The organism is Streptacidiphilus sp. BW17 (genome assembly GCF_041262485.1).
Lineage (GTDB): Bacteria > Actinomycetota > Actinomycetes > Streptomycetales > Streptomycetaceae > Streptacidiphilus.
On record NZ_JBGCCR010000017.1, the window covers coordinates 57,672 to 112,232 of the forward strand.

Below are 54,561 nucleotides of genomic sequence, written 5' to 3' on the forward strand. Positions count from 1 at the left end.
GGTCGCCCGGCCGTACCTGTCGGCGAACCTCGGCACGTTCGTGTCGTCGCTGGCCAGCCCGGACGGCAACGTGGCCTCCGGCTTCCGCAGCCTCGGCTCGGCCGCGCCCGAGCAGGTGCTGGTCGGCTTTGTGGACCGGGGACTGTCGGGCACCGTGCTGCTGCTCGCTGTCGCCTGCCTGGTGCTGCGGCCCTGGACCCGGCATACCCCCTTCTTCTGGCTGTTCTTCTCGCCGCTGCCGCTGCTGGCGGCCAACGCCTACGGCGGCGAGATGCTCTTCCGGGCGTACATGTTCTCGCTCCCTGCTGCGGGCTTCCTGATCGGCGCACTGGTCCATCCGAACCGACGCGGTCGGGAGGCGGCCCCGACGCGCTGGTCGGGACCGCGTAAGGCCCTGCTCCCTGTGCTGATGCTGGCCCTGCTGGCCGGGCTGTTCTTCAGCTACGACAGCAAGGAGGCGATGAACTACTACACCAGCGACGAGGTGGCCGCCGCGAGCTGGATGATCAGGAACGCGCCGCCCGGGGCGGCGATCGTGGCCGTGACCGGGGCCGTGCCCGGCCTCGACGAGCGCTACTACGAGCACTACGAGGTGGTCCTGGTCTCCACCCCGCCCGCGATCCAGCAACTGCTGGTCGCCGACCCGCGGAGCGCGCTGTTCTACAGCGTCGGTTTCGTGAAACCGGGCACGCCCGCGTACCTGATCCTCAGCCGCGCGCAGACGTGGGAACTGCGGCTGACCGGCGAGCTACCCGCCGACACCGTCGCCCGACTGGGGGATGCCGTGTCGGTCACCCCCGGATTCACACTGGTGTACCGCAATGCCGACGCGTCGGTCTACCGGTTCGTCGTCAGCTGAGGAGGTGGCCCGGATGCGAACGTCGAGGTGGCTGCGGGTCGCGGCGGGGATGCTGGTCCTGGGCCTCACGGCGGCCTGTGGCGGTGGGGGCACACCGCACGCCGGACCGGCCGGCACCTCGCGGTCCGCGCCCGGGGGCTCCGCGAGCAGTTCCGCGTCCGCACCGGCGACGGCGAGCCCGACCGCCCCCGGGCCCTGGAACCTCGTCCTCTCCGACGACTTCACGGGCGGCTCCCTCGACACCGCGCGCTGGGCGACCTGCTACGACTGGAACCTCGACGGCTGCACCAACGCCGGGAACCACGAGCTGGAGTGGTACCTGCCGGGTCAGGTCTCCGTCGGGGCCGGTTCACTGCAGCTGAACGCCCAGCGGCAGCCGACCGCGGGCAGCGACGGGCACACCTACCCGTGGACCTCCGGCATGGTCACCACCGGCCGGGACAGCTGGAACGGGCAGCCCCGGCAGACCTTCCAGTACGGCTACTTCGCCGCTGCGCTGCGCATACCCGCGCAGGCCGGGATGTTCCCGGCTTTCTGGCTGCTCCCCGCCGCGCACGACGTCCCTCAGGAGATCGACATCGCCGAGTTCGCGGGCACCACCCAGGCCGTGCAGAACACGCTCCACTGGCAACGCGCCGACGGCACTCCCGACCAGCAGCAGCACTGGTACGGTCCGGTGAACTTCCCCGCCGGGTTCCACGTCTTCGCGGTCGACTGGGAGCCCACCTCGGTCACCTGGTACGTCGACGGCCACGCCGTCTGGAAGATCACCGACCGCGCGGACATCCCCTCGCTGCCCATGGAGCTGATCCTCAACCTGGCGGTCGGCTACCCGTACGCGCCGCCGGCGAGCGTGGACAAGGCCCAGCTGCAGGTGGAGTGGGTGCGCGTATGGCAGCACTGAGGGGCCGACGTGGTCGATCCCGGCGGCATCAGCTCGTCGGAATCGTCACCGCCGGACTACTGGTCGCCCTCGCCGCCTGCGGCGGAGCCGGTGCCGGTCCGGCGGAATCCCTGCCGAGCCTGCCGTCCGGCGTTCCCGGGCCGTGGCACCTGGTCTTCGGCGACGGCTTCACCGGCTCCTCGCTCGACACCGGCAAGTGGGCCACCTGCTACGACTGGAACGTCAACGGCTGTACCAACGCGAGCAACAACGAGCAGGAGTGGTACCTGCCGGGCCAGGTCACCGTCGGGGGCGGCGCCTTGCAGCTGACCGCGCGGCGGCAGGCGACCACCGGCGGTGACGGGCACACCTATCCGTGGACCTCCGGCATGGTCACCACCGGCCGGGACTCCTGGAACGCCACCCCACGCCACACCTTCACGTACGGCTATGTCGCCGCCGCGATCCGGATTCCCGCCGAAGCGGGAATGTTCCCGGCTTTCTGGCTGCTCCCGGCCGCGCACGACGTCCCCCAGGAGATCGACATCGCCGAGTTCATCGGCAGCACGCAGAACGTCCAGATGACCCTGCACTGGCAGCCGCCGAACGGCTCGCGCGAGTTCCAGCGGCAGGGCTGGGGGCCGGTTGACTTCCCTTCGGCGGTGCACGTCTTTGCGGTGGACTGGGAGCCGAACTCGGTCACCTGGTACGTCGACGGCGTCGAGCGCTTCCGCATCTCCGACCCGTCGAAGGTGCCGCAGCTGCCGATGGAGGTGATCCTCAACCTGGCCGTCGGCTACCCCTCCGCACCGCCCAGCGGCGTCAACCACGCGGTGATGACGGTCGACTGGGTGGGCGTCTGGCAGCACTGAGCGGACCGAGTCAGGGACAGGGGGAAGCTCAGTCGTCCGGACGGTCCGGGGGCTGGTCGGTGAAACGTGCGCGGGCGCGGCGGTAGAGCCTCCAGCCGCGGGTGGACCAGGCATCGCGGGCGGGCGCGTTGGGCGCGCCCTCACCGCGCAGCCAGGCGCGGAAGACGGAACGCGGGGTGTCCGAGCGGACGGTGAGCCGGGCCAGCCGCAGCGTGTCGTCGGTGGTGGAGCTGAACGCGTTGACGACCGCGCACGCGGAGTCCCACCCGGCCCGCTGCACCTTGCGGCGTACCGCCGCGCTGTTGTAGCCGTGCGGGTAGGCGTAGCTGGCGACGGAGTGCCCGAGCGCGTCCTCGAGTTCGTGCTTGCAGAGCACCACCTCGTCGGAGAGGTCCTGGTTGGTGAGTGTGTCCAGGTGCGGATGGGTGCGCGAGTGGCCGCCGATCTCGACGCCGTAGGCGTCCAGCCCCGCGACCTGACGCCAGTTCAGCATGTCGGCCGGGGGCAGCACGCTGCCGTTGGGACGGCCGCCGGGCGGGTGGATCGCGCCGGTGGTGACGAAGAGGGTGGCGGGGAGTTCGCGCTCGCCCAGCAGCGGGGCGACGGTCCAGTAGAAGTCGGCGAAGCCGTCGTCGAAGGTCAGCACCGCCGCGCGCGGCGGCAGCGGGGGTCCACCGCGGATCGCCGCCACCAGGCGGCGCAGCGGGACGACGGTCATCTCCGCGCGGACCAGGTCGTCGAGCTGCTCGGCGAAGACGCGCGGCCGGACGGTGAAGGGGGCGATCCAGTCGGGCGGGTCCTCCGAGACGGAGTGGTAGAGCAGGACCGGGACTGCGCTCATCGCTCCACCCCCGCACCCCGCGTCGACTCCGCTTCGCTGCCCTGTTCCCCGGCGCGGTCGGTCAGGTGCGGCCGACCGCCGGTACATCCCCATGCGTAGCCGCAGACCGTCGCGGTGACGCCGAGGCAGAGGGCTGCCGCGCGCTGCGCCCGGCCGCCGGTCAGGGCGGTCAGCAGGGCGTGCGGGACGGTTCGACGCAGGTAGGCGCGTTCGCTGGCGAGCGCGGGGCCGTGTCCCGCATGGCGGGCGACGGTGGCCTTGGACAGGCCCTCCGCGTAGCAACGCGAGCGGAAGTAGCGCCAGGTGGCACGCTGCGGCGGGACGTGGTGCCGCACCGCCGCCGCGGGTTCGGCCCACAGGACCGAGCCCGGCAGGGCGGCGGCGAGCCGCAGGCACAGTTCGGTCTCCTCGCACCCCAGTGGACGGGACCCGACCCGGCCCAGATCCGTGCGGAAGCCGCCTGCGGCCAGCAGCGCGGAGCGGCGGAACGACATGTTGGCCCCGATGAAGTTCCGTACCCGGGCCGGGTGTTCGGGCAGTCCCCGGTAGGAGCAGCCGACCACCCAGTCGAACTCCTTCGGGAACCAGCCGGGGCGTCCGGCCTCCCAGCGGGCGTGGACCGCGCCGCCGACGCCCATGACCGAGGGCGGCGCGTATCCGGCCAACAGCGCCTGCGCCCAGCCGGGTTCGGCTGCGGCGTCGTCGTCGAGGAAGGCGACGACGTCCCCGTGCACGTGGTCCACCCCGGTGTTGCGCCCGCCGGACAGTCCGCGCGGCCCGGCGTTGGCGACCACCTGCACGTGGTCCGGAGGGCCGGGACCGGTGAACTCGGCGCGGGCGCGCTGCTCCAGCGCCGGATTGTGGTCCACCACCAGCACCGTCTCCCGCACGCCGGGCTGGCGGGCCGCGGAGACGGAGGCGACGGCTTCGCGCACGTCGTCCCAACGGTCCATGGTCCAGCAGCAGATGACGACGGAGAGAGTCGTCTCGCTCCCCGCCTTCGGGTCGGGGACGCGCAGCGGCATCGGGACGGGCGGCGGCTGGGGCATCGGCACCGGCTCCGGGACCGGGATCGGGTCGGGCACCGGGATCGGCGGCGGCATGGGCGGCGGCTGTGGGATCGGCTCGGGGACCGGCGCCGGGACAGGCTCGGTCAGGCGCGGCCGGGGGGCCCGGGTGGCGGTCATGGTGGGCACCTGCCGTAAGGCAGCCCGGACGGCGTCCGTGACGCGATGTGCGGGATACCGTCGCGCCGGGCGCGCAGCGAGCTGCGCAGGTAACCGAACGGGCCGTAGGCGAGGCCGCGCAGCTCGAGCCGGGCCAGGTGACTGCGGGTCTGGCGTCCCGCGCCCGGAACCGTGGGCGCGGGACGGCTGCGGGCCCGGCGCACGGCCTGGCCGAGACCGAGCGGGACGCGGCGCAGCAGGGCGGGCAGCATGGCGGGCTCGTGGGCGACCGCCGCCGTCAGGTACGCGCCGAAGCCGACGCCGTAGCCGTAGGCCTGCGCGGGCAGGGCGTCCATGGTGCGGTGGTGGTGGTGCCAGACGATCGCGTCGGGCTGGTAGACCAGCGTCGCTCCGGCGGTCAGGGTGCGGAAGAAGGCCAGCAGGTCGTCCCCGCCACGGGCGGGCGTGCCGGTGCCGGTCGCCGGGTCGAAGCCGCCGAGGCGGTGCAGCAGGTCGGCGCGGAAGGCCATGTTCGCGCCGGAGCCGAACCGCCCGCTCGCGAACGGGAAGAGCGGCTCGTCCGGCGTCGCGGCGACCGACCAGCGCTGCTCGGTGAAGCCCTTGGTGTAGCCGCCGTGCTTCTCCAGCGCCAGTTGCGCCGGCGTCTCCAGCTCGGCGGCGAGGATCAGGCCGGTGACGCAGCCGACGGCCGGGTCCGCGGCGAAGGTCGCCACGAGGGTGCGCGGCCAGCCGAGGTCGACGACGGTGTCGTCGTCGGTGAAGGCGACCAGCGTGCCGCGCGCGGCGGCCAGGCCACGGTTGTGGGCCCGCGCCAGGCCGGGGATCGGCTCGCGCAGGTAGCGGACGGACGGCGGATACTCCGTCAGCACCAGCGTGCGGGCGGCGTCGTCGGCGGGCGCGTTGTCGACCACGACCACGTCCAGCTGCGGATGGCCGGTCCGCAGCAGTGAGTCGAGGCAGCGGCGCAGCGACTCGGGCCTGTTGTGGGTGGCCACGACGACGCTCAGCACCGGCGCGGGGGTCGGCTCGGTGCGGGCGGCGGGCAGGCCCGGCGTGGGCAGCTCCGACGTGGGCGGAAGAGCTCCTAGTTCCTTGTGGGCGGCGGCGACCAGCGCACGGCGCAGTCCGGCGGAGTCGCCGGGTCGGCCGGTGGCGTGGACCAGTCCGAGCGGGTGTCCGTGCAGCCGCACCAACGCCAACACGCGGCCGTTCGGGACGACCGGGCTTGCACCGCCGGGCGAGCGAAGCTCGTTCGGACGGTCCAGGTCCAGCTCCACGACGTGCACGGGGGTGTAGAGCGATTCGCGGGCGGCGGAGCAGGGACAGGCCGCGGCGGAGCGCCGGTCGCGCCCGCTCATCGAGAACCGCCCACCAAGGTCGTGGCCGTACCCGTGGCGGGAGCGTCGGTCGGTGTCTCCCGGCGTCCGGTCCTCGGCCGTTCGGCGACCAGGGTGCGCAGCACCCGACGTCCGTCGGCGATCGCGTGCAGGTGCGAGCGGCCGTGGCGGCGCGGGAGTTCGAGGCTGGGGACCTCGGCCACGCGCAGGCCGGAGCGGAGTGCGTGGGCGATCATCTCGGTCTCGATCTCGAAGCCCGGCGCATGCAGGTCGAGCGAGTCCAGGAAGCTGCGTCGGAAGGCGCAGAAGCCGTAGCACAGGTCCGTCAACGAGGCGTGGTAGAGCGCCTTGACGGCAACCAGCAGCGCCCGGTTGCCGAGCGCACGGACGGGCGTGAGGTCCTGTGAGCCGCCGCCCGCGACGAACCGGGAGCCCTTGACGAAGTCGTAGCCGTGGTCCAGGAAGTGCAGGTAGTGCGGGATCTCACCGGGCCACATGCTGCCGTCGGCGTCCATCATCACGACGTAGTCGCAGCGGGCGGCGGCGAAGCCGGTACGCAGCGCGTCGCCCTTGCCGTGGCCGGGCTGCGCCAGCAGCCGGACCGACGGGCGGCACAGCTCGGCCATCCGCGCCGTGGCGTCGCTGGACCAGCCGTCGACGACCAGTACCTCGTCGACGCAGCTCGGCACCTGCTCCAGCACCCAGGCGATGTTGCGGGCCTCGTTCTGCGCGGGGATCACCAGACTGACGGTGTGTCGGACCCTGGCGGCGTCGGAGGCGCGCCGGAGCCGGGGCTCGGCCGCGGCCTGCGGCTGATGCCGCGTCGGAGATGGTGGCGCGGGCCCACCGGAGGGAAGCGGTGCGTACGGCGACGGACCGGGTGCCGACGGAGGGGAGAAGGCGGTGAGAGGGAGGGAGGAGAGCGCGGGTGGAGGGAAGGGGGAATTCATTTGGAGAGACCTCTCTGGAGAACACGCGGGAACGCCGCAGCAAGTCGTGAACGACAGCGGGCCGTCAACGACCGATGCGCGAGCAGGCGCACGAATCAAACAAGGATCGTCCGGGCGGTGTGCCCAGCCCTGACTCCGAAGCCCGCCCCGAGCCTCGCCCCCGGACCGCCGGTCGATCACGGACGCCCCGGGCGGTTGCTGAACGCCCCATGGCGTCGACCACCACAGTGGCAGTTTCCCCTGCGGGTCTGCCAGTGCCTCATCCTCTGTGCGGGCGGACGCTGGAGTCAAGGGATTTGGGCGGGAGTAGTACGTTTCTCGCTCATTTGCGGGACTTGCCGGATTCATCCGCCCGGATTCGTCTGCGTCGGCCTGCGGCTACGTCGGGTCCGCGAGCGGGCTCGGCGCGCCACTCTTCTCGTCGGTGGCGCCAGCCAGGATCAGCGCCTCCAGCCGTTCCGGCGCGGTGGGTCGGCCGAAGTGCCAGCCCTGGCCCCAGTCGCAGCCCAGTACGCGCAGGCGTTCGGCGGTCTCCGGTGTCTCGACGCCCTCCGCGGTCAGCGTCAGACCGAGGCTGCTCGAGAGCGAGACCAGCCCGCTGATGATCCGCCAGCTCACGTCCTCGTCTCCCGCCGTGGCGGGGTCGGGCACGAAGGAGCTGGAGAGTTTGAGCCCGGAGATCGGCAGGTCGCGCAGGTAGGCCAGGTTGGACCAGCCGGTGCCGAAGTCGTCCACGGCCAGGGTGACGCCCCGGTCCACCAGGCCGTGCAGCACCCGCTGCGACTCGTCCAGCGGGCCCAGGGCCGTGCCCTCGGTGATCTCCAGTTGCAGCAGGCACGGGTCGAGTCCGGTGTCGGCCAGGATCCGGCCGACATCGGCGACCAGGCGTTTGTTGCGTGCCTGACGGGCCGTGATGTTGACGTTGAGCTGCGGTGCGAGCGGACCGAACCGGCGCTGCCAGTCGGCCGCCTGCGCGCACGACTGCTCCAGCACCCAGCGGCCCAGCGACAGGATCAGCCCGGTCTCCTCGGCGGCGGCCACGAACTCGTCCGGGCCGAGCACCCCGAGTCGCGGATGCCGCCAGCGCACCAGCGCCTCGACCGCCGCGAGCGAGCCGTCGGCGAGCGCGCAGAGGGGTTGGTACTCGACGAAGAACTCGCCCCGGTCCAGGGCGACCGGCATCCGTACCGAGACCGAGTAGCGGCTGACGGCCGCCGCGTTGGTCCGGGCGTCGTAGAGCGTCCACCGGCCGCCACCCGCCTCCTTGGCGCGGTAGAGGGTCAGGTCGGCGGCGCGGACCGCCGCGCCGGGCGTGATGGTGCCGACCGGCCGCTCCAGCACGCCGATGCTCGCGCCGACGGCCAGCCGGTGGTCCTCGATGTCGATCGGCTCGGACAACGCCGCCAGCACCGCACGCGCCGCCGCGACGGCCTCGTGCTCGCCCTGGCACCGCTCCAGCAGCACCACGAACTCGTCGCCGCCCAGCCGGGCGACCATGTGCCCGAGCGGCGTCAGCGCGGCCGCCAGTCGGCTCGCGACGGCGACCAGCAGCTGGTCGCCGGTGTCGTGGCCGAGGCTGTCGTTGACGATCTTGAACCGGTCCAGGTCGATGTAGCAGAGCCCGAACCGGGCGTCCGCGCCCGCCTCGGCGAAGAGCGCCTCCAGGCGTTCGAAGAACGCGGCCCGGTTGGGCAGGCCGGTCAGCGGGTCGTGGGTGGCCTGGTGGCGCAGCCGCTCCTGGAGGCGGTAGCGGTCGGTGATGTCCTCCAGCATCGCCACCTGGTACTTCGGGTCGCCGTCCTCGTCGCGGATCAGCGAGACGGTCAGGTGGGTCCAGACCACCTCGCCGTCCTGTCTGTAGTAGGGCTTGTCGCACTGGAAGCTCTCCCGCCGGCCCGCGATCAGGTCCTCGTAGGCGGTCCAGACCTCGGGGCTGTCCTCCGGGTGCACCAGGTCGGTGACCTGACGGCCCTGGAGGGTGTCCAGCCCGGCGCCGAACATCTCCAGGAGCGCGCGGTTGGCGGCCAGGATCTCCCCGTGCACGCTGCCGACGCCGATACCGACTGCGGCGTTCTCGAACAGCGCCCGGAACCGCGCCTCGGACGCGTGCAGCGCCTGCTCCGCCTCGCGCCGCGCCGAGTCGGCGGCGGTGTGGATCGACTCCTGCTGGCGCAGGGTCTTCTCGCGCAGCGCGGCGGCCCAGGCGGCGGCGAACATCCCGGCGCTGCCGGGCACCCGGGAGGGCGCGGTGCGCAACAGCTCCACCGCGCCGACCAGCAGCTCCGGGTCGGTGAAGTGCGCGTTGAGCAGCGCGGACGCGGCCTGGTCCGCATGGCCGTCGCGGATGAGGGCGGTGGTGCGCGCGGCGAGCGCGTCGATCTTCAGCGGGTGCAGCGGGCTGCCGTGCGCGCGCAGCAGCCGTGCCCAGCGCGCCGTGAACTCCGTCTCGGACGACGCGGCCGTCACGGAGCGGCTCCCGGTCCGGCCTGCGGCGGACCTGCCGGTGGCACCCTCATGGCAGACGCCCCACCCCGACCAGGCCCGCCATCCGCTCCGGGTGCGGGCCGACCGTGCCGGGGCTGTCCGGGCGCCACTCGGGCAGGTAGACGATCCCCGGATCGACCAGCTCGAAGCCGTCGAAGAAGGCCGTGATCTCCTCGTGGCTGCGCATCGTGATCGGGGTGCTGGTGCGCTGGTAGATGTCCTGGTGCGAGCCGACCTGGTCGGGACGGCCCTCGCGGCAGGCATGGCAGATCACGATGGCGCTGCCGGGCGGCAACGCGTCCCGCAGCCGGGCGACCAGCTTGTGCGGTCCGGCCTCGTCCCGCACGAAGTGCAGCACGGCGACCAGCAGCAGCGCGACGGGTGCCGAGTCGTCGAGCAGGTCGGCGACCTCCGGGGTGGCCAGCAGCTCGTCCGGACGGGTCAGGTCCGCCTGCACCACGTGGCTGAGCGGGTCGTCGACGAGCAGCGGCAGGCTGTGCGCGACCGCCACCGGGTCGCGGTCCACATAGACGACCCGGGCCTCGGGCTGCACCTCGCGGGCCACCTCGTGGACCGGGCCGACGGTCGGGATGCCCGAGCCGATGTCGAGGAAACGGGTGAAGCCCTCACCGGCCAGGTACTGCACCGAGCGGCGGAGGAAGGCGCGGTTGGCGCGCATGATCTGCGGCAGCTCGGGCCACAGTTCCACGGCCTTGCGCGCCATCTCGCGGTCCGCGGCGAAGTTGTGGCTGCCTCCGAGGTAGTAGTCGTAGACCCGGGCCGCGTTGGGTTTATCCAGGTCGATCCAACTCGGTGACCAACTCTCACGTCGCACGGGAAGCTCCCTCCGCCCGGGAAGGACAGGCATCGGCGGGGTCCCATACTATGACAAAAGCCACATAGTCACCGGGGATTGCAGAGCGGCATGGCTGGATGATGGCGGGACGCATCGAGGAGTACGCGCTGATCGGCGACCTGGGAACGGCCGCGCTGGTCGGCGCGGACGGTTCGGTCGACTGGCTGTGCCTGCCCCGGTTCGACTCGCCCTCCTGCTTCGCCGCGCTGCTCGGCGAGGAGCGGCACGGTCACTGGCGACTCGCCCCCGCGGCGCCCGACGCCGCCCTGGTCGACCGCCGCTACCTTGACGACACCCTCGTCCTGGCCACCCACTGGCGGACCTCGCGCGGGGAGGCGCGGGTGCTGGACTTCATGCCGCGCCGTACCCGCGAGCCACGCCTGGTCCGGATCGTCGAAGGGCTCTCCGGCAGCGTCGAGATGCGCGGCGAGCTGCGGGCCCGGTTCCACTACGGCCGGGTCATGCCGTGGGTGCGGCGCACCGGTCACCACCGGGTCGCCGTGGCCGGACCCGACTCGCTCTGGCTCAGCGTCCCGACCGGCGTGCACACCTACGGCGCGGGCGCGGGGGCCGACGGCTGCACCCGCTCCGAGTTCGTGGTCGCGGCCGGGCAGCGGACCGTCTTCGTGCTGACCTGGCAGCCCTCGCACGTCGCCACCCCCACCCGCTTCGACGCGGGCAAGAGCCTGCGGCAGACCGTCGCGGGCTGGGAGCGCTGGTCGGCCGCCTGCCGCTACCAGGGCCCCTGGCGGGCGGAGGTGATGCGCTCGCTGCTGACGCTCAAGGCGCTGAGCTACGAGCCCACCGGAGGCATCGTCGCCGCGCCCACCACCTCGCTGCCCGAGTGGATCGGCGGCGAGCGCAACTGGGACTACCGGTTCTGCTGGCTGCGCGACTCCAGCCTGACCCTGGCCGCGCTGCTGCGCGGCGGCTACCGCGAGGAGGCCGCGTCCTGGCGACGCTGGCTGCTGCGCGCCATCGCGGGCGACCCGGCCAGGCTCCAGGCGCTCTACGGCGTCGCGGGCGAACGGGCGTTGCCGGAGTCGGTCGCCGACTGGCTGCCCGGCTACCGGGGGTCGCGGCCAGTCCGGGTCGGCAATGCCGCCGTCGGGCAGATGCAACTGGACGTCTACGGCGAGGTCGCCGACACGCTGCACCGCGCGCTGGCCGCCGGGATCCCGATGGAGCGCCAGGTCTGGAGCCTGTTCCGGTCGTTGATGACCGCGGTCGCCGAACGCTGGCGGGAACCGGACGAGGGCCTGTGGGAGGTCCGGTCCGAGCGACGGCAGTTCACCCACTCCAAGGTGATGTGCTGGGTCGCCGCCGACCGTGCCGTCCGGATGGCCGAGCAGACCGGCCTGCCCGCCCCCGTCGACCAGTGGCGCGAACTGCGCGACACGATCCACGCCGACGTCTGCGCCCACGGCTACGACGCCAGGCGCGGGGTCTTCACACAGTGCTACGGCAGTCGCCAACTGGACGCTTCTGCACTGTTGTTGGCGCAGACCGGGTTCCTGCCGCCGACCGACCCCCGGGTGGTGCGCACCGTCGACGCGATCCGGCAGGACCTGGCCGTCGACGGCTTCGTCCGCCGCTACGACGTCCGGGAGCCGGACGTCCCCGGCTCCTCCCCGGATCTGACGGGGGGTGAGGCCGGTGACGGGCTGCACGGCACCGAGGGCGCCTTCCTGGCCTGCAACTTCTGGCTCGCCGAGGCGCTGGCGCTGGGCGGGCGGCCGGAGGAGGGCGCCGAGGTCTTCGCCCGCACCGCCGCCGTGGGCGGCGAACTCGGCCTGCTCAGCGAGCAGTGGGACCCGGCGACCGGCTCCCAGCTCGGCAACGCGCCGCAGGCGTTCACCCATGTCGCCCTGGTCAACGCGGCGTTCGCGCTGGCGGACGTCGCCGCTGCCGGGCGAGCTCCGGGGTGAGCTCCAGGATGAGCTCCGGTCCGTCGCAGACGGCCTTTCGGCGCATTTCCTTGGCCACGCGCCCTCGGTTCATGGTGCGCGCCCTACTCTGTGTCACTCTGCTTGCGCACTCTGTGATGGGAGTGCTAGCAATTGTCACTGAACGCACCTGCCTAGGGATCCCCCTGACCATGCGGCTCACCTTCCTCGGGACCACCTCGAACAACGGCAACTGCCCCACCCTGTACGCGACCGACCGGGGCACCCTGGTGGTCCAGGGCTACGTCGTGACCGACCCGAACGCACGCGACCAGCTGCGGGACCTGCTGCCGGGTGAGGACGCCGTCGAGATCCCGACGGAACTGCTGAGGTTCCTCGGCTGATCTTCCGCACGCGGCCCCAGGGGGTGGCCAGGGCGACGCGGTCCGGGGCAGTGTGGTCCGGTGCGCCGACGGCGGGGGAGGGGCCTGGCCATGACGGACTTTCAGCGCGAGCGCGAGGCGCTCGGCGCCTGGCTGCACCGGCTCCGCCGGGACGCCGGGCTCAACGGCAAGGAGCTGGCCACCCGGCTGGGCTGGGCCGCGTCCAAGGTGTCCCGGATCGAGCACGGTCGGCAGACCCCGACCACCCCGGACGTCGAGGCCTGGTCACGGGCCTGCGGTCGCCCTGACGAGGCGGCCGGGCTCGCCGCCCGGCTGCTCGCGCTGGACAGCCACTACGTCTCCTGGCGCCGCTCGCTGCGCGCGGGCCACGCGCCCCGGCAGCGGGTCGCCGTCGAGCTGGACCGGGAGACGCAACTGCTGCGCGTCTTCGAGTCCGCCATGGTCCCCGGTCTGCTGCAGACCGCCGAGTACGCGCGGTCCGTCTTCTCCAGCCTGATCGCGCTCCAGGGCACCCCGAACGACGTGCCGCAGGCGGTCGAGGCCCGGATGGAGCGTCAACGCGCCCTCTACCAGCCCGATCACGAGTTCCACTTCGTGCTGACCACCGCCGCGCTGCGGGCCCGGCTCTGCCCGCCCGAGGCGCACCGGGGGCAGCTCGACCGGCTGCTCGCCGTCTCCTCACTGCCCGGCGTCCGGCTCGGCGTGATCCCTGACGGGATCGCGCTTCCGCTGGCGCCGCTGCACTCGTTCTGGGCCTTCGACGAGCGGCTGGTCCAGGTCGAGACCTGGACCGCCGAGATCAACGTCACCGACGCCGCCGAGATCGAGCTCTACCTGCGCGTCTTCGAGCACTACGCGGACGCGGCCCGGTATGGCGCGGGCGCCCGGCAGGTCCTCGGCACGGTCCTGGCGGAACTCGGCGGCGGCCCGGCGGACGGGGACCCTGCGGACGGGGACGCGGACGGTCTGGACGGCGAGGGTCTGGACGGCGAGCCCGATCTGATCGACGGGCGAGCGATCCCGCGCACGCCGTGGCTCGACTGAGGCGTTGCGAACGTTGCAGACGTTGCGGACGGGCATCTGACGCATGTTCGCGCAGATGTCCCATAACCCTGCCCTCGAACCGGTGACCGTTACCGGTGAGTTTGCAGCACACGCGGCACTTGATTCGCAATAACGCGCAATCGGGCTCCCCGGGCAGCCTGCGTTTCCCTACCCTTCCCCCTATGGCGGACAGCTCCCCGGCACTCGGCTGGTTGCTCCGTGCCGCGCCCGTCCCCGGCTTCACCCTGGCCGAGTGGAACGGCCGTCCGGACGGCAGCGCCGAACTCGCCGTAGGCGTCGTCTGGGACGCGGTCCGCGCCCAGACAGAACTCGGTATCGAAGCCCTCGACCGGCTCCGCCTCGCCGGATACGCGGGGCCGGCGCTCTGCGCGGTCCCCGAGGGCCTGGTCTCCGTGCTCGTCCCCGTCGGCACGGCGAGCTCCTGGGCGGAGCCGATCGCGGGCGTCTGCGTGGTCGGGCGGGGCGAGTCGCTGCGGGTACCGGTGCCGCGCTGCTCGCACGGCCCGTACCACTGGCTGATCCCGCCCGACGGGAGCGGTGCCCTCACCGACCCCTGCCGACTGCACCGGGCGCTGCTCCACGCGTCCGACGTCTACGCGGCGGTGCGCGGATGAGCCCCGCGGGTGCTCGGGTTCAAGAGCCCAACGGCCCAAGGGCCCAGCAGCTCAATACCGCACCGTGATCCGCCGGGCCGGGCCGTCCACACGGATCTCGCCGCCGTAGGGGAGCAGCACCTGCGGATCGGTGTGGCCGAAGTCGACGTCGAAGACGGCCGTCGTCTGCGGCGCGTACGTCTCCAACGCCCGTAGCACCGCCGCCCGTTGGTCCGCCCGGTAGCGGGCACGCCGCTCGGCGGGGACGGGCGCGAAGAAGTTCTGCGCCTTGGCCCGCGCCATCAGCAGCGCCGGGAACTGACGCAGCAGGCCGCGCTCGCCCATGTTGCGCAGGATGCGGAAAACGGTCGTGGCATCCGGTTGCTCCTCCGAGGTCTCCAGGAGCAGCACGCCGCCCGCGTATCGCTCGGGGGGAAGGATCTCGCGGTCGGCCATCAGCAGCCAGGAGAGGATCTCCAGATTCCCGCCCCAACTCCGGCCGGTGACGACCCGGTCCGCGTTGTGCCAGTGCCACGGCGAGGCCGGCTCCGACTGCGGCTCGGCCGCGAAGGTGGACTCCTCCGCCCAGCTGCCGGTGATGTCGCCGAAGCGGCCCGGCTCGGGGAGCGCGTACTCGCCCGGCTGGCCCGACTCGCCCGGCTTGCCCGAACCGAACAGCGCGGCGCGCCACGACTCCGCCGTCAGCGGGTGCATGGCCCCCGGGCGGCCCAGCTCGCACATCACCGAGCCGCCGTGGTAGCTGACGATGCCGAGGTTGTGGAGCAGCACGAGCAGGTTGGTGTTGTCGCTGTACCCGAGGAACGGCTTCGGGTTGGCCCGCAGCAACTCGCGGTCGAGCAGCGGAAGCACCGTCAACTGGTCGTCGCCACCGATGCTGGAGATCACCGCCTTGACGGTGGGGTCCCCGAAGGCCGCATGGAGGTCGTCGGCGCGCTGCTGCGGCGTCGAGCCCATCCGCCGGGTGCTCGGGTACTCCACCGGCTCGAGCTTGAACTCGTCCCGGAGCCGCTGCAGCCCGAGCTCGTACGGGCGCGGGAAGAGCCCCGGCAGCCCGGAGGAGGCGGAGACCACCGCGACGCGGTCGCCGGGCACAGGCTTCGGCGGATAACGAAGATCGTCCATGCCCGCGGAGCGTAGCCCGGCGAGGCCGGGCCACGCTCCCGGTTTTCCTACGGCAGGAAGAAGGTCAGTTCCCGCCCGCGCGGCGGGCGGCCTGCTCGCGCTCGGCCTGCTGCTTCTCCTTGATCCGCACGGCCTCCTTGCGGACCTCCAGCTGGTTGGCGCGCTCGTGCTGGAGCCAGAGCGGGTTCTCGGCCTTGAGGGCGTCGATCTCCTCGGTGGTCAGCGCCTCGGTCACCCCGCCGCGGGCCAGGCCGGAGATGGAGATGCCGAGCTTGGTCGCGATCACCGGACGCGGGTGCGGCCCGTTGCGGCGCAGGTCGGCCAGCCACTGCGGCGGGTTGGCCTGGAGCGCGTTCAGCTCGTCCCGGGAGACGACCCCCTCCTGGAACTCGGCGGGCGTGGCGGGCAGGTACACGCCGAGCTTCTTCGCCGCCGTGGCGGGCTTCATCGTCTGGGTCGTCGTGGGCTTGCTGTCAGTCATGGCACAAGGGTAGCGAGCGGAAAGCCTGCCTGATCACAGCCGGTGATCACAGCCGGTAACCTGGGCCCGTGACAGACTCGCCCGCAACCGCTCCCTTCCGGCTCGCCTACGTCCCGGGGGTGACGCCCGCCAAGTGGGTGCGCGTCTGGAACGAACGGGTTCCCGAGACCCCGATCGCCCTCCAGCTGGTCCCGGCGGGTGAGGGTGAGGCGACTCTCCACGGCGGCGGCGCGGACGCCGGGCTGGTTCGGCTGCCGGTGGACAAGACGCACCTCAGCGCGATCCCGCTCTACACGGAGACCACCGTCGTGGTCGTCCCCAAGGAGCACGAGCTGGCCGACGCGGAGGAGGTCTCCGTCGCGGAACTGGCCGAGGTGGTCGTGCTCCATCCGCTCGACGACGTCCTCGGCTGGGATGAGGGCACGCCCGGCGAGCCCGCGTTCGAGCGTCCGGCGACGACTGCGGACGCGGTGGACCTGGTCTCGGCGGGCATCGGCGTGCTGATCGTCCCTCAGTCCCTGGCCCGGCTGCACCACCGGCGCGACCTCACCTACCGGCCGCTGACGGACGCGCCGCAGTCGCAGATCGCGCTCTCCTGGCTGCAGGACCGGACGACCGACCTGGTCGAGGAGTTCATCGGCATCGTGCGCGGTCGCACGGTGAACAGCTCGCGCGGCCGCAGCCAGGCCGAGACGCCCGCCACAAAGGAGTCCAAGGCGACGGCGGCCAAGAAGAAGCAGCCGAAGTCCCAGCCGCAGAAGCAGTCCGGCCGTCCCCGTTCGGGCGGGGGCGGCGCTGCGGCCGGCGGCGCGCGGAAGCAGACGCCACGGCGCGGCAAGCCGCGCCGCTGAGGCCGCTGCTCACACCGCGACCGGCTCCGCCACGTACGGCGCGAGTACCAGCCGGATGACCTCCTCCAGCCGCGCGAACGCGTCGCCCAGCGTGGAGCGGCCGGTCACCCAGTCGACCAGTTCGCTGTGCCACGCCGCGTCGATGATGTGCGGAACGACGTTCCTCGCGGTCGGCGGCACCTCCGGCATCAGCGCGAGCAGCTTGGCCCGGCCGGAGTTGCCCATGGCCTCGACCACCTCGCTGGCGAAGGGGTCCGTGGACACGGCGACCGAGACCAGCAGCCGGGCCAGGTTGGGCTGTCGCTGCAGTGCCCGCATCCCGCGGTGCACGAAGCGCACCACCCGGTCCGACCCGCTGCCCCGCTCGGCCAGGGCCGCGGGCGAGCCCCGCACCTCGGTCGCCAGGTCGTCCATCAGCATCGCCCGCCAGTCCGACGCGGCGGCGGCCAGCAGGTGGTCCTTGGACGAGAAGTAGCGGTAGGTCGTCCCGAGCGCCACCCCGGAGCGTTCGCTTACCTGCTTCATCTGCAGCCGTTCGACCCCGCCTTCCGCGACCAGCGCGAGGGCGGCGTCGATCAGGTGTTTCCGGCGTTCCAGTTGGCGGGGAGACATGGTCTCGACCGGCCTGGGGGACAGGTCTACCTTGGACACCCGGCCATCCTACCGGGAACCGCGTTGCACGTGTATGACGCCTCATCAGCTGATCCGACCACCACCGACCTGCACAGACGGCAGTATCGGTGGAACAGCGTTCTCGCCCTGAGGACATCGGGCGCCGGGCCCTACGGCTTCTCCTTCTGCTACTCGAACTCGAAGCCCACGCGGCGCTGGACCGCTGCGCGCTAGAGGCCGCCGCCCTCGTGCTCCTCGCCGTCCGCCGCGCAGCGTTGGAGGCTCTCGCCGCGGGCGACCCGGGCTCCGACGTCGGAGGCCTCGCGCTCCCAGCGGTTGCCGGGATCGCTGAGGCCGGCGGGCGCGTCGTGCTGGGTGGTGTGGTGGATCTCGTGGGCCATCGTCTCGACGTCGCGCAGAACGCTCGCGTTCTGGACGACGATGTTGTTGCCGACGGTGTACGCCCTGGCGTTGATGCTCGCGGCGGCCTGCTCGTCGACCGAGACCCTGACGTGGTCGAGACTGGTGCCGAAGGCCTGCTCCATGGTCGTGCGCACGCCGTTCGGCAGCCGGCTGCCGCCACGCCCGGCCGTCCTCGCGGCCTCCTGCACGGCGTTGTCGTCCTGCACGGCGTTGTCGCCGTGGCCGGCGCCCTCCTGGTTCCGCTCGCGCCCGATCATCCGGGCGACGGCGGCGTTCCCGACCGCGCGTTGCAGGGCGCCCAGCGAGCCCGCCTGAAGCGGTCCGCCGCGCCCGGCGGCGGCCATGGCGGCACCGAAGGCCGGAAGCGTGCCGGGACTCCGAACGGGGCCGCGTGGCGTGGCCGAGTCGCGGTCGCTGCCGGCGTTCTGGTGGGGCTCCGTGGTGTGCCGCATGGAGGTATCCGTTCTGACGAGATCTCTGACATCGCCTCGGAATTCGACTCTGTCGCAGTAACTGCGGGGAAGCAAGGGCACGTTGGGCTGTAGTGCGCCAATTCGGGCGGCCCGAGGGTTCATCCGACCGCAGCTTGGGCCGTGTCCGCGGGCAGCGGCAGGCGGGCGGTGACCTGGAAGCCGCCGTCGGAGTGGGGGCCCGCGGTGAGGGTGCCGCCGAGGAGGGCGGTGCGTTCGCGCATGCCGGTGATGCCGAAGCCCGCGCCGACGCCGTTGGGGCTGTTGGGACTGTTCGGGGTGTTCAAGCCGGAGGTGCCGCGACCGGAGTCGAGGATCGTCAGCGTCAGGTCCTGTGCCCCGTAGGCGATGTCGACCGTGCAGCTCGGCGTGTCCGCGTGGCGGACGACGTTGGTCACCGCCTCCTGGACGATGCGATAGGCGGAGAGCTCGATGTCCGGCGGCAGCGGGCGTGCCTCGCCGACGCGGCGGAGCGTGACCCGGACGCCTGCCGCCGCCGTCGCCTCGGCGAGCCGGTCGAGGTCGGTGAGGGAGGGGGCGGGTGCGCTGAGGTCGGGGGATGACGCGGCCGTCGGGTCGGCGTCGGAGCGGCGCAGGGCGACGAGGGTGCGACGGAGTCCGGCCAGGGTCTCGCGGCTGGTGGTCTCGATGATGCTGAGCGCGGCCTGCGCCTCGGCGGGCTGGGTGTGGACCACCCGGCTCCCCATGCCTGCCTGGATGGCGATGATGCCGATGCTGTGCGCGACCATGTCGTGCAACTCGCGGGCGATCCGGAGCCGCTCGGCGGTGACCGCCTCGGCGACCGCCTGCGCGCGCGTCGCCTCCGCGTGCTCGCGGCGCTCCCGGGCCAGCAGGCCCATGGTGTAGGCGGTGGCGATTCCGAGGGCGACCAACACCTCGGTGCTGATGAAGGCGTCGGGCCCCCGCGAGAACGCGGCCACCATCAGCACCTGGACCACCAGACTCACGACCGCCGCCCAGACGCCCGTACTCCGGCGGCAGCGGCCCACGATGACGCCGAGCAGGATGTCCGGGACCACGAACAGCAGGAACACCAGCGGCGTCCGGTCCCGTCCGGGGATGGCCGCGATCATCAGGCAGACCAGGGGCAGCGTGACGCCGAGTGTCAGCACCGGACGCCGACGGGCCGCAGGGACCAGCAGGAACATGGTCAGCAGCGCGCCCAGGAACAGGGCGCCCCATTCCGCGCGGGCGGCGATGCCGTAGAGCAGTACCAGCATGGCAATCGGGTAGGCCACCAGGCCCAGCCATGTCGAGACGTGATCTCGCCGACGACTGTGGGCGGTGCTCTCGGCACGGGGCGGCGGGGCTGCGGTGTCCATGCGGCCGAGCGTAGGGGGAGGACCTCAACACCGCATCGACCTGCGGGATTACGCCCACGGGCGGATCGGACGCACGGCGAGGGGGCTGCTCACGGAGCGGGGTGCGGGCGCTCCCGGATCAGTGCCTCCTGGACGACGGACGCGACCAACTGTCCCTCGCGGGTGTAGAACTCGCCCTGGGCCAGCCCGCGACCGTCCGACGAGCTCGGGCTGCGTTGGGCGAAGAGCAGCCACTCGTCGGCGCGGAACGGGCGGTGGAACCACATCGCGTGGTCCAGCGAGGCCAGGCTGATGTGGGACGGCTCGGTGCGCTCGGCGCGCGGGAGTTGGAGGTGGAGCGCCGCCGTCGAGGCCAGCGTCAGATCGGAGAGGTAGGCCAGCGCGCAGACGTGCATCAGCGGCTCGTCGGCGGGCAGCTTCTGCGCCGACTTCAGCCAGACGAACTGCTGCGCGACGCCCGGCAGCTCCTGCGGCTGTCCGGGCAGGTCGCGCGGGACGATGCGCATGTCCAGGGTGAGCCGGCCGGTGGACCCCCAGTAGTTCTCCGGGCCGCCCGCCGCCCAGGCGGCGTACGGGTCCGGCAGGTTCTCCGGGCCGGGGAGGTTCGGCATGACCGCCTGCCGGTCGGGGCTCTCCTCGGGGCGCTTGAAGGACGCGGACAGGGTGAAGACCGCCTCGCCGCGCTGGATCGCGGTGACCCGGCGGGTGGAGTAGGAGCCGCCGTCGCGCAGCGCGTCGACCTCGTAGACCAGCGGGCGGCGCGGATCGCCGGGTCTCATGAAGTAGCCGTGCAGCGAGTGCACCTGGCGTCCCTCGGCCACCGTCCGCCCGGCGGCGACCAGCGCCTGGGCGGCCACCTGCCCGCCGAAGGCGCGCAACGGCGCGCCCGCATGACACCAGCCCCGGAACAGGCCCTTGTCGATCTCGTCGAGGCTGAGCAGGTCGACGAAGCTGGTGATGGCGGTGGGCTGGGGCGTTGCGGCGGTCACCGGTACATCGTTTCAGACGCCAACCACCGTGTGCCTGTGACATGTGCGACATTGCCTGCGGCCAGGAGCTGGAGCCTGGTTCAAGGGAGCTTTGCCGTGCTGGGGACTCGGATCGAGTGCCCGCCTGCGGTCCCGTGGGGATCGTTGCGGAACGTGTGATGACGCGGCCCGGGGCAGACGGCGTGGTCAATAGGGCGTCAAGGCAAGCCACCCGGACATCAGGGAAGCGTCAAGGGATTTCGCAGGCAATCTCCCATGGTGTCCAATGAATCCAAGAGAGATCACTCCGATAGCCAGGAACGTCGATAGCTTTTGGGGATTCTCGCCAACGAATGCCAATCCGACCCGTACCGGTCGGCAGTGTCAGCGAAAGAAGCGAAGCATCATGGCCCAGAACCGCGTCGTCGTGGGCGTCAACGGATCCGAGAGCAGCCTGGCCGCGCTGCACCGCGCCGCCGATGAGGCGCGCCGCCGGGGCGCCGTCCTGGTGCCGGTGCTGGTCTGGCACCCGGTCGGCGGCGAGATGGCCTACCGCAGCCACCCGTGTCCGCCGCTGCTGAAGCAGTGGGAGCAGGCCGCCTGCGACCGCCTCGACGCCGCCTTCGACCAGGCCTTCGGCGGTTGCCCGGCCGACCTGAAGGTCGAACCCCTGGTCGTCCGAGCCGAGCGGCCCGGTCCAGCCCTGGTGGAGATCGCCGACCGGCCCAGCGACCTGCTCGTGGTCAGCACGGGCAAGCAGGGCCGACTGGCCCGCCTGTTCCACGGCTCCGTCAGCCGCTACTGCCTGGCCCACGCGCGAGGTTCCGTCCTCGGCGTGTCCCCGACCGCCACGACGGAACCGACGCGCCCGGCCCAGGGCAGTGAGCCGTCGCGCCGCGCCACCTTGTCGACGGCTGCCTGACCCGGCCCCGAGCATGTGCTCGCCGTGGACCAGGCGGGGCTCCCGTCGCCTGGGGCGCAGGGAGCTGTACCACCGAGCGCAGGCTGAACCTCGTCAGGTTTCGAAGCAGTGGGCGTCCAGCGCCGGAGACCTGTGTCCGGGTGAGCTGAGCACTCCGCCGGAGGAATGCGGGAGCGGGCGACGGATTTTCGGGTTGCGGCTGGTCTGGATATCAATCGATCCGACCAGTCCAGTCGCCAGGAGAATCCGATGTCCGCTCCCCTTCAGACCGCACTCGTCACCGGCGCGAGCCGCGGCTTCGGCCGCGCCATCGCCGCCGCACTCGTCGCGGGCGGAGCCCGCGTCCTCGGGGTCGCCCGGAACGAGACCGAGCTCGCCACCGTGCGCGACGAGCTCGGCGCCAACTTCGTACCTGTCGTCGGCGACGCCACCGACGACGCGCTCGCCCACCGGATCCTGGGCGAGTACCGCCCCGACCTGCTCGTGCTCAACGCCGGCGCGGCGCCGCATCTCGGGGCCCTGCACGAGCAGACCTGGGAGACCTTCAACACCAACTGGAACGTCGACACCCGGCAGGCCTTCGCCTGGACCCGCGCCGCGCTGCGGGCGCCGCTGGCGCCCGGCAGCGTCGTGGTGGAGATGTCCAGTGGCGCCGCGCTCAAGGGCTCCCCGCTGAGCGGCGGTTACGCGGCCGCCAAGGCGGCGATCCGGTACATCAGCGGCTACGCCGCGGACGAGTCGGCGCGGGCCGGGCTCGGGATCCGGTTCGTCGCACTCCTGCCGCAGCTGACGCCGACGGGGATCGGGTCGGACGGGGTCGACGGGTACGCCGCGCGGGCGGGCGTCGACCGGGAGACGTTCGTGAAGGGCCTGGAGCCGATCCTGACGCCGGAGCTGGTCGCGAAGGCGGTCCTCCAGGTCGCGACGGATCCGGACAGCTCGGCCGAGTACGCGGTCAGCGGAGCGGGGCTGCGCCCGCTCGACCGATAGCGCCCCGCCGGACCGGCCCTAGAGTGGACGTCATGGTCTCGGACCTCCAGTTCGCCGCGCTGACCGAGCCGTTCCGGCCGGAGCTGCTCGCGCACTGCTACCGGATGCTCGGCTCGATCCACGACGCCGAGGACCTGGTGCAGGAGACGTATCTGCGGGCGTGGCGCGGCTTCGACCGGTTCGAGGGCCGCTCCTCCGTCCGGCGCTGGCTGTACAAGATCGCCACGATGGCCTGCCTGACCGCGCTGGAGACGCGCACCCGACGCCCGCTCCCGTCCGGGCTCGGCGCGCCGGAGGACGACCACCGGGTCGCGGTCGCGGACCGGGAGCCGAGCGTGCCGTGGCTGGAGCCGGCGCCGGACAGCCTGCTGGGCGGAGGCGGTGACGACCCGGCGGCGGTCGTCGCCGCACGCAGCGGCGTGCGCCTGGCGTTCATCGCCGCGCTCCAGTTCCTCTCGGCGCGCCAGCGGGCGGTGCTGACGCTGCGTGACGTGCTGGCGTTCCGGACCGCCGAGGTCGCCGAGATGCTCGACACGAGCGTCGCGGCCGTCGACAGCGCGCTGCGACGCGCCCGCGCGACGCTCGCCGACGCCGGGCCTGTCGCCGACGACCTCGCCGAACCGGACGAGCCGGCGAGGCGCTCCCTGCTCGACGACTACGTGGACGCCTTCACCCGGGCCGACGCCGACGCGCTGGTGCGGTTGCTTCGCGCCGACGTCGAGTTGGAGATGCCGCCGATCCCGACCTGGTTCACCGGCCGCGTGGCCGTCACCGGCTTCCTGTCCGCGCGCGTCCTGCGGCCGGGCCTGTGGCGGATGTACCCGACCCGCGCCAACGGCCAGCCGGCCGTCGTCATCCGCAAACGCGACGAGGACGGGGCCTACCAGCCCTACGGGGTCCAGGTCCTGACCCTGATCGGCGCCCGGGTCGCACGCATCACATCCTTCAACGACCCGAGCCTGGTCCCACTCTTCAGCGCGGCCCGTGCTGTCTAGGGGCGCGGGGCGCGGGGCGCGAGGCTCTGCTTGAGGCTCGCACCGGCTTTTCTGGTCTTCACCCGGGCCGCGGGACGAGTGCCGCTCACGGCTCGACACAGCGACAGCAGGGCTGCGAGGAGGGATGGTCGGGCGGCTTCAGCGCGCGAAGTTGCCGCCGAGTTTGCGGAAGTCCCAGGAGGTGAGTGTCTCGGGCGTGAGCCGGAGCCAGGCGTGGCGGCCGTCGTGGAACATGGTCGCACCGAAGCCGTACTTGACCGCGAAGACCTTCTCCACCGCTTCCAATTCCGGCACCGGCGCGCCCGTGCCGGTGCGCGGTGCCTCGCCGACGCGTTCCACCCGGCCGGTGAGCTCGACGCCGCGCAGGTCGCCGTACTCCTCGCCGGTGTCGACGACGACGGCGATGCGTGGGTCACCCGCAAGTTCGGCCCAGCGGCGGCTGCGGGTGATCGAGTAGAGCCAGAGGCAGCCGCCGTCCCAGGCGAACCAGAGCGGGGTGGCGTGCGGGCGGCCGTCCACGGCGACGGTGGCGACCCGGCAGACGCGCTGCTCGGCGAGGAAGGCGTCGCGCTCCTCCGGGGACATCATGATGCGGCGTCCGTGTCGCTGGTCACGCATGCTGCGGCCCTTCCGTCCGTGCCTACAGGTGCGGGATGGTGGTGGTTGACGGTGCGTCAGACAGCAAGTAGAACCTGTTCTCGTTGAATGCGCCAGATCCTTCGAAGGCGCGGATTCCGACCACGACCGCGACCCGGGAGGCCGTGCATGGGACGCTTCGAGACGCTGGGATACGACCTCGGCACGGACGGTGTCGCCTGGGTGACCCTGGACCGGCCGGAGGTCCACAACGCCTTCGACGCCCGCATGCTCCGCGAACTGCGCACCCTCTGGCGCGAACTGCGCGAGGACGACGCGGTCCGGGTGGTCGTGCTGACCGGCGCGGGCGACCGCGCCTTCTGTACCGGCGTCGACCGCGGGGCGCTCGGCGACCCGGAACTCGCCATCGGACAACGCGGCGCGACGCCGCTGCACTTCGACGACCCCGGCGACTGGATCAGCCCGAAGACCGCGGGCGACCTGTGGAAGCCGGTCATCGCCGCCGTGAACGGCATGGCCTGCGGTGGCGCGTTCTACCTCCTCGGCCAAGTGGAGTTCATCATCGCCGCCGAGCACGCCACGTTCTTCGACCCGCACACCAGCTACGGCATGGCCTCCGTCTTCGAGTCGATGGCCATGCTGCAGCGCATGCCGCTCGGCGAGGTGATGCGGATGCAGCTGACCGGCAGTCACGAACGGCTCTCGGCACGGCGGGCGTACGAGATCGGGTTGGTGCAGGAGATCGTGCCGGGCGAGCGGCTGCGTGAGGCGGCGGCGCGCGTCGCGGCGGCGATCGCCTCGCAGCCGCCGCTCGCGGTCCAGGCGACGGTGCGGGCGGTCTGGTACGCGCAGGAGTTGGGGTACCGGCAGGCGCTGGAGGTGGCGAAGACGCTGATCCATGTCGGTAACGACCCGGCGTCACTGGCCGAGGGCCAGGCGGCGTTCGCCTCCGGCGCGCGGCTGCCGTGGCGACTGCGGTGACGGCTGCGCTGACGGATGCTTCTGCTGCCGCCGGACCCTGGTGAACGGTGGTACGCGGGACGTAGGTTGGCGATCATGACGGAGGAGTTCTCGTGGGAGACCGAAGCCGCCCGCTATGACGAGTCGCGTGGCGGGGAGGCGCGTGCGGAGTCGGCCGCGGCCGGGTTGGAGGCACTGCTGCCGGACGACGTGCGGCTGCTCGCGGACGTCGGCGGCGGGACAGGGATCATCGGCCGACGGCTGCGCAGGGACGGCCGGGACGGGCGCGGTAGCCGCGACGTGGTGGTCGTCGACCTGACGCACAACATGCTCGCCCAGGCCGCGCGGCGACTCCCCGGCGGCCGGGCGGTGCGCGCCTGCGCCGACCGCCTGCCTTTCGCGGACGGGACGTTGGACGCGGTCACCTGCGTCTGGCTGCTCCATCTGGTGCCCGACAGCGGCCCGTTGATCGCCGAGTTCGCCCGGGTGCTGCGGCCGGGCGGAGTGTTGGCGACCACGGTCGACAAGGACGCGTGCCACAACGTCGGCAGTGACATCGACGAGGTGCTCGGCGACCTTCGGCCGCATGTCGACAACGCCGTCGGTCGCGCCGAGCCGGACGCGCGGCACCGCGTCGTCTCCTTCGGTGCGGCGGTGGGCCTTGCGCCCGTGGGGGAGTCGTCCTTCGTTTCCCCGGGGCGCGGCCCGTCCCCGGCGGCGGTCGTGGACCTCATCCGCCGGGATCGGTACCAGTTCTGGGCGCGGCGTCTCGGTGCCGGGGACCGTGACACGATCCTCGACGGGCTGGCCGCCCTTCCCGACCAGGACCGCAGGCGTCCGGACCCGACGTTCCGGCTGCTCGCGCTGTGCAAGGCCGCCTGACCGATGTCGGGACCGGGTGTTCCGGCTAGACGGCTGCCATCATCTTCTGGATCGCCTGGCGGCTGACGCCCAACTCCCGGGCCACGTCGGCCTGGGAGAAGCCCTCGGCGAGGAGCCGGTCGATCAGCTTGCGCCGCTCGCGGCTCAACCGCAGGGCCTCGCTGTGGTGCTCGACGGCCTTGGCCCGAACCTGCTTGAGCTCTTCGAAGAGGTCCGCATGCGCTGCGGACTCGATCTGCTTCACCATGCGTCCAGTATGACAACCCCTGGTTGTCAGTGTCAACCAGGGGTTGTCAGGCCTGGCATGGTTGCGGGCCATGGCATGGGTTGCCGGTCAGACCGTGGGCGCGCCGACCTGGGTGTCGTCGTCCGGGTCGCGGTCCTCTGTCCGGTCCAGGACCTCGGTCTCCGCCGTCGGGTCGACCGTTCCGGCGGCGAGGGTACCGTCGTCCGCGCCCGAGGCGGCGACCGCTCGCCACCACGGGCGCTGCGGCAGTGGCTCGCCGGGCTCGAAGGGCTCGCCGGGACGTGGGGTGGCCAGCGGGACGTCGTGGGCGATCGCGGCGGCCAGGGTGCGCTCGGCCGGCTCCTCCCAGCTGTGCGGGGCCAGGTCGAAGGTGCACCAGTGGATCGGCAGCAGGACGCCGCCGCCCAGGTCGAGGTGGGCGCGGACGCCCTCCTCGGGCGTCATGTGGACCTGCGGCCAGAACTCGCCGTACGCGCCGACCTGGATCATCGCCGCGTCGAACGGCCCGTGCTGTGCGCCGATCCCGGCGAAGCCGGGGAAGTAGCCGGTGTCGCCGCTGTGGAAGACGCGGTGCTCGCCGCCGGCGACCACCCAGGACGCCCACAGGTGCAGCGGGCTGGGGCGCGGCCCGCGCGAGCAGTAGTGCCGGGCCGGCGTCGCGGTCAGCGTCAGCCCGGCGACCTCGGCGGACTCGTGCCAGTCCAGCTCCACGATCCGGTCCGCGGGGACGCCCCAGAACTCCAGGTGCGCGCCGACGCCCAGCGGCGCGGCGAAGACCGCGTCCGATCCGGCCAGCATCCGCACGGTGGGCATGTCGAGGTGGTCGTAGTGGTCGTGGGAGATCACCACGACGTCGACGGCGCCGAGCTCGGCCGGCGGGATCGGGTTCGGGTGCAGGCGACGCGGTCCGATGCCGGGGACGGGTGCGCAGCGCTCGCCGAAGACGGGGTCGAACAGGACGCGCCTGCCGCCGATCTCCGCCAGCACGCCCGCGTGGCCCAGCCAGGTCAGCCGCAGGCCGGTGACGGGTGGCACGGCCAGCTGCTCGGCGGTCAGCCGGTGCACGGGGATGGCCTGCGCCGGGCGGCGTCGGGCGCGGTTCTGCGTCATGGCCGCGCGGATGTTGTTGAAGCCCGAGCCGGGCAGCAGACGATCGGTGGGGACCGGGTTGCGGAAGGCACCGTCGACGAAGTTCGGCGAGCGCATGATCCGGGCCAGCCGTTCGCCGGTCGGTTCGGCGCCGAAGCCCTCCGGGCGGACCCGTCTGATCAGCGAGACCGAGAGCGAGCCGAGCGTGGACCGGTCGGTCGCTGAGATGGACCGGTCGGTCGGTGAAGCGGTGGACTCGGGACGGGCGGGACCGGGCACGGCACCTCCAGGCGACGCGCGAGGGACGCGCGATCCCTCTGGGCGATCTTTCGGGTCGATACGTCGGACGATCTGCAGTCTGCGCCTCGTTGCTACTCGAAGCTCACTCGAACGTCGAGTGGACGCCCGATGTGACGTCTGACTCGGCGGTCGCAGCAACGTGCGAAGCAAACGTTCGCGGCGCCTTACGCAGCGTACCCGGATGATCGCCCGCGTACCGGGGACGATCATCCGGACCCGGTGCCCGGTCCCGGCGGGGTCACCGCCGGGTTGCCCGTCCGTCAGGCGTAGAAACGGGTGATGGTGTCCGCGACACAGTGCGGCTTGCCGCCGTCCTTGCCGCTGATCGTGAAGCGGACCACGGCCTGGAGCCCGCCGGTGACCTCGGTCGCGGAGACCAGTTCGGCGGTCGCCCGAACGGACGAGCCCACCGGGACCGGGGCCGGGAAGCGGACCTTGTCCGAGCCGTAGTTCACGGCCATCCGGATGCCCTCGACGCCGTAGCACTCCTTCGCCAGCACGGGGATCAGGGAGAGCGTCAGGTAGCCGTGCGCGATCGTGGTCCCGAACGGCCCGTCCTTGGCGCGCTCCGGGTCGACGTGGATCCACTGGTGGTCGCCGGTGGCCTCGGCGAACAGGTCGACCCGCTTCTGGTCGACGACGTGCCATTCGCTGGTGCCGAGTTCGGTGCCGACGGCTGCGGCGAGGTCTGCGAGGGACGCGAAGATGGTCATGGAACCGGAGCGTAGCCCTCGGTCACGGCCACCTGAATGTGGCGCAGCTCACATGCGCGGGCGGCACGTGCGCCCCCTCGATGCACACGGCGTACGCCGCCAGCCGCGGACGCATCCGCGCACCTTCCCGCACGCCTTCGCTCGGACCGCACGCCACCATCCGGGGTTTTCCCTCCGGGCCAGGGGGTACAGGGAGCTGGCAGGCGGATGTGGCTGGTGGGAACCGGTGCGAGGACGCGCGGTGGCCGGTCGGTGTCCGCGGGGGCCTGCGGATCTGACGGTGGAAAACCGACGGCAGCGGTGCCTCGAACGACGGGTCCGACCCGGCGCCGGGCTTGGGGGTGTGGTGGATCTCGCGGTGGAGCTGGTGCTCCTGGGGGCGGAGTGCCCGGACGAGCGTGCGTTCGGCGGGTCGCTGGGCGCTGCCGAGGGTGCGCAGCGCTTCTGGCGTGCGGTGACCGGCACACTGCTGGACGCCGGGCCCGGTCGCTGCCGGGTCACCTCCGTCCATCCCGAGGCGGACGCCAACGCGATGCTGTCGGCGCTCAAGGAGGCGGCCTCGCGCGGCGGACGGCTGCTGGTGGTCTACCTCGGCGGTCAGTTGGCCTGGGACGAGCGCAGGCGGCGTCCCGCGCTGGTGACGGCGGGCAGCCTGCGGGAGAACGCGGCCCGGCGCGGCCTGCCGTGCGACTGGGTCACCAGCGCGATGGCGCACGGCACGCAGCAGGAGGCACTGCTGGTGCTGGACCTGGCCGCCGATTCGGTCGCCTGGCAGGAGTGGCCCGCCTGGGCGGAAGCCGAGCTGGAGGTTCCCGCCTGGGGTCGGGTCGTCCGCTACGACGCGCATCGGCGGGGGCGCGGGGCCGAGGACATGTGCGCCGGGGCGCTCGCGGAGGAGCTCACCGAGCTGCTGGACGCAGGCGCGCCCGGTGCGCCCGCCGCGCTCGACGTGCGGGAGCTCGACGCGCGGCTGGAGCTTCTCGGATGCCTGGGCGCGCGTCCGGAAAGGCGCGTTTCGCACGCGCGTGAGCGGGGCGCGCGGGTGGCGGGCGCTCCGATCCATCACATCGGCCCGCCGGGGGAGTGCAGGTTGTTGCTGCGCAACCGGTCGGTGCTGCGCGGGGCGCTGCGCTCCGTCTCGCGGTGAACGGAAGCGAAAATGCCCCGGGGCATTGACGTGCGCATTACGACGGGGAGAATTTCAGCCACATCCGGGGACAGCGGACGCTGTGAGGCATAGGGTGCTGAACACCGTCAATCTGGGAATCGACGGCAAGGGGGGAGCCATGCGGCGCCTGGGTACCGTGCTCCGAAACCGCCCTTCACACCGCGTCTCTGACGACACGTCAACTGGGGCCGCACGCCCGCGCGGACCGGTTCCCGCCGCGGTCAAGGCCGTGGTCGCCGCCTCGGCTGCGTTCTCCGTGGCCGTGCTCGCCGGCTGCGGCAGCGGTGGCAGCGCGGAGACGCTGAACGGCGCGCCCTCGAAGGAGGCCACGCCCCCCGCACCCGCCGGGCTTGCCGCGCCCAGCGTCGCCGGGCCCGACGCGGACTTCGTGCTCCGCGCCTACGCGGGCTACTGGGCGGCCCAGGTGCGCGCCATGTCCACCGGCCAGGCGGACGGGAGCGACCTGTCCACCTACGCCACCGGCGAGGCGCTGAGCGACAGTTACGCCGACGTGGTCCGGCTCGTCGGCGGCGGCCTGCGGATGCGCGGAGCTCCGGTCTCCGACCCGAAGGTGACCTCGGTCGGGGCGCTGTCCGGCGCGTCCGGGGTCGACCAGGCCACCGTCGTCGACTGCCTCGACGTCTCCGGCTGGCACCAGGTGCTCGCCTCCAGCGGGCGGACCGACGAGCCGGCGACGCGGCTGACGCGCTATCAGGTCGTCGCTACCGCACGCACCGTCAGAGGAGTGTGGATGATCTCCCAGATCACGCGCGAGACGGACAAGCCATGCTGACCCCGACGTCGACCCGGCCCTCTCCCCGTGCGGTGACGTCCACCGTGACGCGCATGGCCGCCGCGCTGCTGCTGGTCCTCGGCGGTGTGGTGGGCGGGGTGATGGGCGCGGCCGGTGCCGCGCACGCGGCCGTGTCGCCGTGCGCCAACTCCTACGTCTGCGTCGTCGTCGGGACCCCGGGGTCCGGCGGCGGTGCGCAGGGCGGCGGAGGCTCCGGCGGCGCCGGAGGCGGGAACGGGGCCTGCTACTACCAGAACCAGGTCGAGCCCTGCTACATCCCGGGCATCGGCGCGCTCGACTCCGGCGACGGCTGTTACTACATCCAGATGCAGCCGCAGCCCCCGGCCGGTGACCCGCTCTGGCAGGGGCACAAGCCGGGCGACGGTGCGATCTACGTCCGCACCTGCGCGCTCAGCGGCGGCGGGGGCACGGTCAGCCTCTGGATGGCCGCCGGTCCGCCCGCTCCGGTGCAGGTGACGCCCGCTCAGCTGGCGCACATGGCCGTGGCCAAGCTGCCGCTGCTCCCGGCCCAGCCGGAGACGGCACCAGGCAACGGAAAGCCCGGCCTCGTCAACACGCCGGTCATGCTCTGGCTCAACCCGGGCAACGGCAAAGGTGACTACGGCGACACCTATGCCTCGGCCGCAAAGCCGTTGACGGTGACCGCGAGCGTCCCTGGTCTGTCGGTGACCGCCACGGTCTGGTCGCCCAAGGTGACCTGGCAGATGGGCGACGGCGGGACCGTCGTCTGTCCGGACGCGGGGACGGCGTACACCGGGACGCTCGTCAACGGCTGCACCTACAGCTACACCAAGGCCGCCGGCGCCTATGCCGTCAACGCTCTGGTCAGCTGGACCGTCAGCTGGTCGGGAGGCGGCCAGACCGGAACCTTCCCGATGGACGACGTGGCCAGCCAACAGACCACGCTCAAGGTGGACGAGATCCAAGTCCTCAACTGACGCACCAACGAACCTACGCATCAACGCACCAACACGCTTCACCGTACGGACCGCACCACACCCGCAAGGCACCGCACCCGCAAGGCACCGCACCCGCACGGCACGCACAGCACAGAACGGACCAAGGAAAGAGGCGAGACTCCGGTGGAAGCCCCCGCGTCCCCGACGCTCGAAGCAGGGCATCGCCCCGCAGCGCCGATACGCGCGCCCCAACGCCGCAGGCGCAGGCCCGCCGTGCTCGCGCTCGGAGTCGCCCTGATCGCGGCCGGAGGACTGGGCGGCAGCGCCCTCTACCTGACCACCGGTCAGCGCGTCGGAGTCCTGGCCCTCGCCCAGGACGTGCCGGTCGGCCAGCCGATCACCGCCGGTGACCTGACGGTGGTGCGGATCTCACTGGACCCCGCCCTCAAGCCGCTCAACTCCGACAGCCACGTGCTCGGCATGCGCGCCACCGCCGACCTCAAGGCCGGACAACTGCTCACCGGCGCGGACCTGACCAACGATCCGCTGGTCGACGCGGGGGAGCAGGTCGTCGGACTGGCCGCGAAGCCGACCCAGTTGCCCGCGTCCGGAGTGCAGGCGGGCGCGTGGGTGGTCATGGTCTTCACGCCGTCGGCGGTCGGCAACGGCAGCGCGACGGGCGGTTCGCCGACGACCGGTTCCACCGGCGGCGGCACGAACGGCTCGACCGGCACCAGCGGTTCGGGATCAGGAACCGCCGGGACCGGTGCCGCGCAGGTGCAGTCGATCACGCTTCGGGTCGTCGACGTCGGCCAACCCTCGCAGTCCGACGGCACGGTGGTGGTGGACGTCGCCGTGCCGCCGCAGAAGGCCGCCGCCGTGGCGGACCTGGCCGCGAGCGGCCGGTTCATGCTGCTGCTCGCCGCCGCCGGGGCGCAGGGAGGGGGTGGCTGATGGCGGTGGTCGCGATCACCGGCGGTCCCGGCGCGCCCGGGGCCACCAGCACGGCGCTCGCGCTGCTGCTCAACTGGCCGTTGGCAGAGCACCGGAGGGTGCTGCTGCTCGAATGCGATCCGGACGGCGGCGCGGTGCTCTCCGGCGCGTTGCAGGGCCAGGTCGGGGCGGGCGGCGGCCTGCGCAACCTGGCGCTGGCGGACCGGCGCGGGCGACTGCTCGAAGTCCTGTGGGAGCAGTGCCTCGACCTCTCTCCGGGCGGCACCGGCGACCGGCTGCTGCTGCCCGGCCTCACCGATCCCGCCCAGGCCCCCGCGCTCGCGTACACCTGGGAGCCGCTCGCGCACACCTGCCAGAGCCTGGACGCGTACGGCTGTGACGTCCTGGTGGACCTCGGCCGGTCCGGCATGAACGGACCCTCGGCGGTGATGGCGCATCAGGCGGACGCCGTCGTGACGGTGCTGCGCACCACCCTGCGCGGGCTCAGCTCCACGCAACCCCGGATCGCCGCGCTGGCGGCGGACCTCGCGACGCAGGGCACCGGCGCGGACACGCTCGGCCTGCTGCTGATCCAGGAGGGCCCGTACGCGTCGTCGGAGGTCTCCCGGGCGTTGGGGGCCCCGGTCGTCGGCGTCCTGCCGCACGCCCCGCGCGAGGCCCGGGTCCTCTCCGACGGCGGCCAGACCTCGGACCGGCGCTTCCAGCGCTCCGAGCTGATGCGCGCCGCGCGCTCGACGGCCGACGAGCTGCGGGCGTTGGTCGCCCGCCGCCGGGTGCGGCTGCGGCCCGCCGCGGGTCCCGCTGCGGCTCCCGTGGCAGCGAACGTGGCGCCGACCGTTGCGCCGACCGTGACACCCCCGGTCGTGTCCCCCGTGGCACCGCGTCAGGCAGCGGCGGACTTCCGAGAGTTCCCGGAGTTCCCGGAGTTCCCCGAGTTCCCGGCGCCAGCACCGGCATCGGCACCGACAGCACCTGGGCCCACCCCACCGCCCGTGCCTGCACCATTCCCTGAGCCAGCCCCGCAGGCGGCGTACCGCCCGGCGCAGGCAGCCTCCCCGGATCCGGTGCCGCCGCAGTACCCACCCGCGCCCCATTTGGCGATGCGGCCGATTCCCGTGCCCGACGCAGCCGTTGCGGCGCACCCCAGCGGTCTTGTGACGCCCGGCCAGGCGCTGCGACTCCAGGCGGTGCAGCAGACCTACGGGCCGGACCCTGGAACAGACGTGAATTCTCACCCTAAGCCTCAGGTTGATGCTCAGGCGCCGCCGCTTGCGGTCCACGCGCCACGGCCGCCCGTGCCCGGGGAGGTGTCGGCCCATGTCCGTTGAGTCGTTGAACCAGCCGTTGCCGCGGCAGCAGCTCGCCGGCCGACCCGCGAACGACCAGGCGAGTGGCTATCCGAACGGCCAGTTGACCGGTCAGGAGCCGGCGCCACAGCCGTCGCAGCCGCCGAACTTCCTGTTCGGAGCGGTCGTCGACGCCAAGGTCGCGCAGGAGCTCAAGCGCCAGGTCGCCGCCGAGCTGCACGAGCAGCTCAGCGCCTCGCCGGACGCCGCGACCGCAGACTCCGCGGGCCGACGGCAGCGCGGCAGGGCGCTGATCGAGGACGCCGTCGCCCGCTGGTCGGACGCCTACGCCGTCGCGCACGGCGTCACGCCCACGCGGGAGCAGGACCGGGCGTTGGCCGAGGTGGTCTTCGACCTGCTCTTCCGTGCCGGTCGGCTGCAGCCCTACCTGGACGACCCGGAGATCGAGAACATCCTGATCAACGGCTACGACGACGTGTGGATCTCGCGCGCGCACCAGCCGCTGCGCCAGGTCCCGCCGATCGCCGACAGCGACGAGGAACTGGTCGAACTGCTCCAGGAGTTGGCGCGCCGGCACGGCGGCGGCGAGCGCTCGCTGTCGACGGCCACGCCGACGCTCGCGCTCCGGCTGGAGGGCGGCATGCGGCTCCAGGCGATGACGCACGTCACCCCGCGCCCGTACGTGGCGATCCGCCGCCACCGCGTCCAGAACGCGACGCTGGGCGACCTGGTCCAGCTCGGCACCGTCGACTCGAGCATCGCCGCGTTCCTGGCGGCGGCGATCCGCGCGCGGAAGAACGTGATGATCACCGGCACCCAGGGCGTCGGCAAGACCAGTCTGCTGCGCGCCATGGCGGGCGAGATCCCACCGGACGAGCGGGTCGGCACGCTGGAGTCGGAGTTCGAGCTCTGGCTGCACACCCTCGGCCATCTGAAGCAGGTCGTGCCGATGGAGGCGCGGGAGGGCAACGGCGAACGGATCGACGGACGCGTCGCGGGCGAGGTCTCGATCGGCGAACTGATCCCGGCCGCACTGCGGATGACGCTGAGCCGGATCATCGTCGGCGAGGTCCGCTCCAGCGAGGTGGTGCCGATGCTCCGGGTGATGACCAACGGCGAGGGCGGCTCGATGTGCACGCTCCATGCCCGCACCCCGCACATGGTGGTCGACCGCATCGCCGAACTCTGCCTGGAGTACGGGGCACAGATGACCGACCAGCTCGCCTACCGGCTCACCGCCAACGCGCTGGACTTCGTGGTCCACGTGACCATGCTCGACGAGACCGGGATCGGCGGGAAGCGCCACCGCTTCGTCTCCCACATCCTTGAGGTCACCGGCCTCGGCGAGCAGGGACGGCCCGCGCTGAACACCGTCTTCGGGCCGCGTCAGGGCGGCGTCGACGCGCAGGGGCGGCAGATCTGGCCCGAGCCACGCGGCGTTCCGCAGACGCCTCCCGCCTGCCTGGACGACCTGCGCCGCTCCGGTTTCGACGCCTCGCTGCTGCGGAACCCTTACGGGACCTGGGCCGCACCGCTCGGACTGCGGATCGGCGGCGGCCGGGGCAGCGGCGTCGACGTTTCGTCCGGGCCCGACAGCGGAGTCGGGGGAGCGGTATGAGCGTGCTGCTCTGGGCCGGCTGCGGCGTGCTGCTCTGCGGCGGGCTGGTGGCGCTGATCGTCTTCGCGCGCGGCAGCGACATGCGACCCGAGGCCGGAGCCGAGCCCGAAGCTGGGCCCGGCTCCGAACGCCGCCGGTTCCGGCCGACCGGCCCTGTCGGGGTGCGGGGTCGCGTCCAACTCGTGGTGGCGATCGGCGGTGCGGCGTTCGGCTGGCTGCTGACCGGTTACGTGGTGGCGCTCGTGATCGTGCCGATGCTGGCCTTCGGCCTGCCGTGGCTGCTCGCCGCGACCATGCCCAGGACCGAGGCGATCGACCGGCTGGAGGCGCTGGCCGAGTGGACCCAGCGGCTCTCCGACGTGCTGCTGCTCGGCGTCGGGATGGAACAGGCCCTGATCGGCAGTCTGCGCACCGCGCCGGAGGCGCTGGAGAAGGAGATCGCCGACCTGGTCGGCCGGATCCAGTCGCGGATGAACCCGGAGGAGGCGCTGCGCCACCTCGGCGACCGACTCGGTGACGCGACGTCGGACAAGGTCCTGGCCGCGCTGCTGCTCCGGGTCAACGACCGTGGTCCCGGCCTCTCCAGGGCGCTCTCCGACCTGGCCGACTCGGTCCGCGAGGAGGTCCGGCAGCGCCGCGTCATCGAGGCCGACCGGGCCAAGCACCGGGCGACCGTGCGCTGGCTGGTGCTGATCTTGCTGGGCGCGGCCGTCGTGATGTCGCTCAACGCCTCCTACGTCGCCCCGTACGGGACGCCGATCGGGCAGGCGGTGCTGACCGCCGTCGTGTTCTGCGTTGTCGCCGTCGTCGGCTGGATGGCCCGGATGACGCTGCACCGGCCCGTCCCGAGGTTCCTGGAGGCGGACCGCCGCAGTCGCGTCTCCACGCGCGAACTGCTGCGCCGGGACGGAACCGCAGACTCGGACGCCGACAGTCTGGGCGCGATGACCGGGCGCCCGTGGGCAGGGCAGGGGGAGGCACGATGATCACGTGGCTGGTGGTGCTCGGCGGCGCGCTCGGCCTCGGTCTGGCGCTGCTGATCGCCGAACTACGGCCCGCACCGCCGCATCTGGAGACGGCGCTGAACCGCCTCAACCCCGGTCCCACCGCGCCGATCCGGCTGGGCGAGGCGGTGCCCGACTTCGGCGTCACCGCCGAGCCGGGCCTGCTCGACGGTCTGGGCCGCAGGCTGCGGGGGCTCGGTGTGCTCAGCGGCTTGACCCTCCCGGAGCGCGATCTGGCCCTGGTCGGGCGGACTCCGGAACGCCATCTGGCGCAGAAGCTGATCAGCTCCCTGCTCGGCCTGCTGGCCTTCCCCTACGGCATCGTCATTGCCCAACTCATCGGCCACCCACTGCCGTTCGCCGTCCCGGCGGTGGCGTCGCTCGGGCTCGGCGCGGTGATGTGGTTCCTGCCCGACCTTCTGCTGCGCGGTCAGGCGGACGAGGCCCGGATCGACTTCCTGCACGCCGTCGCCGCGTATCTGGAACTCGTCGCGCTGGAGCGGGCCGCCGACCGCGGACCGGCCGAGTCGCTGGAGCGGGCCGCCCAGGTCGGGCGCGGCCCGGTCATCCGGCGCATCGCCCAGGCGATGGAACTCGCCTCGCTGCAACGCCGCCCTCCCTGGGACGGTCTGGCGGACCTGGCCACCGAACTCGGCCTGACGCCGCTTCAGGACCTCGCCGACACGATGCGGCTCTCCGGCACCGACGGCACCGCGGTCTACAAGACGCTGCGAGCCCGGGCCGCCAACCTGCGCTCCGAACTGCTCTCCGACGAACTCGCCAAGGCCAACGTCGTGAGCGAACGGATGGTCGTTCCCGGCACGGCCCTGGTCATGCTCTTCACCGCCCTGGTCGGCTTTCCGGCCCTCTATCGCATGCTCCACTGATCGACCCGTGCCACATGCACGACCGGTGCCACATGCACGACCCGCACGACCCGCACGATCCGAAACACCCGCACCGCCCGCACCACCCCGAGAAGATCACGAAGGAGTACGTCATGTCCCGCGAACGTCGTCGTCCCGCCTCGCCGCCCACGTCCGAACGGCCCGACATGCCTGCCGCGTTGCTCCCCGTCGTCATGGCCGTGACCTTCCTGCAGGGCCGGGCCGAGAAGGCGCGGCGGACGGAGGACCTGGGTGCGCTCAGCTTCGAGCTGGTGCTGCTGGCCATCGGGCTGATCGTGGTCGCGACCACCGTGATCGGCGTGCTGGTGGCGGCAATCACCAACAAGGCCAGCAGCCTCAAGTGAGGCGGGCCGATCGCGGCTCGCTCTCCGTGGAACTGGTCTTCCTCTTCCCCGTCGTGCTGTTGATGGTCTTCCTGGTCGTTCAGGGGGCGTGCTGGTGGTACGACCGCCAGGTCGCCCTGAGCGCGGCCCGAGAGGGTGCGGCCATCGCCGCCGACACCCAGAAGGGCGGCCAGGAGCCGGTGGCCGCCGCCGTGGACTTCGTCGACACCAATGCCCTGCTCAACGGCGGCGCCTCCGTCCCGCCGCCCACGACGTCGGACAACGACACAAAGGTCACCATGACTGTCACCGTGCGGGTGAACTCGCTGCTGGGCCCCGTGTGGGGTGGCCCGGACATCACGGTGACGGCGACCGTCCCCCTCGAGCGGTTCGTGGGGGTGGGGCAGTGACCGGACTGGCCCACGGGCCGGGGCGGGAGCGGGGCTCGCTGTCGTTGGAGGCCGTGCTGCTGATGCCGGTCGTGACGGCGTTCTTCCTGTTCGCCGTGGCGGCCGGGATCAGGGAGCAGGACCAGGGCACCTTCGACCTCGCCGTCCAGGCGGCGGCGCGGGCCGCCTCGCTGGACCGGAACCCCGGGGACGCCGTCAACGCGGCCACCACCGCGGCCGACACCGTGCTGCAGAGCGAGGACCTCCAGTGCTCGAACCTCCAGGTCGCGCCGCCGGTGCGGCAGGCCGGGGCCTACGACGACTACCTGAAGGTGTCGGCCAGTTGCGACCTGAGCCTGGACATCGGCCTGCCGTTCCCGATCAGGACGACGGTGACCAGCGACTTCGCCTCGGTCGTCGACACCTACCGAGGGCAAGGGTAGGAGGTGCAGGGCGAATGCGGGACCAGGGGCGAATGCGGGACCGGGGTTCGTTGTCGCTGTTCTTCCTCGGGATCGCCCTGGGGTTCCTGGCGTTGACCGGTCTGGTGCTGGACGGAGGAGGCAAGGTGCTCACCGAGGAAAGGGCGGACGCCGTCGCACGCGAGGCGGCGCGCGCCGCATGCGAGCAGATCGACGTCAACGCCGTCCTCGGCGGGACCTACCAGATCGACCGGACGCGTGCGGCCGAGGCCTCGGCGGAGTACCTCGGCTTGGCGGGCATGAACGGCTCACCGCCGCAGTTCCCCGCCGGGGCGTGCTCGGTCGCGGTCACCACCACGTACCGGACGAAACTGCTCGGACTGATCGGCATCGATCAGATCACGGTCACCGGCCACGGCACCGCCGTGGCCTTCTACGGCATCACGGGTCCGGAGGGGTCGGTGGGGAACTGATGCTCCGCAACGTCGTTCGCGCGTGCTTCGCGTGCGTCACGCTGCTCGTGCTGATGATCGGCCTTCCGGTCGTGCTCGGCTTCGGCACGGTGACGGTCGTCCACGACGCCCGACCGGCAGGCGGGCTGGGTGGCCTGCTGACCTCGGGAGACCAAGGAAACCTTTTCCTGTGGGTGTTGGTGCTGGTCGGGTGGGTGGCCTGGCTCTCCTTCGCGGTCTCACTGCTGGTCGAGATCCCCGCGCAGTTGCGGGGACGGGTGCCACGCCGGCTGCCCACGCTCGGCTGGAGCCAGCGGCTGGCCGGCGGCCTGGTCGGCGCGATCCTCTCGCTGCTCCCGGTGGCGGGCACGGCGCTTGCCGCCGCGCCCGCGCCGCAGCTCGCGATCACCGCGCCGCACCTGCCGTCGTCGGCGGAACGGGCGACCGGAACTCCGGCGATGGCCCACTCTGCTGACGTCGCGTCGGTCGCGGAGCCGCACGGGGCGGGCGGCGTCGCGGACAGCGCAACCGGTCAGGGCGGACACCTCAGCTACACCGTCCGGTCGACCCGACCGGCCGAGAGCCTGTGGAGCATCGCGGACCAGTTGCTCGGGTCCGGCGAGCGCTGGCGGCAGATCGCTGCGCTCAACGAGGGCCGGGTGATGGACGCCGAGCACCGCGTCTTCGACGCGGAACGCCCGATCCAGCCCGGCTGGGTGCTGCTGCTCCCGTCCGACGCGAAACTGCCGAGCGGGGACGGCAGCGTGACGCCCAGCCACGCGCCCGGGCGGCCGGGCGAGGTGACGGTCCGTCCCGGCGACACCCTCTCCGGGATCGCCGAGAACACCATGGGCACGGCCTCGGACTGGCCCAAGCTCTTCGCCGCGAACCGGGGCGTCGCGGCCCCGGACGGAGACCGCCTGACGGACCCGAACCTGATCGAGCCGGGGATGCGGCTCACCGTTCCAGAGGCGAGCGCGCCGAGCGGTAGTCCGGACTCCGGGACCGCAACGGCCCCGCCGCCGACACCGGCTCCGAAGCCGCCTGTGGCGACGCCGCCCTCAACACCGCCCGCCACGCCGGCTCAGACCGCTGCGCCCTCCAGCCCTGCCACCTCAACGCCGACCTCCGCGCCTGCGTCCGACGCACCGACATCCAACGCACCGACATCCAAGGCACCGACATCGTCCGCGCCCGTCGGGAAGCCCGAAGGCATCCCGCACGCGACCGCCTCGCAGTCCCCGGAGGAGTTCGCGGTGGCGTCCGGGACCAGCGTGCTGGGGGCCGTGGTTCTAGGCGCGGTCGCCCTGCGTCGCTCCCGCAGGCGGAACGTGCCGCCGAGGCAGGGGGGTCAGCACCGGACGACGCGCGGGCCTCGCCCGACTCCCACGATCGACCCGGAGGCTCGCAGCGCCGCGCATCTGACGCCGGTTCCCATGCCGCTGCCCCCGTCCCTCGCCGGGGCGCCGCAGTCCGGGCCGCAGTCCGCGCCGCACGCCGCGTCGACTCCGGCCCCGGCGCCCGCCCCTGGCCCGGTCCCCGTCCCGCAACTCGGCGGCCAGGCCGGGCGTGACCTCGACCTGCTCGGCCGGGCGCTGCGCAGCATGGCCCGCAACGTCGCCCGGGAGGGCCGTCGGCTGCCGCCGCTGAACGTCGTCCGAGTGACGCCCGCGCACACCGTCGAGCTGCACCTGGTCGCTCCCGCGCCGCCGGTCGCGCCGTTCCGGGCCGCGCACGCCTCGACGGTGTGGTGGTGCACCGCCGACGCCCCCGGCCTGCTCGGGCCCGAGGCGGCGGCCGTGGTGCCCTCGCCGTATCCCGCGCTGGTCAGCCTGGGGGAGACGGACGACGGGGCCACGGTGCTGGTCGACCTGGAGGCGATCCGGCTGCTGCACATCTCCGGCGAACCGGACGACGTCTCCCGGGTGCTGCGGACGCTCGCGCTGGAGCTCACCTTCACCCCGCTCGCCGACCGGGTGGGCGTCCACGTCGTGGGCGTGGCCGCGGAGTTGGCGGCCGTGGCGGACGACCGGCTGGTCGTGCACGAGGATCTGGAGCACGCGGTTGCCGCGCTGCAACAGCGTGACGCCGCCGTCCGGTCCGCACTGGTCGAGGCCCAGGCGGCGACCCCGCGCGAGGCCCGCAGCCGTGGCATCGGCGGGGACGAGTGGGCGCCCGAGGTCGTCCTGTGCGCCGGTTACCCGACCGGCACGACGCCGGAGGCGCTCGGGAGGCTTCTCGACTCCCGTCCGCGCGGCAGCGTCGCCGTGGTGACCGCCGCGCCGCCGCCCGGCAGCGGTCCGGTGGCGCGCTGGACCCTGCCCGCCTCCGGTCGGGGCGTGGTGCCGGGACTGGGGATGGACCTGACCCTGCAGCGGCTCGACGACGAGTCCTACGACCGCTGGCTGCGCCTCCTCGGCGCGAACGTGGTCGATCCGGCAGTCGATCCGGCACCCGTCGCCGCCTCCGCTCCTGCCCCGGAGCCCAGTTGGCCCGAGGACGCCTTCGCGGACCTCTTCGACGACATCGACACGCCTGATGTCGCCGCGGACACCTCCGATGTGCCCGAGAGCCACGACCGCCCGCAGCGCTCCAGTGTGTGGAGCAGGCGAGACGTCGTCCCGACGCTGCGCGATCCCGACGCCGCGCCCCCGGACCCGCGCCTCGACCACCGCCTTGATCAGCCTGACAGTCCGCACGACACCCCGCCGGACAACCGGTCGTCCGACCGGTCGGACGCCCCTGGCGGGGACGACGACGCACGTCCCGCCGCCCGATTCGCCGTCACCGAACCGCCCGTACACGGAGCAGCGGTCGTTCTCCCGGACCGTCCGGGCCCGCTCCTCCCGGCAGCCAATCCGCCCGTCCCGAGCCTCGACCTCCCGCGCCTCGACGTCCCGACGCAGGGACGGCTGCCGAGCGACCCGTGGATCCTCGCCCTGCTCGCGACGCCGCCGACCTCCGCCACGCCCGCGCATCCGCAGCTCCGGCTGCTCGGACCGGTCGAACTGGTCGGCGCGGCCGGGCCGGTGGAGCCTGAGCGGCGTGCCGTGCTGATCGAGGCCGCCGCCCGTCGCTCGGTCGGGCCTGCCCAGGGCGCGTACGTCTCAGCCGACGCCATCGGACGGCTGCGGGAGTGGCTCGGCGACGGGCCGCACGGCCGCCCGGTCACCCTGCGCTGCGACTGGGACGACTTCCAGGCCCTCAGCGAGCGAGGACTTCGCGACACCGGGCCCGCCGCCGACACGGCCCTCGCGCGCGCCCTCGCGCTAGTGCGCGGCGCGCCGTTCGCGGAGGTCGCGTACCCGTGGGCGGAGCCGCAGCGCCGACGGATGGCCGCCGCGGTCGTCGACGTGGCCCACGAGCTGACGCTGCGTCGGCTCCAGGCCCGCGACCACCGGGGCGGCGAGGCGGCTGCCGCCCGTGGCCTGAGCGCCGATCCGGGTGCGGAGCTGCTGCTGCGCGACCTGCTCTGCCTGCACGCGGACGCGGGAGCCACCGCGGAACTCCGGTCCACCGTCGGCCGGCTGGAGGCGAAAGCGCTCCGTACCGGGCAGCCGCTGGAACCGGAGTCGGCCGCCCTTCTCGCCGAGCTGCGCAGTGCGTCGTTCAGCTGAGGGGGAGGGAGGGGGAGGAGCGGGCAACAATCGCAGTTTCTCCACAATGGCCGTGCGCGGGCCGCCGAAAGCCGAACGCGCCCGGGGGCCTGACCGATCCGAGAGGAAATGGGACGATAGCGCGCGGGACCGGCCAAGGCGGTTCGGTGCGCCCGAGGGTAGTGTGTCGCTCGGTGGGGCGTCAGGTCGCCCCAGCCCAGCGTGGGGTGCAGGCAACGGACGGGGTGGCGGATGGGCGGCGACGGGCTGCGCGGCCGGGTGCTCGTGATCGAGGGCGGCATCGGACGTGCCGCACGGCGGTTTCCGCCGCGTGAGGCGCGACCGGCGCCGGGGATGTCCTCGATCCTGGCGGCGCTGGCCCCACAGGTGCTGCTCGCCGCCGACGGCGTCGACATCGTCCACCTGCCCAAGGCCATGGACGCCGACGGCATTCGCGCCCACCTGCAGGCCTGCGTCCGCCACCCGGGACCGCTGCTGATCCATGTCGGCGGACACCTGGTCAAGGACCGCCGCACCGGCCTGCTCGACCTGGACCTCGGCGGCCACGGCCACACCTCCCGGCTGCCGTGGCGGGCCTTCGCGGAGGAACTGCGGCTGCGCTCCCTCCAGACCGGCACGCTGGTCATCGCCGACCTCAGCGCCGAGGAGGGCGCACTTCCCCAACTGCGCGTGCAGCCCTCCCCGTTGGGGGCGGGCCTGCCGCTGTGGGCGGCGGTCAGCCCGGACCCGCAGCAGGTCGGCATCTTCACCAAGGCCCTGGTCGAGGCGCTCCACGGCGGCCAGCCGGGCGCGGGCGAGCGGCTGACGCCGGAACAACTCCAGTACCAGGTCCACTCGGTGCTACGGCCCGAGACGCAGGTCGTCATCTCCCACGCACCGGGCTGGCAGATCTTCCGCAACACCTCCCGGCGTCTCGCCCCGACCATCGTCGACTCGCCGACCCCGGTTCCCGGCCCGACCCCAGTCTCGGTTCCTGGCCCGGTCGCTGGCCCGCCGCTGGTCCCAGGCCCGACCCCGGTCCCTGGCCCGCCGCCGGGAGCGCTGCGTCCGTCCTCGGTGACGATCGCCCCGGCCTCGGAGGAGGTGACCGTCGAGTTCCTCTCCCCGACGGCCACCAGTGCGGGAGGGCACACGCCGCCCGGCGTCGCGATACCGAGGGGCGTGGTGCCGACCGCTCCTCGGCTCCCCGCCGACGACATGCCGACCGCCCAGGTCCCCGTCGTGGTCATCCCCGCCGACGCGGTGCCCGCCGCAGTGCCGCCCGCCGATCCGGCACCCTTCGGCGTCGCGCCGTTCGACATGCCGCCGCTTCCGCCGCACTCGCCCACGGTCCACCTGCCCGACGAACCCGACCAGTTGGAGCAGTCGGACCGGTCCCACCCCTCCGGCGAGCCCACGGCCACGCTGCCGGCCACGCAGCAGGACCCGTCGGACTGGGCCGACGACGTCGAGCACGTCGACGAGGCCGACTCCGCTGGTGAGGCCGAAGAGACTGACGGGGCCGAGGCGTCGTCGACCCTCGCCGACCAGGACGACCTCGCGCCCTACCGCGAGGCCATCGGCACCATCGTCGCCGCAGCCGAGGCGGGCGAGCACGCCCAGGCCATCGCCGACGCCCAGTCGCTGGAGCGGCAGGCCATGCTTTCCCACGGGCCGGATGCCGAGCCGGTGTTGAAGCTCCGTCAGGTCCGTGCCCACGTCACCCGCATGGCCGGGCTGCAGTCCGATGCCACGCTGCTCTACCGGGACGTGGCGCTCAGCCTGCTGGACGCCCGCGGCCCGGAGAACCCGGAGACGCTCCAGGCCGCCGCCAACGCCGAGGCCTGCTGGCGTGCGATAGAGGACGACGCGGAAGCCCGCCGCATCGGCCCGGACCTCCTCCGCCTCCGCCAGGCCGTCCCAGACCCCCGCCGCCTCGCCGCGGTCGAACGCCACCTCGCCCGCCTCCGCGACACCAACCGCGCCGCCGCGTCCTGAGAACGCCTACGGTGCAGGCGACGCCCCCGCTGAACTTGCCGTATGAGGGAAGCCGATGAACCCGCGCACTTTCGAGTTGCTGGAGCAGGTCCGCCGGGTAGCCCCGGAGAAGGCGAAGGTCGAGCTCAGCGGCGACATGGTCGTGGTTCAGGCGTCCCCCTCGGCCCTGCACCAACGGAATCTCGCCACCGTGCAGGAGCAGTTCGACGCGCACCGCCCGGACGGGTACTTCCCCAGCGGCAACAGCGACCTCGCCGCCGTGGAGGTGGGCAAGGTCCGCAACCCGGACCTGACCTACGTCCCCAACGACGTGGTCGACCTGCCGGAGCACGACATCCCAGCGGCTTTGGCGCTCGTCGCCGTCGAGATGGTCTCGCCCCGGAACCCCGAGAACGACTGGGTCGGCAAGCTGCGTGACTACCCGGTGATGGGAATCCCGCTCTACGTGATCGTCGATGCGCGGGCGAAGACCGTGACGCTCTTCTCCGAGCCGGAGAACGGCCGGTATCGCAGCCGCGAGGACGCCGACTTCGGCGAGACGATCCGGATCCCCGCACCGTTCGACTTCGTCCTGCAGACGTCGTCACTGCTCCCGATCACCGACTGACCGCGGCCGGCTGACCGCCGACCGACCGACCGACCGCCGCCCCCGACCGACCGGCGCGCGGTCGGTCGGGCGCGCCTGCGGGCGCGAACGCTCACCACGGGTGCGGGTGGTAGTCCTTGAGGAAGATACCGAAGAGGTCCTCGCCCTGCTCGCCGCGGACGATCGGGTCATAGACGCGGGCCGCGCCGTCGACCAGGTCGAGCGGGGCGTGGAAGCCGACGTCGGCCATGCGCATTTTGTCCGGGTGGGGGCGCTCGTCGGTGATCCAGCCGGTGTCGACGGCGGTCATCAGGATGCCGTCGGAGTCCAGCATCTCCTGGGCGCTGGTGCGGGTGAGCATGTTGAGGGCGGCCTTGGCCATGTTGGTGTGGGGGTGGCCCGGTCCCTTGTAGCCCCGGCCGAACTGGCCCTCCATGGCGGAGACGTTGACCACGTACTTCCGGCGGGCCGGGGACGCGGCCATCGCCGGGCGAAGGCGGCTGACCAGGATGAACGGCGCGGTCACATTGCAGAGCTGGACTTCGAGCAGCTCGATCGGGTCGACCTCGTCGACCTTCTGGCTCCAGCTGTTGGACGCGTCCAGATCCGGCACCAGGCCGCCGGCGTCGATCGCCGTGCCCGCCTCGATCAGCGCGGGCGCGGCCGAGCCGCTGGTCAGCGCCAGGGCGGTGAGCGCCTCCGCGCTGAGCTCGGCGCGACGCGGGCTGCCGGCCTGGGCGGGCAGCATCGGCTGGCGGCTCATGTCGAACCGGCCGAGCGTGACCGCGGAGGGCAGCTCGCCGGCGGGAAGCGGCGCGGCCTCGGCGTCGATCAGCTCCTTGTAGGCCCGGGGCGAGCGCCTCACGGTCTGGGCCGCGTTGTTGATCAGGATGTCCAGCGGACCGGCCGCGCTCACCGCGTCGGTCAGCGCGATGACCTGGGACGGGTCGCGCAGGTCCAGGCCGACGATGTTGAGGCGGTGCAGCCAGTCGGCGCTGTCCGGCATCGCCTTGAAGCGGCGGATCGCGTCGTTGGGGAAGCGGGTGGTGATCGTCGTGTGGGCCCCGTCGCGCAGCAGCCGCAGCGCGATGTACATGCCGATCTTGGCCCGGCCGCCGGTCAGCAGCGCGCGCTTGCCGGTCAGGTCGACGCGGGCGTCGCGACGGGAGCGGTTCTCCCGGGCGCAGTCCTGGCAGAGCTGGTGGTAGAACGCGTCGACCTCGACGAAGCGGGACTTGCAGGTGTAGCAGGCACGCGGGCGCTCCAGTGTCCCGGCGATCGCGCCGCTGGCGGAGGACGTGAGCTGCAGGCCCTGCGTCTCGTCGTCGATGCGGTCGGCGGCGCCGGTCGCGGTGCGCTCGGTGACCATCCGGTCGTTGGCGGTCTTGGCCGCCCGGCGCTCCTGGCGACGGCGGTGCTTGACCTCGCGGTAGACGCCGGAGGTGGCCTTGCGCAGCGCGATCGCCTGCGGGTGGTCGATGGGGAGCTCGTCGAGTTCCGCCAGGGTGTCCAGCACCAGCTGCAGGCGGTCCGGGTCGATCCCGGGGTGGGCCTCGGCGGCGGTCGTCACGTCGGGTCCTGCGTTCATCGCCTGCTGTTCTCTTCTGGAGGGAGGATCGGGTGGGGCGGTGCGGGGATCGTGCTGGGAGACAACCCGATCAACTCTACTTGGTTCTACGTGGGTGGGTTCTGTGTCCCGCATCGCAGTCGGCGGGCGACCTCGCCGAGCCCGGTGGCGAGGTGTGCCTGCTGCTCGGGCGTCAGCACGTCGATCAGTGCGGAGCGGACCGCGGCGACGTGGCCGGGGGCGGCCTGGCGCAGTGCCTCCCGGCCCTGGTCGGTGATCTCGGCGAAGACGCCGCGCACGTCGCTGGGACACGAGCGGCGAATGACCAGTCCGGCCCGCTCCAGCTGGGTGATCTGGTACGTGAGCCCGCTCTTGGAGGTGACCAGGCGGTCGGCCAGCTCGGTCATCCGCAGTGAGCCGTCAGGCAGGGCCGAGAGCTGGACCAGCACTTCGTACTGGGTGTGGGAGAGCCCGGAGTCGTCCTTGAGCTGCTGTTCGAGCTTGCGGCCCACCAGGCTGGTCGCGCTCAGGAAGGCGATCCAGGCGGCCTTCTCGGCGTCGTCGAGCCAGCGGGGTTCACTCATGCTCACCACTGTACTCCCAGTAGTTCAAATTTAAAGAACACGTCCTGGGGACCAGGAGGGGGGCAGGCCGAAGCCGTCGGTCAGGACGTTACCAACGATCTTGCGGGGTCGTCCGCCACCCCCGCGGCCGACGGTGGCCCGGGGTTCAGCTCGGCGAGAGCGGCGTCTCCTGACCGGGTGAGGCGCATGGCGAGGCGCGTCGCGGCGCGTTGCCGGGTGCGGGAGGATCAGGCGCAAGATCGTCCGTACACCTCCACAACCAGGGGACCGGGGCATGCCTGGCCGCCGGGGGCGGCTACGCCTACAGCACCGGCTGCGACAACCGGCCCAACGAGAAGTGGAGCGCCGAGCGCCAGTAGGCAGCACAGCCGGTCGGTCGCGGCCGAGCGGCAGGTGTCGGTCCTCCCTGTCGGCCCTGCATGACCAGGGCGGCGACGCCAGGGCCGGCCTGCTCGCCGAGGCGGACGCCGATGCGGACGCCGCGCCCCGGGTCAGCCCAGCGGTCAGGCGTGGGCGGCGTGGTGAAGATAGGCGGCCTGCCAGCGGGTGGCATCGACCGCGTCGTGGATCTCCTCGACGCTCAGGTGCGGGGCGACCCCGTCGGCGACCGCGGCCCTGGCGACGGTGCGTGCGACGGCGGTGGCGGTCTCCGCCAGGCGCGCCCGCTCGGGGAGCAGGGAGGGGACCTGCGCGTGGGTGTCGACGCTCTCGGCCACGGCTTCGGCGGCGGCAGTCATCATCGCGTCCGTCACGCGGGTGGCGCCCACGGCGGTCACGGCCAGGCCGATGCCGGGGAAGATGTAGACGTTGTTGCACTGGGCGACCGGCACCTCCCGCCCGTCGTAACGCGCCTGGGGGAACGGCGAACCGGTCGCGATCAGGGCGCGCCCGTCCGTCCAGTCCAGCAGGTTCTGCGGGGCGGCCTCGCTGCGGCTGGTCGGGTTGGACAGGGGCATGATGACGGGCCGGTCGCAGTGCTCGTGCATGGTGCGCACGACCTGCTCGGTGAACGCCCCGGCAGCGGTGGACAGGCCGACAAGGGCGGTGGGGTGCACGGCGGCGACGACGTCGGCCAGACCGGCGGGGCCGACCGTGCTGGAGGGCACGGCGCCCGCCCGTTGGGCCAGGCGCTGCTGCGCGGGGTCGAGGTCGGTGCGGTCCTCGGTCAGCAGGCCCCGGATGTCGACCACGTGGATGCGCTCGCGGGCCGCCTGCTCACTCAGGCCCGCTGCGGTCATCGCGCGCACGATCTGCTCGCACACCCCGATGCCCGCGGAGCCGGCTCCCAGCATGACCACGCGCTGCTCGGTCAGCTTCGTGCCGCTGACCCGGCAGCCGGCGGTGAGCGCGGCCATCGCTACGGCCGCGGTGCCCTGGATGTCGTCGTTGAAGGTCAGCAGCCGGTCCCGGTAGCGCTCGAGGATCGGCAGCGCGTGCGGGGTGGCGAAATCCTCCCACTGCAGGAGCGTTCCAGGCAGTTCGGCCTCGACGGCCGTGACGAACTGCTCGATGAACGCGTGGTACTCCTCACCGTCGACGCGCGGGTGGCGCCAGCCGAGGTACATCGGGTCGGCGAGCAGTTCCGGGTTGTCGGTGCCCACGTCCAGCACGATCGGCAGGGTCCGGGCAGGGTCGATGCCGCCGAGCGCGGTGTAGAGGGAGAGCTTGCCGATCGGGATGCCCATCCCGCCGATGCCCTGGTCGCCGATGCCGAGGATGCGCTGCCCGTCGGTCACCACGATCACGTCCACCTCGCGGCGCGGGCGGTTGCGCAGGATCTCGGCGAGGTGCTCGCGGTCGGGGTAGGCGACGAACAGTCCGCGCGGCCGCCGGTAGATCTGGCTGAAGTGCCGACAGGCCTCGGCGACGGTGGGGGTGTAGACGATCGGCAGCATCTCCTCGACGTGGTCGCGCAGCAGTCGGTAGAAGAGCGTCTCGTTGTTGTCCTGCAGCGCGCGCAGGTTGATGTGCCGGGCCAGGTCGGTGGGCTGGTCGCCGTATGCCGCGTAGGCGCGCCCAACCTGCTGGTCCAGTGTCTCCACGGCGAAGGGCAGCAGCCCACGCAGCCCGAGCCGGGAGCGTTCCTGCTCACCGAAGGCCGTGGAGCGATTGAGGACGGCGTCCTCGAGCAGGTGCAAGCGGGCCGTGTCGCGAGGGCTCATGCCGTCGTTCCTTCCTCTCCCGCCGCGGGGCGGTGTGGGCGCGGGCCCACACGATGTCACATCCCACGATTCTCCCTCGCTCGGTCTGGTCAGCGCGGCAAAGGCGAGGGGAGCAGGTGGTGAACTGTGGAGTCCTCGGCTCAGCCTGTGTGCCAGGTGACGGCGTTGCCGGGCTGTTCGCGGGTGGTGCGGAACGAGTTGACGGGGTGGTCGGGGTGAGGGTGGCCGAAGGAGATCCCGGCCACCACGCGCCGGTTGTCCGGGATGGCGAAGTGGGCGCGAAGGAAATCGGAGTAGGAGGCGAGGGCGGCTTGGGGTGCGGCGGCCAGGCCGAGGCTCTGGGCGGCGAGCAGGAAGGTGCTGATGTAGAGGCCGCAGTCGACGGCGCCGTAGACGCCGAGGTCGGCTTCGGTGGTGATGATCGCGACGTGCGGCGCGTCGAACAGCTCGAAGTTCCGCAGCATCTGACGCAGCGTCTGTTCCTGGTCGCCCTTGGCGATGCCGAGGCTGCGGTACAGCTGGAGGCCGCACTCGCGCCGGCGCTGCCGGTAGACGCCGGTGTACTGGGCGGGGAACGGGAAGTCGGGGGCGGCCGGGTGGCTCTGGACGTGGGCCGTCAGCCGGGCGCGCAGCTCCTCGGTCGCGGCGCCTTCGGTGAGGTGCACGTGCCATGGCTGGGTGTTGCACCAGGACGGTGTGCGCTGTGCCAGTTCCAGCAGCCGCTCGATGGTGTCCCTCGGGACCGGGTCGGGCAGGAACTGGCGGCAGGTGTACCGGTCGGCGAGGATCCGGCCGAGCGCCTCGTGCAGGTCGGTGCCGGATTCGGGGTGGGTGCTGGTCGGGCTCAAGGATGGCCTCCGCTGGCGCCTATGGTCTCGTTTCGAGACCGCATGCTACCGGGCCGGTCTCGTTTTGGAACCGCGCGGGTAGAGTCGTGGGGTGCGTTACGAAGACCTCGCCGACCTGCCGTGCTCGATCACGCGCCCGCTGGTGATCCTCGGCGACCGCTGGACGCTGCTGATCCTGAAGGCCTCATTCACCGGAGTCCGCCGCTTCAACGCGTTCCAGAGCACGCTGGGCATCTCCCGCAGCCGCTTGCAGGACCGCCTCGGCCGCCTGGTCGAGCACGGCATCCTCACCCGGCGGCAGGCCGACGACGGTGACCATGTCGAATACCGCCTGACCCGCAAGGGCCACGACATCTACCCCATCCTCATGGCGATCCGGGACTGGGGCGACGCCTACATGGCCCCCGACGGACCGCCCGCGCACTACCGGCACCGCGACTGCGCGGGCGAGGCCCACGTCCAACTCGCCTGCGACGCCTGCGGTACCGGCGTCACCGCACGCGACATCACGCCCGAGCCAGGACCAGGCATGCTCACCCACCTCAGGCCGCCGGGGTCGGGCCGGTCCGGCAGGCAACCCGACTGATCATGCCGAGGGCGGCGACCCGGGCGGTGGCGCTTACGGAGAGCAGGGGCGGGTCTCGGTCCAGTCGACCATGAGGCGGCGTTCTGCGAAGTACCAGTTGCCGTCGCTCAGCTTGACGAACCGGTCGAGGTAGCGGATGGAGGCGACCATGATCGTGCGCTGCGGAGGCTCGTCGCGCGAGATGTGGTGGGCGAGGCAGTAGCTTTCGCCGGAGGCCCGGTCGCCGTCGAGGGTGACGGTGCTCTGGCCGTTGAAGTGGGTGGTGGCCTGGTAGGTGTTCAGGTTGTCGAACACCGGGGCCAGGGCGTCGCGGCCGTGGAGTTCCTGCGTGGGCTCGGCCGCGGTGGCGTCCATGAAGACGAGGAAGCGGGTGTCCTCGGTGAACAGGGCCATCTGGCCTTTGGCGTCCCGGCGGTCGGCGCAGTGCGCGTAGGCGTCGACCAGCTCGCGGATGGCCAGCCGGTCGGCGGCCTCTTCCGGGGAGATCGGCGGGTGGGGGGACATGGCGACTCCGTTCGAAATCAGATGCTGAGACCTATCGGATGTCAGCAGTCAGGGTCCGGCAACCCGTGGAGCGGCGGCCGTCGAGGCCGCCCGCCGGATCATCGAACCCGCAGCGCCGTCGAGTGACGGTTGATCAGTCGGTGGAGGACTGCGGGCAGGGCCGCAGCTTGAGCCGAGGCGTGTCTCGGTGGTCAGGCCTGCGCCGTGCGCGCTGCGATGCCACGGCCCTGGTAGATCTCGTCGTAGTAGTGGATTACCAGCGGGCGGGTGAGCATGGCTTCGAAGGTGGCGGTGAAGCCGTGCGCGGTGCGCCAGGCGAGGTAGTCGGTGTAGTTGTGTGCCTCGGTCCACTGCGTCAAGCCGGTGACGTGGTCGGCGTCGTTCCGGTCGCGCAGGATGCGGATCTCTTCGCAGCCGTCGTGCTCGAGACTTTCCCCGAGGATGTCCAGCAGTAGCTTGGCGACGTCGTCGCGGCGGCCGGGCTGGGCGAAGAGCTCGGCGGTGACAAGTGCGCTCATGGGGGAGTCCTCTCTTAAGGGTGTCGCCGCCGGCCGGAAGCAGCCGGCCGAGCGTCGCATCGGTCGAGACCCGGCAGGCTCAGTAGGGGGAGGGCTGGTTGAAGATGACGGTCAGGCTGGTGATCCTGCCGTCGCGGATGGCGAAGTAGCTGGTCATGACCAGCACCTCGGGCAGGTTGGTCTTGTCGTAGTCGCCGTCGTACTCGGCGCGCACGATGATGTCTCCGTGGTGGTCGATGACCTCGCGGACCTCCATCGTGACGCGGTCGCCGACGAACTCCTTGTCCAGGAACCGGCGGATCGCGTCGGTGCCCCAGATCTCGCGCCGGTTGTCGTTCACGTAGGCGTCGGGGGAGAAGGTCGCCACGATGCGTTCGGTCTCGAACGCGTTCACCGCGGCGATGTGCTCTGCCACGACGGCGGGAAGGTCGGTTGTCGTGCTGGACATGGCGGATCCTCTCGATCGGCCGGAAGGCTGATCTGCGTAGTGGCTGACCAGCCGGAATCGGTCTGTCACGGCCCAGGATCGCCGCTCTCGTCGGGTGAGGGGCAAGGCCGGGATCAGCCGTTGACCCTCACACGACTGGAGGGTTGAGAATGAGGGGATGAGCCACGCGCTGACGATCGGCGACTTCTCCAAGGCGACGCACCTGAGCGTCCGGACGCTCAGGCACTACCACCAGATCGGGCTGCTGGAGCCGGCCGACGTCGACCCGGACACCGGCTATCGCCGTTACGCGACCGAGCAGATCCCGGCAGCTCAGGTGATCCGCCGGTTCCGGGCGCTGGACATGCCGCTGGACGACATCCAGGCCGTGCTGACCGCCCCTGACGTGCGGACCCGTGACCAGCTCATCGCGGCCCACCTCGGCCGGATGGAGGCCGGTCTGGCCCGAACCCAGCAGGCCGTGACGTCCCTGCGCGACCTGCTCGAACGCCGCTCCGCGCCGGCCGCGATCGGGCACCGCAGCGTTCCCGCGACGCCCGCCGCGGCGATCAGCGAGGACGTCGGAGTCGCCGACGCCCTGCTCTGGTACCAGGGGGCGCTGGGGGAGCTGCGTGCCACGCTGGGCGCCCAACGCCTCCGTGCGGACGGCCCCGCGGGAGGGATGTTCGCCGACGAGCTGTTCGCCGACGAGCGCGGCCGGGCGACCGTCTTCCTCCCGTGTCGCGGGCCGCTCCGGCCCACGGGCCGCGTCACGCCGACGACCGTGCCAGCGGCCGAGCTGGCCACCATCGTCCACTCCGGTACGCACGACGACATCGACCGCGCGTACGGGGCCCTCGCCACCCACGTCGCCGAGCACGAACTGGCCGTCGACGGGCCACTGCGCGAGTACTACCTGATCGGCCCGGGCGACACCCTCGACGAGGGAGCCTGGCGAACCGAGATCGGCTGGCCCGTCTTCGCCACCGGGACCACTGGCTAGCGCGACCCCGGCTAGCCGGCGGAGGCTCGCCCGTGCCCGGGCCTGCGCGGGTACGGCCTGGCCGACTCGTCCGTCGGCCAGGCGGCGTGGATCTACGAGAAGCTCGAGCCGAGCGCACCCACAGCCACCGGCACTACTGGAACGACCGTATCCCCAGGGGCGGCCACTTCGCGGCCTTCGAGCAGCCCGCCATCTTCGTCACCGAACTGCGCGACTGCTTCCGCTCGCTGCGTTGACGGCAGGTCAGTCCTGGGCCGGCGGCCAGTCGACCGGGGGCGGCAGGGTGCCGCGCTTGAGGATGTTGGCGTACACGCCCTCCAGCGCCTCGGTGAGCGGCCCTATCAGCCCGGACGGCAGTCCCTCGACGAACAGGTTCCGGACAAGATCGACGTGCCCGGGCGCCGCCTGCCCGAGGGTCTGCCGCCCGGTGTCGGTCAAGGTCACCTCGGTAACGCGCTTGTCCGTGGCCGACAGGGCGCAGCTGACCAGCCCACGGGTGCTCATCCGCTTCACGTGGTGGGAGACGCGGCTGCGTTCCCAACCGATCTGCGCGGCCAGCACGGTGATCGGCATCCGGCCTTCGTCGGCGACGCTCAGCGCGGTCAGCACGTCGTAGTCGGGAAGGGACATGCCACTGTCCGCGAGCAGCTGGCGGTTCATCTCGTACGCCATGCGCAGCTGAACCCGGATGTAGGCCAGCCACGCCCGCTGCTGGTCGCTGTCCAGCCACCCGCCCTCGGGCTCCGGCACGGCGTTGCGTTTACGTGACATGTCACTAAGCTTTCTCTTGAAGCCACCACGCGGCAGGCACCACTTGGGACATCATCCCTCGCGGGCTGCCGCGATCAGGAGGTATCCCATGCCGTACGCATCAGTACTGACCGGATTCGGGCCGCCCGAGGTGCTCGTCTGGTCCCAGGTCGCCATGCCGGAGCCGGGGCCCAGCCAGGTCCGGATCCGCGTGCACGCCGCCGGGGTCAGCCCGACGGACGCCAAGATCCGACGCGGAGACCTCGCGCAGGCGTTCCCGCTGCGGCCCTCCACCGTGCTCGGCTTCGAGGCCGCGGGCACCGTGGACGCCCTCGGCCCTTCCATCACGTCGGCGGCGGTCGGCGACGAGGTCGCCGCCATGCTGCCCGCCCTGGGCGGGTACGGCGAGTACGCGCTGGCCTCGACCTGGACGCCCAAGCCCGCCGGAGTGAGCTGGGCCGACGCAGCCGCGCTGCCGTCGTCGGCGGAGGCCGCGGTCGGTGTCCTGCGGCAACTTCGGGTCGCCCCCGGCGAGACGCTGCTCATCCTCGGCGGTGGGGGATCGGTCGGTGTGATCGCCACCCAGCTGGCCGTCGCGCAGGGCGTCACCGTCGTCAGTGCCACCGGCGCACACGACGACCGGCTGGCCCGGGAGCTCGGCGCGATCCCCGTGCGCTACGGACCCGAGCTCCTCGCACAGGTGCGGGCCGAGGTCGGCAAAGTCGACGCCGTCCTGGACGCCGCCGGAAGGGGCGGGCTCGGTGACGCCGTCGAACTCGCCGGCGGAGCCGAGCGAGTGATCACCCTCGCGGACGAGCACGCGGCCGACTTCGGCGTCGCACTCTCGGCCCCGACGCCGGACCGCGCGCCCGACGCCCTCGACCTGACCATGCCGCTGCTGGCGAGCGGGACACTGCGACTGCGGGCCCAACGGACCCTCTCCATGCGCGACGCCGCCAAGGCGCACGCGT

The 54,561-nt window shown here is 72.5% G+C and carries 56 protein-coding genes (2 of these 56 running past the window's edge); 32 read left to right on the forward strand and 24 right to left on the reverse strand.

The genetic code is table 11. From position 1 onward, the window contains the following. The 3 genes in view from ABH940_RS21310 to ABH940_RS21320 are tightly spaced (at most 13 nt apart) and all read left to right on the forward strand, a layout consistent with a single transcriptional unit that may run on beyond the window. A protein-coding gene (locus ABH940_RS21310) for a glycosyltransferase (RefSeq protein ID WP_370105969.1) crosses the window boundary here: on the forward strand, nt 1-859 show its 3' end. 944 nt of this gene lie to the left of the window's left edge; 859 of the gene's 1,803 nt are visible here — the last part of the coding sequence; its start codon lies off the left edge, out of view; the stop codon is at nt 857-859. A 13-nt stretch (nt 860-872) separates the two neighbouring features. After that, on the forward strand, nt 873-1,763 hold the full coding sequence (locus ABH940_RS21315; RefSeq protein WP_370062056.1) for a family 16 glycosylhydrolase: 891 nt from the start codon (nt 873-875) through the stop codon (nt 1,761-1,763). After that, on the forward strand, nt 1,751-2,614 hold the full coding sequence (locus ABH940_RS21320) for a family 16 glycosylhydrolase (protein ID WP_370062058.1): 864 nt from the start codon (nt 1,751-1,753) through the stop codon (nt 2,612-2,614). The genes ABH940_RS21315 and ABH940_RS21320 overlap by 13 nt, the downstream gene beginning before the upstream one ends. Before the next feature lie 28 nt (nt 2,615-2,642). Here the strand turns inward: ABH940_RS21320 and ABH940_RS21325 are convergent, their stop codons facing one another. The 6 genes from ABH940_RS21325 to ABH940_RS21350 all read right to left on the reverse strand — a co-directional run bounded on the left by ABH940_RS21325 (nt 2,643) and on the right by ABH940_RS21350 (nt 10,248). Next, nucleotides 2,643-3,455, reverse strand: coding sequence for a polysaccharide deacetylase family protein (locus ABH940_RS21325; RefSeq protein WP_370062060.1), 813 nt, complete (start codon nt 3,453-3,455; stop codon nt 2,643-2,645). Next, nucleotides 3,452-4,642 carry a glycosyltransferase family 2 protein gene (locus ABH940_RS21330; protein ID WP_370105970.1) on the reverse strand — a complete coding sequence of 397 codons (1,191 nt, stop codon included), beginning with the start codon at nt 4,640-4,642 and terminating at the stop codon, nt 3,452-3,454. The genes ABH940_RS21325 and ABH940_RS21330 overlap by 4 nt, the downstream gene beginning before the upstream one ends. After that, complete coding sequence (locus ABH940_RS21335) at nt 4,639-6,000, reverse strand: glycosyltransferase family 2 protein (RefSeq protein ID WP_370062064.1); 1,362 nt, start codon at nt 5,998-6,000, stop codon at nt 4,639-4,641. Before ABH940_RS21335 ends, ABH940_RS21330 begins: the two co-directional genes overlap by 4 nt. Then, complete coding sequence (locus tag ABH940_RS21340) at nt 5,997-6,719, reverse strand: glycosyltransferase family 2 protein (RefSeq protein ID WP_370062066.1); 723 nt, start codon at nt 6,717-6,719, stop codon at nt 5,997-5,999. The genes ABH940_RS21335 and ABH940_RS21340 overlap by 4 nt, the downstream gene beginning before the upstream one ends. Nucleotides 6,720-7,307: 588 nt before the next feature. Next, entirely contained in the window at nt 7,308-9,395 is a 2,088-nt protein-coding gene (locus tag ABH940_RS21345; protein WP_370105971.1) for a putative bifunctional diguanylate cyclase/phosphodiesterase, read from the reverse strand. Nucleotides 9,396-9,441: 46 nt separating this feature from the next. Then, nucleotides 9,442-10,248 carry an SAM-dependent methyltransferase gene (locus tag ABH940_RS21350; RefSeq protein WP_370105972.1) on the reverse strand — a complete coding sequence of 269 codons (807 nt, stop codon included), beginning with the start codon at nt 10,246-10,248 and terminating at the stop codon, nt 9,442-9,444. A gap of 77 nt (nt 10,249-10,325) precedes the next feature. Between ABH940_RS21350 and ABH940_RS21355 the strand changes: the two genes are divergently transcribed. From ABH940_RS21355 to ABH940_RS21370, 4 genes are all read left to right on the forward strand, one after another. Further along, a complete protein-coding gene (locus tag ABH940_RS21355; protein ID WP_370062965.1) occupies nt 10,326-12,197 on the forward strand; it encodes a glycoside hydrolase family 15 protein in 1,872 nt (623 codons plus the stop codon). 170 nt (nt 12,198-12,367) lie between these two features. Then, complete coding sequence (locus ABH940_RS21360; RefSeq protein WP_370062072.1) at nt 12,368-12,559, forward strand: hypothetical protein; 192 nt, start codon at nt 12,368-12,370, stop codon at nt 12,557-12,559. Nucleotides 12,560-12,649: 90 nt separating this feature from the next. Then, nucleotides 12,650-13,603, forward strand: coding sequence for a helix-turn-helix domain-containing protein (locus tag ABH940_RS21365; protein WP_370062074.1), 954 nt, complete (start codon nt 12,650-12,652; stop codon nt 13,601-13,603). 182 nt (nt 13,604-13,785) lie between these two features. Then, entirely contained in the window at nt 13,786-14,238 is a 453-nt protein-coding gene (locus ABH940_RS21370; RefSeq protein WP_370062076.1) for a hypothetical protein, read from the forward strand. A 51-nt stretch (nt 14,239-14,289) separates the two neighbouring features. Here ABH940_RS21370 and ABH940_RS21375 read toward each other — a convergent pair whose 3' ends face one another. Together ABH940_RS21375 and ABH940_RS21380 are read right to left on the reverse strand one after the other, a co-directional pair. Then, nucleotides 14,290-15,360 carry a S66 peptidase family protein gene (locus ABH940_RS21375; protein WP_370062078.1) on the reverse strand — a complete coding sequence of 357 codons (1,071 nt, stop codon included), beginning with the start codon at nt 15,358-15,360 and terminating at the stop codon, nt 14,290-14,292. Between the two features lie 64 nt (nt 15,361-15,424). Continuing rightward, entirely contained in the window at nt 15,425-15,841 is a 417-nt protein-coding gene (locus ABH940_RS21380; RefSeq protein WP_370062080.1) for a DUF5997 family protein, read from the reverse strand. A 68-nt stretch (nt 15,842-15,909) separates the two neighbouring features. Here ABH940_RS21380 and ABH940_RS21385 point away from each other — a divergent pair, with 68 nt between their 5' ends. Next, nucleotides 15,910-16,692: a LysR family substrate-binding domain-containing protein gene (locus tag ABH940_RS21385; protein ID WP_370105973.1), complete on the forward strand. Its 783-nt coding sequence runs from the start codon at nt 15,910-15,912 to the stop codon at nt 16,690-16,692. A 9-nt stretch (nt 16,693-16,701) separates the two neighbouring features. Here ABH940_RS21385 and ABH940_RS21390 read toward each other — a convergent pair whose 3' ends face one another. The 4 genes from ABH940_RS21390 to ABH940_RS21405 all read right to left on the reverse strand — a co-directional run bounded on the left by ABH940_RS21390 (nt 16,702) and on the right by ABH940_RS21405 (nt 20,529). After that, the gene (locus ABH940_RS21390) at nt 16,702-17,343 is read right to left on the reverse strand and encodes a TetR/AcrR family transcriptional regulator (RefSeq protein WP_370062084.1); all 642 of its coding nucleotides are present in this window, start codon (nt 17,341-17,343) and stop codon (nt 16,702-16,704) included. Between the two features lie 191 nt (nt 17,344-17,534). Continuing rightward, entirely contained in the window at nt 17,535-18,179 is a 645-nt protein-coding gene (locus tag ABH940_RS21395; protein WP_370062085.1) for a DUF4157 domain-containing protein, read from the reverse strand. Nucleotides 18,180-18,298: 119 nt separating this feature from the next. Then, nucleotides 18,299-19,540, reverse strand: a complete 1,242-nt coding sequence (locus tag ABH940_RS21400) for a sensor histidine kinase (RefSeq protein ID WP_370062086.1) — start codon at nt 19,538-19,540, stop codon at nt 18,299-18,301. Nucleotides 19,541-19,629: 89 nt separating this feature from the next. Further along, entirely contained in the window at nt 19,630-20,529 is a 900-nt protein-coding gene (locus ABH940_RS21405) for an acyl-CoA thioesterase (RefSeq protein ID WP_370062088.1), read from the reverse strand. A gap of 385 nt (nt 20,530-20,914) precedes the next feature. On the opposite strand from ABH940_RS21405, the gene ABH940_RS21410 reads away from it, so the two are divergent. The 3 genes from ABH940_RS21410 (at nt 20,915) to ABH940_RS21420 (ending at nt 23,415) form a co-directional block, all read left to right on the forward strand. After that, entirely contained in the window at nt 20,915-21,430 is a 516-nt protein-coding gene (locus tag ABH940_RS21410; RefSeq protein WP_370062090.1) for a universal stress protein, read from the forward strand. Nucleotides 21,431-21,679: 249 nt separating this feature from the next. Further along, nucleotides 21,680-22,420 (forward strand): SDR family oxidoreductase, encoded by a 741-nt coding sequence (locus ABH940_RS21415; RefSeq protein ID WP_370105975.1) that lies wholly within the window; start codon nt 21,680-21,682, stop codon nt 22,418-22,420. 32 nt (nt 22,421-22,452) lie between these two features. Continuing rightward, on the forward strand, nt 22,453-23,415 hold the full coding sequence (locus ABH940_RS21420; RefSeq protein ID WP_370062094.1) for a sigma-70 family RNA polymerase sigma factor: 963 nt from the start codon (nt 22,453-22,455) through the stop codon (nt 23,413-23,415). A 138-nt stretch (nt 23,416-23,553) separates the two neighbouring features. Here ABH940_RS21420 and ABH940_RS21425 read toward each other — a convergent pair whose 3' ends face one another. Then, complete coding sequence (locus ABH940_RS21425) at nt 23,554-24,033, reverse strand: pyridoxamine 5'-phosphate oxidase family protein (protein WP_370062096.1); 480 nt, start codon at nt 24,031-24,033, stop codon at nt 23,554-23,556. Between the two features lie 147 nt (nt 24,034-24,180). On the opposite strand from ABH940_RS21425, the gene ABH940_RS21430 reads away from it, so the two are divergent. Together ABH940_RS21430 and ABH940_RS21435 are read left to right on the forward strand one after the other, a co-directional pair. Continuing rightward, nucleotides 24,181-24,993, forward strand: a complete 813-nt coding sequence (locus ABH940_RS21430; protein ID WP_370062098.1) for an enoyl-CoA hydratase/isomerase family protein — start codon at nt 24,181-24,183, stop codon at nt 24,991-24,993. Between the two features lie 75 nt (nt 24,994-25,068). Beyond that, nucleotides 25,069-25,854, forward strand: a complete 786-nt coding sequence (locus tag ABH940_RS21435; protein ID WP_370062100.1) for a methyltransferase domain-containing protein — start codon at nt 25,069-25,071, stop codon at nt 25,852-25,854. Between the two features lie 25 nt (nt 25,855-25,879). Here ABH940_RS21435 and ABH940_RS21440 read toward each other — a convergent pair whose 3' ends face one another. The 3 genes from ABH940_RS21440 to ABH940_RS21450 all read right to left on the reverse strand — a co-directional run bounded on the left by ABH940_RS21440 (nt 25,880) and on the right by ABH940_RS21450 (nt 28,203). Next, the gene (locus tag ABH940_RS21440) at nt 25,880-26,101 is read right to left on the reverse strand and encodes a TrfB-related DNA-binding protein (RefSeq protein WP_370062102.1); all 222 of its coding nucleotides are present in this window, start codon (nt 26,099-26,101) and stop codon (nt 25,880-25,882) included. A gap of 87 nt (nt 26,102-26,188) precedes the next feature. Beyond that, nucleotides 26,189-27,370, reverse strand: coding sequence for an MBL fold metallo-hydrolase (locus ABH940_RS21445; RefSeq protein ID WP_370105998.1), 1,182 nt, complete (start codon nt 27,368-27,370; stop codon nt 26,189-26,191). Nucleotides 27,371-27,750: 380 nt separating this feature from the next. After that, nucleotides 27,751-28,203 (reverse strand): MaoC family dehydratase, encoded by a 453-nt coding sequence (locus tag ABH940_RS21450; protein WP_370062104.1) that lies wholly within the window; start codon nt 28,201-28,203, stop codon nt 27,751-27,753. Between the two features lie 358 nt (nt 28,204-28,561). On the opposite strand from ABH940_RS21450, the gene ABH940_RS21455 reads away from it, so the two are divergent. From ABH940_RS21455 to ABH940_RS21525, 15 genes are all read left to right on the forward strand, one after another. Continuing rightward, nucleotides 28,562-29,350, forward strand: coding sequence for a hypothetical protein (locus ABH940_RS21455; protein ID WP_370062106.1), 789 nt, complete (start codon nt 28,562-28,564; stop codon nt 29,348-29,350). Between the two features lie 250 nt (nt 29,351-29,600). After that, nucleotides 29,601-30,164, forward strand: coding sequence for a hypothetical protein (locus tag ABH940_RS21460; RefSeq protein WP_370062108.1), 564 nt, complete (start codon nt 29,601-29,603; stop codon nt 30,162-30,164). After that, on the forward strand, nt 30,158-31,123 hold the full coding sequence (locus tag ABH940_RS21465) for a hypothetical protein (protein WP_370062110.1): 966 nt from the start codon (nt 30,158-30,160) through the stop codon (nt 31,121-31,123). Before ABH940_RS21460 ends, ABH940_RS21465 begins: the two co-directional genes overlap by 7 nt. A gap of 234 nt (nt 31,124-31,357) precedes the next feature. Beyond that, nucleotides 31,358-32,038: an SAF domain-containing protein gene (locus ABH940_RS21470; RefSeq protein WP_370062112.1), complete on the forward strand. Its 681-nt coding sequence runs from the start codon at nt 31,358-31,360 to the stop codon at nt 32,036-32,038. Further along, the gene (locus ABH940_RS21475; RefSeq protein ID WP_370062114.1) at nt 32,038-33,366 is read left to right on the forward strand and encodes a hypothetical protein; all 1,329 of its coding nucleotides are present in this window, start codon (nt 32,038-32,040) and stop codon (nt 33,364-33,366) included. Before ABH940_RS21470 ends, ABH940_RS21475 begins: the two co-directional genes overlap by 1 nt. Next, nucleotides 33,356-34,963: a CpaF family protein gene (locus tag ABH940_RS21480; protein WP_370062116.1), complete on the forward strand. Its 1,608-nt coding sequence runs from the start codon at nt 33,356-33,358 to the stop codon at nt 34,961-34,963. The genes ABH940_RS21475 and ABH940_RS21480 overlap by 11 nt, the downstream gene beginning before the upstream one ends. Then, nucleotides 34,960-35,949, forward strand: coding sequence for a type II secretion system F family protein (locus ABH940_RS21485; protein WP_370062118.1), 990 nt, complete (start codon nt 34,960-34,962; stop codon nt 35,947-35,949). The genes ABH940_RS21480 and ABH940_RS21485 overlap by 4 nt, the downstream gene beginning before the upstream one ends. Continuing rightward, nucleotides 35,946-36,854 (forward strand): type II secretion system F family protein, encoded by a 909-nt coding sequence (locus ABH940_RS21490; RefSeq protein WP_370062120.1) that lies wholly within the window; start codon nt 35,946-35,948, stop codon nt 36,852-36,854. The genes ABH940_RS21485 and ABH940_RS21490 overlap by 4 nt, the downstream gene beginning before the upstream one ends. Nucleotides 36,855-36,967: 113 nt before the next feature. Next, entirely contained in the window at nt 36,968-37,219 is a 252-nt protein-coding gene (locus ABH940_RS21495; RefSeq protein ID WP_370062122.1) for a hypothetical protein, read from the forward strand. Continuing rightward, on the forward strand, nt 37,216-37,608 hold the full coding sequence (locus tag ABH940_RS21500) for a TadE/TadG family type IV pilus assembly protein (RefSeq protein ID WP_370062124.1): 393 nt from the start codon (nt 37,216-37,218) through the stop codon (nt 37,606-37,608). Before ABH940_RS21495 ends, ABH940_RS21500 begins: the two co-directional genes overlap by 4 nt. Next, on the forward strand, nt 37,605-38,030 hold the full coding sequence (locus ABH940_RS21505) for a pilus assembly protein (protein WP_370062126.1): 426 nt from the start codon (nt 37,605-37,607) through the stop codon (nt 38,028-38,030). Before ABH940_RS21500 ends, ABH940_RS21505 begins: the two co-directional genes overlap by 4 nt. A gap of 14 nt (nt 38,031-38,044) precedes the next feature. Then, nucleotides 38,045-38,482: a pilus assembly protein TadG-related protein gene (locus ABH940_RS21510; protein ID WP_370062128.1), complete on the forward strand. Its 438-nt coding sequence runs from the start codon at nt 38,045-38,047 to the stop codon at nt 38,480-38,482. Beyond that, complete coding sequence (locus ABH940_RS21515) at nt 38,482-42,078, forward strand: LysM peptidoglycan-binding domain-containing protein (protein ID WP_370105976.1); 3,597 nt, start codon at nt 38,482-38,484, stop codon at nt 42,076-42,078. Before ABH940_RS21510 ends, ABH940_RS21515 begins: the two co-directional genes overlap by 1 nt. A 231-nt stretch (nt 42,079-42,309) precedes the next feature. Continuing rightward, nucleotides 42,310-44,055 carry a hypothetical protein gene (locus ABH940_RS21520; RefSeq protein WP_370105977.1) on the forward strand — a complete coding sequence of 582 codons (1,746 nt, stop codon included), beginning with the start codon at nt 42,310-42,312 and terminating at the stop codon, nt 44,053-44,055. A gap of 55 nt (nt 44,056-44,110) precedes the next feature. Continuing rightward, a complete protein-coding gene (locus tag ABH940_RS21525) occupies nt 44,111-44,662 on the forward strand; it encodes a Uma2 family endonuclease (RefSeq protein ID WP_370062134.1) in 552 nt (183 codons plus the stop codon). Nucleotides 44,663-44,753: 91 nt separating this feature from the next. Here the strand turns inward: ABH940_RS21525 and ABH940_RS21530 are convergent, their stop codons facing one another. From ABH940_RS21530 to ABH940_RS21545, 4 genes are all read right to left on the reverse strand, one after another. Continuing rightward, nucleotides 44,754-46,229 (reverse strand): SDR family NAD(P)-dependent oxidoreductase, encoded by a 1,476-nt coding sequence (locus ABH940_RS21530; protein ID WP_370062136.1) that lies wholly within the window; start codon nt 46,227-46,229, stop codon nt 44,754-44,756. A gap of 86 nt (nt 46,230-46,315) precedes the next feature. Beyond that, nucleotides 46,316-46,792 (reverse strand): MarR family winged helix-turn-helix transcriptional regulator, encoded by a 477-nt coding sequence (locus ABH940_RS21535; protein ID WP_370105978.1) that lies wholly within the window; start codon nt 46,790-46,792, stop codon nt 46,316-46,318. A 503-nt stretch (nt 46,793-47,295) separates the two neighbouring features. Further along, nucleotides 47,296-48,954 carry an NAD-dependent malic enzyme gene (locus tag ABH940_RS21540; protein ID WP_370105979.1) on the reverse strand — a complete coding sequence of 553 codons (1,659 nt, stop codon included), beginning with the start codon at nt 48,952-48,954 and terminating at the stop codon, nt 47,296-47,298. A 140-nt stretch (nt 48,955-49,094) separates the two neighbouring features. Then, on the reverse strand, nt 49,095-49,802 hold the full coding sequence (locus ABH940_RS21545; RefSeq protein WP_370105980.1) for a nitroreductase family protein: 708 nt from the start codon (nt 49,800-49,802) through the stop codon (nt 49,095-49,097). Nucleotides 49,803-49,893: 91 nt separating this feature from the next. On the opposite strand from ABH940_RS21545, the gene ABH940_RS21550 reads away from it, so the two are divergent. Beyond that, on the forward strand, nt 49,894-50,388 hold the full coding sequence (locus tag ABH940_RS21550; protein ID WP_370062144.1) for a winged helix-turn-helix transcriptional regulator: 495 nt from the start codon (nt 49,894-49,896) through the stop codon (nt 50,386-50,388). Between the two features lie 33 nt (nt 50,389-50,421). Here the strand turns inward: ABH940_RS21550 and ABH940_RS21555 are convergent, their stop codons facing one another. The 3 genes from ABH940_RS21555 to ABH940_RS21565 form a co-directional block, all read right to left on the reverse strand. Next, nucleotides 50,422-50,892 carry a nuclear transport factor 2 family protein gene (locus ABH940_RS21555; protein WP_370062146.1) on the reverse strand — a complete coding sequence of 157 codons (471 nt, stop codon included), beginning with the start codon at nt 50,890-50,892 and terminating at the stop codon, nt 50,422-50,424. Between the two features lie 191 nt (nt 50,893-51,083). Next, nucleotides 51,084-51,410: a putative quinol monooxygenase gene (locus ABH940_RS21560; protein WP_370062148.1), complete on the reverse strand. Its 327-nt coding sequence runs from the start codon at nt 51,408-51,410 to the stop codon at nt 51,084-51,086. Between the two features lie 79 nt (nt 51,411-51,489). Further along, nucleotides 51,490-51,858: a nuclear transport factor 2 family protein gene (locus ABH940_RS21565; protein ID WP_370062150.1), complete on the reverse strand. Its 369-nt coding sequence runs from the start codon at nt 51,856-51,858 to the stop codon at nt 51,490-51,492. Between the two features lie 157 nt (nt 51,859-52,015). Between ABH940_RS21565 and ABH940_RS21570 the strand changes: the two genes are divergently transcribed. After that, entirely contained in the window at nt 52,016-52,840 is an 825-nt protein-coding gene (locus tag ABH940_RS21570; protein ID WP_370105981.1) for a MerR family transcriptional regulator, read from the forward strand. A gap of 86 nt (nt 52,841-52,926) precedes the next feature. Next, nucleotides 52,927-53,076, forward strand: coding sequence for a hypothetical protein (locus ABH940_RS21575; protein WP_370062154.1), 150 nt, complete (start codon nt 52,927-52,929; stop codon nt 53,074-53,076). 7 nt (nt 53,077-53,083) lie between these two features. Here ABH940_RS21575 and ABH940_RS21580 read toward each other — a convergent pair whose 3' ends face one another. Further along, on the reverse strand, nt 53,084-53,611 hold the full coding sequence (locus ABH940_RS21580; RefSeq protein ID WP_370062156.1) for a MarR family winged helix-turn-helix transcriptional regulator: 528 nt from the start codon (nt 53,609-53,611) through the stop codon (nt 53,084-53,086). A gap of 88 nt (nt 53,612-53,699) precedes the next feature. Between ABH940_RS21580 and ABH940_RS21585 the strand changes: the two genes are divergently transcribed. Then, a protein-coding gene (locus ABH940_RS21585) for an NADP-dependent oxidoreductase (RefSeq protein ID WP_370105982.1) crosses the window boundary here: on the forward strand, nt 53,700-54,561 show its 5' portion. 44 nt of this gene lie beyond the right edge of the window; the window shows 862 of its 906 coding nt (coding positions 1-862); it begins with the start codon at nt 53,700-53,702; the stop codon falls past the right edge of the window.

What these genes read in the sequence shown, in the direction of transcription:
- ABH940_RS21315 (WP_370062056.1), top strand. Translation starts at nt 873, where the DNA reads ATGCGAACGTCGAGGTGGCTGCGGGTCGCGGCGGGGATGCTGGTCCTG.
- ABH940_RS21320 (WP_370062058.1), top strand. Translation starts at nt 1,751, where the DNA reads ATGGCAGCACTGAGGGGCCGACGTGGTCGATCCCGGCGGCATCAGCTC.
- ABH940_RS21325 (WP_370062060.1), bottom strand. Translation starts at nt 3,455, where the DNA reads ATGAGCGCAGTCCCGGTCCTGCTCTACCACTCCGTCTCGGAGGACCCG.
- ABH940_RS21330 (WP_370105970.1), bottom strand. Translation starts at nt 4,642, where the DNA reads ATGACCGCCACCCGGGCCCCCCGGCCGCGCCTGACCGAGCCTGTCCCG.
- ABH940_RS21335 (WP_370062064.1), bottom strand. Translation starts at nt 6,000, where the DNA reads ATGAGCGGGCGCGACCGGCGCTCCGCCGCGGCCTGTCCCTGCTCCGCC.
- ABH940_RS21360 (WP_370062072.1), top strand. Translation starts at nt 12,368, where the DNA reads ATGCGGCTCACCTTCCTCGGGACCACCTCGAACAACGGCAACTGCCCC.
- ABH940_RS21365 (WP_370062074.1), top strand. Translation starts at nt 12,650, where the DNA reads ATGACGGACTTTCAGCGCGAGCGCGAGGCGCTCGGCGCCTGGCTGCAC.
- ABH940_RS21370 (WP_370062076.1), top strand. Translation starts at nt 13,786, where the DNA reads ATGGCGGACAGCTCCCCGGCACTCGGCTGGTTGCTCCGTGCCGCGCCC.
- ABH940_RS21375 (WP_370062078.1), bottom strand. Translation starts at nt 15,360, where the DNA reads ATGGACGATCTTCGTTATCCGCCGAAGCCTGTGCCCGGCGACCGCGTC.
- ABH940_RS21380 (WP_370062080.1), bottom strand. Translation starts at nt 15,841, where the DNA reads ATGACTGACAGCAAGCCCACGACGACCCAGACGATGAAGCCCGCCACG.
- ABH940_RS21395 (WP_370062085.1), bottom strand. Translation starts at nt 18,179, where the DNA reads ATGCGGCACACCACGGAGCCCCACCAGAACGCCGGCAGCGACCGCGAC.
- ABH940_RS21400 (WP_370062086.1), bottom strand. Translation starts at nt 19,540, where the DNA reads ATGGACACCGCAGCCCCGCCGCCCCGTGCCGAGAGCACCGCCCACAGT.
- ABH940_RS21410 (WP_370062090.1), top strand. Translation starts at nt 20,915, where the DNA reads ATGGCCCAGAACCGCGTCGTCGTGGGCGTCAACGGATCCGAGAGCAGC.
- ABH940_RS21415 (WP_370105975.1), top strand. Translation starts at nt 21,680, where the DNA reads ATGTCCGCTCCCCTTCAGACCGCACTCGTCACCGGCGCGAGCCGCGGC.
- ABH940_RS21420 (WP_370062094.1), top strand. Translation starts at nt 22,453, where the DNA reads ATGGTCTCGGACCTCCAGTTCGCCGCGCTGACCGAGCCGTTCCGGCCG.
- ABH940_RS21425 (WP_370062096.1), bottom strand. Translation starts at nt 24,033, where the DNA reads ATGCGTGACCAGCGACACGGACGCCGCATCATGATGTCCCCGGAGGAG.
- ABH940_RS21430 (WP_370062098.1), top strand. Translation starts at nt 24,181, where the DNA reads ATGGGACGCTTCGAGACGCTGGGATACGACCTCGGCACGGACGGTGTC.
- ABH940_RS21435 (WP_370062100.1), top strand. Translation starts at nt 25,069, where the DNA reads ATGACGGAGGAGTTCTCGTGGGAGACCGAAGCCGCCCGCTATGACGAG.
- ABH940_RS21440 (WP_370062102.1), bottom strand. Translation starts at nt 26,101, where the DNA reads ATGGTGAAGCAGATCGAGTCCGCAGCGCATGCGGACCTCTTCGAAGAG.
- ABH940_RS21450 (WP_370062104.1), bottom strand. Translation starts at nt 28,203, where the DNA reads ATGACCATCTTCGCGTCCCTCGCAGACCTCGCCGCAGCCGTCGGCACC.
- ABH940_RS21465 (WP_370062110.1), top strand. Translation starts at nt 30,158, where the DNA reads ATGCTGACCCCGACGTCGACCCGGCCCTCTCCCCGTGCGGTGACGTCC.
- ABH940_RS21475 (WP_370062114.1), top strand. Translation starts at nt 32,038, where the DNA reads ATGGCGGTGGTCGCGATCACCGGCGGTCCCGGCGCGCCCGGGGCCACC.
- ABH940_RS21480 (WP_370062116.1), top strand. Translation starts at nt 33,356, where the DNA reads ATGTCCGTTGAGTCGTTGAACCAGCCGTTGCCGCGGCAGCAGCTCGCC.
- ABH940_RS21485 (WP_370062118.1), top strand. Translation starts at nt 34,960, where the DNA reads ATGAGCGTGCTGCTCTGGGCCGGCTGCGGCGTGCTGCTCTGCGGCGGG.
- ABH940_RS21490 (WP_370062120.1), top strand. Translation starts at nt 35,946, where the DNA reads ATGATCACGTGGCTGGTGGTGCTCGGCGGCGCGCTCGGCCTCGGTCTG.
- ABH940_RS21495 (WP_370062122.1), top strand. Translation starts at nt 36,968, where the DNA reads ATGTCCCGCGAACGTCGTCGTCCCGCCTCGCCGCCCACGTCCGAACGG.
- ABH940_RS21510 (WP_370062128.1), top strand. Translation starts at nt 38,045, where the DNA reads ATGCGGGACCAGGGGCGAATGCGGGACCGGGGTTCGTTGTCGCTGTTC.
- ABH940_RS21515 (WP_370105976.1), top strand. Translation starts at nt 38,482, where the DNA reads ATGCTCCGCAACGTCGTTCGCGCGTGCTTCGCGTGCGTCACGCTGCTC.
- ABH940_RS21520 (WP_370105977.1), top strand. Translation starts at nt 42,310, where the DNA reads ATGGGCGGCGACGGGCTGCGCGGCCGGGTGCTCGTGATCGAGGGCGGC.
- ABH940_RS21525 (WP_370062134.1), top strand. Translation starts at nt 44,111, where the DNA reads ATGAACCCGCGCACTTTCGAGTTGCTGGAGCAGGTCCGCCGGGTAGCC.
- ABH940_RS21530 (WP_370062136.1), bottom strand. Translation starts at nt 46,229, where the DNA reads ATGAACGCAGGACCCGACGTGACGACCGCCGCCGAGGCCCACCCCGGG.
- ABH940_RS21535 (WP_370105978.1), bottom strand. Translation starts at nt 46,792, where the DNA reads ATGAGTGAACCCCGCTGGCTCGACGACGCCGAGAAGGCCGCCTGGATC.
- ABH940_RS21540 (WP_370105979.1), bottom strand. Translation starts at nt 48,954, where the DNA reads ATGAGCCCTCGCGACACGGCCCGCTTGCACCTGCTCGAGGACGCCGTC.
- ABH940_RS21555 (WP_370062146.1), bottom strand. Translation starts at nt 50,892, where the DNA reads ATGTCCCCCCACCCGCCGATCTCCCCGGAAGAGGCCGCCGACCGGCTG.
- ABH940_RS21560 (WP_370062148.1), bottom strand. Translation starts at nt 51,410, where the DNA reads ATGAGCGCACTTGTCACCGCCGAGCTCTTCGCCCAGCCCGGCCGCCGC.
- ABH940_RS21565 (WP_370062150.1), bottom strand. Translation starts at nt 51,858, where the DNA reads ATGTCCAGCACGACAACCGACCTTCCCGCCGTCGTGGCAGAGCACATC.
- ABH940_RS21570 (WP_370105981.1), top strand. Translation starts at nt 52,016, where the DNA reads ATGAGCCACGCGCTGACGATCGGCGACTTCTCCAAGGCGACGCACCTG.
- ABH940_RS21580 (WP_370062156.1), bottom strand. Translation starts at nt 53,611, where the DNA reads ATGTCACGTAAACGCAACGCCGTGCCGGAGCCCGAGGGCGGGTGGCTG.